Source organism: Bifidobacterium miconisargentati, assembly GCF_019331675.1.
Classification (GTDB): domain Bacteria; phylum Actinomycetota; class Actinomycetes; order Actinomycetales; family Bifidobacteriaceae; genus Bifidobacterium; species Bifidobacterium miconisargentati.
The window spans coordinates 230,686-288,356 of record NZ_JAHBBJ010000002.1; the positions used below are offsets into that span (position 1 = coordinate 230,686).

Annotated in this window: 37 protein-coding genes, 1 pseudogene and 1 riboswitch (2 of these 39 only partly in view); of the genes and pseudogenes, 26 read left to right on the forward strand and 12 right to left on the reverse strand. The window is 62.7% G+C overall.

The genetic code is table 11. The features are described 5' to 3' along the window. On the reverse strand, positions 1–1,271 hold the 5' portion of the coding sequence (locus tag KIH81_RS02165; RefSeq protein ID WP_214303860.1) for an acetolactate synthase large subunit. Its footprint begins 418 nt before the window's first position; the window shows 1,271 of its 1,689 coding nt (coding positions 1–1,271); it begins with the start codon at positions 1,269–1,271; its stop codon lies off the left edge, out of view. Between the two features lie 179 nt (positions 1,272–1,450). Between KIH81_RS02165 and KIH81_RS02170 the strand changes: the two genes are divergently transcribed. Continuing rightward, on the forward strand, positions 1,451–3,301 hold the full coding sequence (locus KIH81_RS02170) for a bifunctional metallophosphatase/5'-nucleotidase (RefSeq protein ID WP_214303861.1): 1,851 nt from the start codon (positions 1,451–1,453) through the stop codon (positions 3,299–3,301). Between the two features lie 194 nt (positions 3,302–3,495). Here KIH81_RS02170 and KIH81_RS02175 read toward each other — a convergent pair whose 3' ends face one another. Next, positions 3,496–4,947 carry a DUF349 domain-containing protein gene (locus KIH81_RS02175; protein WP_109056830.1) on the reverse strand — a complete coding sequence of 484 codons (1,452 nt, stop codon included), beginning with the start codon at positions 4,945–4,947 and terminating at the stop codon, positions 3,496–3,498. Between the two features lie 100 nt (positions 4,948–5,047). Between KIH81_RS02175 and hisS the strand changes: the two genes are divergently transcribed. Beyond that, on the forward strand, positions 5,048–6,448 hold the full coding sequence (gene hisS / locus KIH81_RS02180; protein WP_214303862.1) for a histidine--tRNA ligase: 1,401 nt from the start codon (positions 5,048–5,050) through the stop codon (positions 6,446–6,448). 33 nt (positions 6,449–6,481) lie between these two features. Then, positions 6,482–8,281, forward strand: coding sequence for an aspartate--tRNA ligase (aspS, locus tag KIH81_RS02185; protein WP_214303863.1), 1,800 nt, complete (start codon positions 6,482–6,484; stop codon positions 8,279–8,281). A 248-nt stretch (positions 8,282–8,529) separates the two neighbouring features. Here the strand turns inward: aspS and KIH81_RS02190 are convergent, their stop codons facing one another. After that, positions 8,530–10,116 carry an ATP-binding cassette domain-containing protein gene (locus tag KIH81_RS02190; protein WP_214303864.1) on the reverse strand — a complete coding sequence of 529 codons (1,587 nt, stop codon included), beginning with the start codon at positions 10,114–10,116 and terminating at the stop codon, positions 8,530–8,532. Between the two features lie 462 nt (positions 10,117–10,578). Between KIH81_RS02190 and KIH81_RS02195 the strand changes: the two genes are divergently transcribed. Then, positions 10,579–11,544 carry an endonuclease domain-containing protein gene (locus KIH81_RS02195; RefSeq protein WP_236029153.1) on the forward strand — a complete coding sequence of 322 codons (966 nt, stop codon included), beginning with the start codon at positions 10,579–10,581 and terminating at the stop codon, positions 11,542–11,544. A gap of 178 nt (positions 11,545–11,722) precedes the next feature. After that, positions 11,723–13,072: a sensor histidine kinase gene (locus KIH81_RS11990; RefSeq protein ID WP_236029155.1), complete on the forward strand. Its 1,350-nt coding sequence runs from the start codon at positions 11,723–11,725 to the stop codon at positions 13,070–13,072. Between the two features lie 109 nt (positions 13,073–13,181). Here the strand turns inward: KIH81_RS11990 and KIH81_RS12240 are convergent, their stop codons facing one another. Continuing rightward, the gene (locus tag KIH81_RS12240; protein WP_338024722.1) at positions 13,182–13,820 is read right to left on the reverse strand and encodes a response regulator transcription factor; all 639 of its coding nucleotides are present in this window, start codon (positions 13,818–13,820) and stop codon (positions 13,182–13,184) included. A 494-nt stretch (positions 13,821–14,314) separates the two neighbouring features. Here KIH81_RS12240 and KIH81_RS02210 point away from each other — a divergent pair, with 494 nt between their 5' ends. The 13 genes and pseudogenes from KIH81_RS02210 (at position 14,315) to KIH81_RS02270 (ending at position 31,240) form a co-directional block, all read left to right on the forward strand. Beyond that, positions 14,315–14,866, forward strand: coding sequence for a YbaK/EbsC family protein (locus tag KIH81_RS02210; protein ID WP_214303865.1), 552 nt, complete (start codon positions 14,315–14,317; stop codon positions 14,864–14,866). Between the two features lie 173 nt (positions 14,867–15,039). Then, a complete protein-coding gene (locus tag KIH81_RS02215) occupies positions 15,040–16,005 on the forward strand; it encodes a helix-turn-helix domain-containing protein (protein ID WP_214303866.1) in 966 nt (321 codons plus the stop codon). 145 nt (positions 16,006–16,150) lie between these two features. After that, positions 16,151–16,951 carry an amino acid ABC transporter ATP-binding protein gene (locus KIH81_RS02220; RefSeq protein WP_236029157.1) on the forward strand — a complete coding sequence of 267 codons (801 nt, stop codon included), beginning with the start codon at positions 16,151–16,153 and terminating at the stop codon, positions 16,949–16,951. 113 nt (positions 16,952–17,064) lie between these two features. Next, positions 17,065–17,904, forward strand: coding sequence for a glutamate ABC transporter substrate-binding protein (locus KIH81_RS02225; protein ID WP_109056838.1), 840 nt, complete (start codon positions 17,065–17,067; stop codon positions 17,902–17,904). After that, positions 17,904–18,581: an amino acid ABC transporter permease gene (locus KIH81_RS02230; RefSeq protein ID WP_109056839.1), complete on the forward strand. Its 678-nt coding sequence runs from the start codon at positions 17,904–17,906 to the stop codon at positions 18,579–18,581. Before KIH81_RS02225 ends, KIH81_RS02230 begins: the two co-directional genes overlap by 1 nt. A 4-nt stretch (positions 18,582–18,585) precedes the next feature. After that, positions 18,586–19,683, forward strand: a pseudogene (locus KIH81_RS02235) (amino acid ABC transporter permease); the annotation flags it as partial. Positions 19,684–19,939: 256 nt separating this feature from the next. Continuing rightward, positions 19,940–21,496 (forward strand): acid phosphatase, encoded by a 1,557-nt coding sequence (locus KIH81_RS02240; protein WP_214303868.1) that lies wholly within the window; start codon positions 19,940–19,942, stop codon positions 21,494–21,496. Between the two features lie 83 nt (positions 21,497–21,579). Next, complete coding sequence (locus KIH81_RS02245) at positions 21,580–22,608, forward strand: PPK2 family polyphosphate kinase (protein WP_214303869.1); 1,029 nt, start codon at positions 21,580–21,582, stop codon at positions 22,606–22,608. A gap of 34 nt (positions 22,609–22,642) precedes the next feature. Then, entirely contained in the window at positions 22,643–25,213 is a 2,571-nt protein-coding gene (locus tag KIH81_RS02250) for a DEAD/DEAH box helicase (protein WP_214303870.1), read from the forward strand. 270 nt (positions 25,214–25,483) lie between these two features. Next, positions 25,484–26,920, forward strand: a complete 1,437-nt coding sequence (locus tag KIH81_RS02255) for a replication-associated recombination protein A (RefSeq protein WP_214303871.1) — start codon at positions 25,484–25,486, stop codon at positions 26,918–26,920. A 120-nt stretch (positions 26,921–27,040) separates the two neighbouring features. Further along, positions 27,041–27,775: an MtrAB system response regulator MtrA gene (mtrA, locus tag KIH81_RS02260; protein WP_214303872.1), complete on the forward strand. Its 735-nt coding sequence runs from the start codon at positions 27,041–27,043 to the stop codon at positions 27,773–27,775. Further along, entirely contained in the window at positions 27,775–29,511 is a 1,737-nt protein-coding gene (mtrB, locus tag KIH81_RS02265; RefSeq protein WP_214303873.1) for an MtrAB system histidine kinase MtrB, read from the forward strand. The genes mtrA and mtrB overlap by 1 nt, the downstream gene beginning before the upstream one ends. After that, on the forward strand, positions 29,501–31,240 hold the full coding sequence (locus KIH81_RS02270) for an LpqB family beta-propeller domain-containing protein (protein ID WP_214303874.1): 1,740 nt from the start codon (positions 29,501–29,503) through the stop codon (positions 31,238–31,240). Before mtrB ends, KIH81_RS02270 begins: the two co-directional genes overlap by 11 nt. Positions 31,241–31,341: 101 nt before the next feature. Here the strand turns inward: KIH81_RS02270 and KIH81_RS02275 are convergent, their stop codons facing one another. Both KIH81_RS02275 and KIH81_RS02280 read right to left on the reverse strand, forming a co-directional pair. Continuing rightward, complete coding sequence (locus tag KIH81_RS02275) at positions 31,342–31,737, reverse strand: putative toxin-antitoxin system toxin component, PIN family (protein ID WP_214303875.1); 396 nt, start codon at positions 31,735–31,737, stop codon at positions 31,342–31,344. Then, on the reverse strand, positions 31,737–32,027 hold the full coding sequence (locus KIH81_RS02280) for an AbrB/MazE/SpoVT family DNA-binding domain-containing protein (RefSeq protein WP_214303876.1): 291 nt from the start codon (positions 32,025–32,027) through the stop codon (positions 31,737–31,739). Before KIH81_RS02280 ends, KIH81_RS02275 begins: the two co-directional genes overlap by 1 nt. A gap of 904 nt (positions 32,028–32,931) precedes the next feature. Here KIH81_RS02280 and KIH81_RS02285 point away from each other — a divergent pair. Next, a complete protein-coding gene (locus tag KIH81_RS02285; protein WP_214303877.1) occupies positions 32,932–38,121 on the forward strand; it encodes a SpaA isopeptide-forming pilin-related protein in 5,190 nt (1,729 codons plus the stop codon). 1,104 nt (positions 38,122–39,225) lie between these two features. Here KIH81_RS02285 and KIH81_RS02290 read toward each other — a convergent pair. After that, positions 39,226–39,495 (reverse strand): hypothetical protein, encoded by a 270-nt coding sequence (locus KIH81_RS02290; RefSeq protein ID WP_152208730.1) that lies wholly within the window; start codon positions 39,493–39,495, stop codon positions 39,226–39,228. 325 nt (positions 39,496–39,820) lie between these two features. Here KIH81_RS02290 and fruE point away from each other — a divergent pair, with 325 nt between their 5' ends. The 6 genes from fruE (at position 39,821) to KIH81_RS02320 (ending at position 47,699) form a co-directional block, all read left to right on the forward strand. After that, the gene (fruE, locus tag KIH81_RS02295) at positions 39,821–40,810 is read left to right on the forward strand and encodes a fructose ABC transporter ATP-binding protein FruE (protein WP_214303878.1); all 990 of its coding nucleotides are present in this window, start codon (positions 39,821–39,823) and stop codon (positions 40,808–40,810) included. 150 nt (positions 40,811–40,960) lie between these two features. Continuing rightward, entirely contained in the window at positions 40,961–42,502 is a 1,542-nt protein-coding gene (gene fruK / locus KIH81_RS02300; protein ID WP_214303879.1) for a fructose ABC transporter ATP-binding protein FruK, read from the forward strand. Between the two features lies 1 nt (position 42,503). Beyond that, positions 42,504–43,574 carry a fructose ABC transporter permease FruF gene (gene fruF / locus KIH81_RS02305; protein WP_214303880.1) on the forward strand — a complete coding sequence of 357 codons (1,071 nt, stop codon included), beginning with the start codon at positions 42,504–42,506 and terminating at the stop codon, positions 43,572–43,574. Next, complete coding sequence (fruG, locus tag KIH81_RS02310; RefSeq protein ID WP_214303881.1) at positions 43,571–44,590, forward strand: fructose ABC transporter permease FruG; 1,020 nt, start codon at positions 43,571–43,573, stop codon at positions 44,588–44,590. The genes fruF and fruG overlap by 4 nt, the downstream gene beginning before the upstream one ends. A 583-nt stretch (positions 44,591–45,173) precedes the next feature. Continuing rightward, the gene (locus tag KIH81_RS02315) at positions 45,174–46,634 is read left to right on the forward strand and encodes an MFS transporter (protein ID WP_214303882.1); all 1,461 of its coding nucleotides are present in this window, start codon (positions 45,174–45,176) and stop codon (positions 46,632–46,634) included. Positions 46,635–46,712: 78 nt separating this feature from the next. Next, entirely contained in the window at positions 46,713–47,699 is a 987-nt protein-coding gene (locus KIH81_RS02320) for a D-2-hydroxyacid dehydrogenase (protein WP_214303883.1), read from the forward strand. Positions 47,700–47,798: 99 nt separating this feature from the next. Here KIH81_RS02320 and KIH81_RS02325 read toward each other — a convergent pair whose 3' ends face one another. The 5 genes from KIH81_RS02325 to KIH81_RS02350 form a co-directional block, all read right to left on the reverse strand. Continuing rightward, positions 47,799–48,218 (reverse strand): glycerophosphodiester phosphodiesterase, encoded by a 420-nt coding sequence (locus tag KIH81_RS02325; protein WP_214303884.1) that lies wholly within the window; start codon positions 48,216–48,218, stop codon positions 47,799–47,801. A gap of 468 nt (positions 48,219–48,686) precedes the next feature. Continuing rightward, the gene (locus tag KIH81_RS02330) at positions 48,687–49,451 is read right to left on the reverse strand and encodes a TM2 domain-containing protein (RefSeq protein ID WP_214303885.1); all 765 of its coding nucleotides are present in this window, start codon (positions 49,449–49,451) and stop codon (positions 48,687–48,689) included. 107 nt (positions 49,452–49,558) lie between these two features. Continuing rightward, on the reverse strand, positions 49,559–49,864 hold the full coding sequence (locus KIH81_RS02335; protein ID WP_214303886.1) for a YhbY family RNA-binding protein: 306 nt from the start codon (positions 49,862–49,864) through the stop codon (positions 49,559–49,561). A gap of 197 nt (positions 49,865–50,061) precedes the next feature. Further along, on the reverse strand, positions 50,062–52,578 hold the full coding sequence (locus KIH81_RS11995; protein WP_236029163.1) for an energy-coupling factor transporter ATPase: 2,517 nt from the start codon (positions 52,576–52,578) through the stop codon (positions 50,062–50,064). 281 nt (positions 52,579–52,859) lie between these two features. Further along, positions 52,860–53,531: an ECF transporter S component gene (locus KIH81_RS02350; RefSeq protein WP_214303887.1), complete on the reverse strand. Its 672-nt coding sequence runs from the start codon at positions 53,529–53,531 to the stop codon at positions 52,860–52,862. Positions 53,532–53,537: 6 nt separating this feature from the next. Beyond that, positions 53,538–53,690: riboswitch (FMN riboswitch) on the reverse strand. Positions 53,691–54,809: 1,119 nt separating this feature from the next. Here KIH81_RS02350 and KIH81_RS02355 point away from each other — a divergent pair. After that, a protein-coding gene (locus KIH81_RS02355) for a cell surface protein (RefSeq protein ID WP_420829116.1) crosses the window boundary here: on the forward strand, positions 54,810–57,671 show its 5' end (the start). Its footprint extends 5,127 nt past the window's final position; the window shows 2,862 of its 7,989 coding nt (coding positions 1–2,862); the start codon lies at positions 54,810–54,812; its stop codon lies off the right edge, out of view.

Sequence of the window (57,671 nt, forward strand, 5' to 3'; positions counted from 1 at the left end):
GCCATGGTGGACAGGGAATTGTCGATCACGCAGGTGTTCGAATAGTAGGTGGGGTAGAGGCGCGCCATCCACATCTTCAAGGCGCCCGTATCCACTAGGGCGATGTCCGTGTCCGTCTCCATCGCGCGGCGCGTGTCCGCCACGATGCGCTGCGGCTTCATCGGGAACGAATCGTCGTTCGCGTACGACTCGTATTCGGTCTGCAGCAGCTCGTGGATCTTCGGGTGCGAGACGCCGAATGTCACGCGCTCGGTCTTGAGCTGGGCGATGAGCGCGCTGAGCGTGGCATCGATGTTGCCCATGATGTTCAGGGCCGTGGAGTAATGCGCGTCCGTGTCCTCGATGAACGTGTTGATGTGGATGATCGTCTTGTCGTCGTTCGGGTTGATCTTCTTCGGATCGAACTGCTGGATGGAGAAGCCCACCGCAATGATGAGGTCCGCCTCATCGAACGCGAAGTTCTCGTAGTCGTGACGCATGAAGCCCACCACGCCAAGGGCCAGCGGGATACGGTCCGAAATCACGCCCTTGCCTTCGAACGTGGTGGCCACCGGCACGTTGAGCTGTTCGGCCAGCGCCAGCAGGCGGTTCTCGGCATGGCCGCGCGCCACGCCGTTGCCGGCAAGGATGATCGGGTGCTTGGCGCCGCGGATGATGCTCACGGCGCGGGCGATGGTGTCCTCGGTGGGCGCGAAGCTCATCGGATTGGGCAGCGGCAGCGGATGCGCGTCCGCCGGGGCCGGCATTTCGGCCACGTCCTCCGGCAGGATCAGGCAGGTGGCGCCCGGACGGTTGCGTTGGGAGATGGAGAAGGCCTTGCGCACCATTTCCGGCACGCTTGCCGGCTCCACGATCATCGAGGTCCACTGGGTGAGTGGACGGAACACGCTGACCAGATCGATGATCTGGTGCGATTCCTTATACAGGCGGGACACATTGCCCTGCGCGCAGATCGCCACCAGCGGCGTGGTGCTGGCGTTCGCCTGAGCCACCGGCAGAGTGAGGTTCAACGCGCCCGGGCCGAGCGTGGCTAGGCACACGCCGGGCTTGCCGGTCAGATGGCCCTGGGTGGCGGCCATGAAGCCGGCGCCCTGCTCGTGACGGGTCAGGATGAAACGGATACGGCCGTCGCGCTCGATGGCCTCCATGAGCGGGATGTTTTCCTCGCCGGGGATGCCGTACATGGTCTCGACGCCCTCGTTGACCAGGCATTCCACGAACAGATCGGCCACGGTACGGATATGGTTGGTGTTCTCAATCGCTGCATTCACGGTAGGGAAGTGTAACAGGCGGGATGTGCGATGTTCCGACGGGTATGTTGCACGGCAAAGTGGCAGTAACTGCGCGGATTGCGTTGGAATAAGAAGTTGCTAAGAGTTTACTTTGATGTTTATTCGGCACGGGGATCCGTTCAATCGCCGCTCCTACATTGCCAAGTGTGAGCAAGGGCATGAATCGCCGGCGCATGTGGTCCGGCAGGCGGTCGGGGGTCGTCCTCACCATCATCGTATCGACCATTCTTGCGGCTCTCGTGGCACCCAACGCAATCGGTGCCTCGGGAGCCGTTCCCTTTGACGGCGACGATCCGGCCAGCGGCACGCGCACGGTGACCATCGCCGACATCACCGATTTCCATGGCCATATCGAGCGCGGGGCCGATGTGGCCGCCGCCTTCACCTTGGCGGACAGTCATAATCCGGGCAATATGGTGGCCGTCTCGGCCGGCGACCTGGTGGGTGGCTCCCCATACGAATCCGCGGTCCAGCAGGACAAACCCACCTTGGCGATGGCCAGGACCTGGGGATTGACGATCTCCGCGGTCGGCAACCACGAATTCGACCGCTCCGTGGCGGACTTCAATAACCGCATCGCCGCGCCTGCCAACGGCATCGACTGGCTGTGCGCCAACGTTTCGACGGCCAACAAACGTCCGGACGGCAAACTGAGCCGGGTCAAGGACTACGTGATCCGCACGGTCAACGGCAAGCGGGTGGGATTCGTGGGCGCGCTCACCGACGCGCTCGGCTCGGTGGCCACGCCGCAGATCACGCGCGATGCCGACCTGGCCGAGCATGACGTGGACGCCATCAACCGTGTGGCCGGCGAACTCAAGCGTTCGGGCAAGGCGGACGCCGTGGTGGCGCTGTTACATGCCGACGCCTCCGCGGTCCGCGATATCGGGCGTGACGTGGATGTGGTGTACGCGGGACATTCGCACGCCGTCAAGCGTGACGTGACCGCGGGCGGCGCGCCGATCATCGAAGCGGGCAGTTTCGGGCGTGACGTGGCCGTGCAGGACCTCATCATCAAGGGCCATGGACCTCATGCCTCGGTGCGTGTGGTCGATGTGGACCTGGGCAATGGCGTGCAGCATACGGCGGTGCCCGGCGTGCTCAACGTGGAGGGCATGAACGCGCAGCCGGTTCGCCAGGCGGCGTGGATGAGCGCCGGTGGACAGGATGCCACGGCGATCACCCGTTCGCAGCAGGTGTATGCGTCGGCCGGCGCGTATGCGGCCAAGGTGGGCGGCAAGGTGATCGGCACCCTGGCCCATGGTGCCAATTTCGACAAGCGCACCTCGCCGGGCCATGAAGGCTCGGTGGGTATGCTCGTGGCCGACGCCAACCGTGAGTCGGTGATGCGGCATGTCTACGCCGGCCTGCGATTGCCTGTCGCCGGTTTTGCGAACGATGGCAGCATCAGGACCGCCCGGCTCGACATGGACGGGGACGGCCGTGTGACCGTACGCGAGGTGGACAGCCTGTTGGCGTTGCAGTTCAAGGCGGCGCATGAGACGCTGCGCGGCCGGGATGTCAAGGCCGTGCTTGCCCAGCAGTTCCGCCGCGGGGCGGATGGCGGAGTCAAGAGGCGTTGGATAGGCATCTCCTCGAACGTGGCGTACCGGTATGTGACCTGCGGGGGAGTGGACGACCCGTGTGCGGCCGAGGATGCCAAGGCGAAGGCCGGCAAGGGCGATCCGGACGATGCCGATGACCGTGACGGCGATTCGTCGCGGGGACAGCAACGCGGCAAGGCGGCGGCCGAAGCGGAGGAGAACTACGAGAGTGCTCCGGTGCGTATCGTAGATCTCACCATCGATGGCAAGCCAGTCGCCGATGACGATTTGGTGATCATCGCATCCAATTCCTATCTGCTGCAGGGAGGCGACGATTACACGGCCTTCCGTGCCGGCACCAACTACGGCGAGCTCGACATGTCCTATAGCCAGCCGTTGGCCGAATACCTTGCGCGGCATCCCGTGCTCGCGCCGCATGTGCCGGAAACCGGCACGGAGGCGTGAGATTGGTTCTTGGCTCCTCCCCGCTGGGGGACAGTTGAATGGCTAAAGGCATCTCCATGTAACGACTCCCCTCAGTCGGCTTTGCCGACAGCTCCCCTCGGGGAGGGGAGCCAAATGATAATGCCCGTCAGGAATCAAATCCTGGCGGGCATTATCTCATAGAGGCCTCAGTGGGAGCTCCTGAAAGCAGGAACTTACTTGATGGCGTTCAGCCACTGCTCCTTGGTGGCCTTCTCGGCCTCGAGCTTGGCCTTCTTCTTCGGATCGGACTCGGCGGCGATCTTCTCGTTGAGCTCGGTCAGCTGGGCGTTGAGCTGCTCCTCGAAGCTGGAACGACGGGCGTCGGTCTCCGGGTCGGTCTGCTTCCAGGCGGCATCCTCGACGGCCTTGATCTGCTTGTCCACGGCGTCGAGACGGTTCTCGATGCGGCGCATGTCGTCACGCGGCACGTAGCCGATCTGATCCCATTCGTCCTGGATCTTGCCGAGCTCCTGACGGGCCTTCTTGGCCTCGGCCTCGGTCTTGACCGGCACCAGGGCCTCGGCCTTGACCAGCAGCTCCTCCTTCTTGGCCAGGTTCTCCTTTTCGTCGGCGTTGATCTGGTCACGATCGGCCTGACGGGCGTTGAAGAAGGTATCGGCGGCCTCACGGAACTTGGCCCACAGCTCGTCGTCCTCGTTGCGGCCGGCGCGACCGGCCTTCTTCCAGCGATCCATCAGATCGTTGAACTTGCGGGAGGTCTCGCCCCAGGCGGTGGAGTCCTTGAGCTCGTTGGCCTCGGCGATGATCGCCTCCTTGACCTCCTTGGCGTGGTTGCGCTCGTTGTCGCGGGCCTGGGCCCACTTGCGACGGGCCTGGTTGAAGGTGGTGCGGGCGGCGGAGAAGCGCTTCCACAGGGCCTCGGCCTCCGGCTTGTCGATGCGCACGGTGGTGCGCTGGTGGTTCTGCCACTCCTCGAAGAGGTTGCGGAACTTGTCCGCGGTGGAACGCCAGTTGGTGTTGTCGCCCAGGGAAGCGGCCAGTGCCTCGGCCTTCTCGACGATCGCGGTGCGCTCGGCCACGGCCTTGGCCACGGCGGCCTTGCGGGCCTCGGCGATCTCGGCCTTCTTGGCCTCGCCGGCGGCCTTCAGCGCCTCGTACTGGGCCTTGAGTGCGGCAATGTCGCCCACGACGGCCGGCTCGGCGGTCTCCTCGCCCAGCAGCTTCAGGGAATCATCGATCTCGCGGGCCTTGACGTTCGGGGAGGTCAGGCGGCCGGCCAGCAGGTCGAGCTTGGCCTTGAGATCCAGGAAACGACGGGCGTACAGCGCCAGGGCCTCCTCCTTGGAGACGTCCGGGAACTGGCCGACCTCACGCTCGGCCTCGCCTTCCTTGACGAAGACGGTGCCGTTGTCGTCCACGCGGCCGAAGGACTCGGCGGCCTTGACATCCTCTTCGGAGTAGGCGACGGTGGCGGCGGCCGGGCCGGCGTTGTGACGCTTGGCGGCCGGGGTCTTCTTGGCGAATGCGGCGGGGGAGGGTGCATGCGGCTTCGGCACGGAAACCGGGGTCGGCTTTGCCGGGGTCGCCGCGGGTGCTGCGGGCGTCGCTGCCTGCTCCTCGGGTGCGATGGTGTGTTCGGTTTCGGTGACAGTTTCGTCGGCCATGGCCAGCTCCTTAACAAGCGGTAGATCAAGTGGGTGGGTCGCCTCGCATCCCGGATGAACGGGAGGCTTTGACGCAGCCCTCACTTATTATATTGATTTCGTGGCTAAAGGTGCATCAATATCAGGATTTCCGGAGTGGCTCCCCTCCGAACGTGTTGTGGAGCAGCGTGTCATCGACACGCTTCGTAAGGTTTTCGAGCTTAACGGCTTCATCGGCATCGAGACGCGAGCGGTGGAAACCGGCGCTTCCCTGCTGAAAAAGGGCGAGACCAGCAAGGAGATCTACCTGCTGAGCCGTCTGCAGGAGGTCGGTCACGAATCGGACACGCCGATCGAGGACCGACTGGGTCTCCACTTCGATCTGACCGTGCCGCTGAGCCGGTATGTGGTGGAGCATTCGGGAGACCTCGCGTTCCCGTTCAAGCGTTGGCAGATCCAGAAGGTCTGGCGCGGCGAGCGTCCGCAGGAGGGTCGCTTCCGTGAGTTCGTCCAGGCGGACATCGACGTGATCGGCGCCGGCGACCTGCCCGACCACTACGAGGTGGAGCTGCCGCTGGTCATGGTCTCCGCGCTGGAGGAGCTGCGCGCGTTCGGTCTGCCCAAGGCCACCGTGCACGCCAACAACCGCAAGCTGTCCGAGGGCTTCTACCGCGGACTGGGCCTGACGGACATCGAGGGCGTGCTGCGCGAGATCGACAAGCTGGACAAGATCGGCGCCGACGAGGTGGCCAAGCTGCTGGTCGAATCCTGCGGCGCCACCGAGGACCAGGCCCGCGCCTGCCTCGAACTGGCCGGTCTGACCGCCGCCGACGGCGCCGAGCTGGCCTCCAAGTTCGACGAGCTGTGCGCCGCGCACGGCATCGCCCAGGATTCCGAGGCCTACACGCTGGCCCGTCAGGGTCTTGACACCCTCGCCATGATCGTGGACGAGGCCGCCGCCATCCGCCCCGGCTCCGTGATCGCCGACCTCAAGATCGCCCGTGGACTCGACTACTACACCGGTTCCGTCTACGAGACCTTCCTCGACGGTGCGGCATCGCTCGGCTCCATCTGCTCCGGCGGCCGCTACGACAACCTCGCCTCCCAGGGCAACCGCAAGTACCCGGGCGTGGGTCTGTCCATCGGTCTGAGCCGACTGGTCTCGTACATGCTGCACACCGCCGGCGCGCACGCCAGCCGCGTCTCGCCGGCCGCCGTGCTCGTGGCCGTGTGGAATGAGGATGACCGTCCGGCCGCCAACCGCATCGCCGCCCAGCTGCGCGCCCGCGGCATCGCCACCGACGTGGCCCCCACCGCCGCCAAGCTCGGCAAGCAGATCAAGTACGCGGACAAGCTCGGCATTCCTTATGTATGGTTCCCGGCCTCCGCCGCGGACAGTGCCGAAGGTGAGCAGGCCACCGGCGACGAGGTCAAGAACATCGTCACCGGCGAGCAGGTGCCCGCCGATTGCACGTCGTGGGAGCCGGATACTGTGGTTGCCCAGCAAACCGTCGAAATCTGACGTATTCGAGTCAAATCGAGGAGAAACAAGACAATGAGCCAGACGGCTTACAGAACACATCATGCCACTGACGTGACCGAGGCCCTGGTCGGCCAGAAGGTCACCCTCGCCGGTTGGGTCGACCGCCGCCGCGACCACGGTGGCGTGGCCTTCATCGATCTGCGCGACAACACCGGTCTGGTGCAGGTCGTCATCTACGACGAGGACATGGCCCGCCCGCTGCGCTCCGAGTTCGTCATCCAGGTCACCGGCGAGGTGCGCCTGCGCCCGGACGGCAACGAGAACACCCACCTTGCCACCGGCAAGATCGAGGTCGTGGCCGAGACCATCGAGATCCTGGCCAAGTCCGACGCCCTGCCGTTCCAGGTGTCCACCGCCCTCGAGAACGAGTCCGAGAACAAGCTGCCCGGCGAGGACGTGCGCCTCAAGTACCGTTACCTCGACTTGCGCCGTCCGTCCATGCAGCACAACCTCAAGCTGCGCTCCGACATGGCCAAGGCCGCCCGCCACGCGCTGGAGGAGATGGACTTCACCGAGGTGGAGACCCCGACGTTCATCAAGTCCACGCCGGAAGGCGCCCGTGACTTCCTGGTGCCGGCCCGTCTGGTGCCGGGCTCCTGGTACGCCCTGCCGCAGTCCCCGCAGCTCCTCAAGCAGCTGCTCATGGTCTCCGGCGTCGAGCGCTACTACCAGCTTGCCCGCTGCTACCGTGACGAGGACTTCCGCGCCGACCGTCAGCCCGAGTTCACCCAGCTCGACATGGAGATGAGCTTCGTGGACCAGGAGGACGTGATGGCCATGGCCGAGAAGGTCATCGCCGCCATCTGGAAGACCGCCGGCTACGAGGTCCAGCTGCCGCTGCCGCGCATCACCTGGCAGGAGGCCATGGACAAGTACGGCTCCGACAAGCCGGATCTGCGCTTCGGCAACCCGCTCGTCGAGCTCACCGAATACTTCAAGAACACGCCGTTCCGCGTGTTCCAGGCCCCGTACGTGGGTGCCGTGGTGTTCAAGGGCGGCGCCGCCACGCCTCGCCGTCAGTTCGACGCCTGGCAGGAGTGGGCCAAGCAGCGCGGCGCCAAGGGCCTCGCTTACGTGGTCTTCGCCGAGGACGGCGAGCTTAAGGGCCCCGTGGCCAAGAACCTGTCCGACGAGGAGCGCAACGGCCTGCGCGAGGCCGTGGGTGCCGAGCCGGGCGACGCCGTGTTCTTCGCCGCCGGTTCCCGCGAGTCCTCCCAGCTCCTGCTGGGTGCCGTGCGCGTGGAGCTCGCCCGCCGCGAGGGCCTGCTCGACCCGAAGAAGTTCGCCTTCACCTGGGTTGTGGACTTCCCGCTGTTCAAGCCCACTGACGATCCGGACGACGACGATGTGGCCGTGGGCCACTCCAAGTGGACCTCCATGCACCACCCCTTCACCATGCCGTCCAAGGACTGGATCGACAAGTTCGACCAGGATCCGGAGCACGCCATGTCCGACTCCTACGACATCGTCTGCAACGGTGAGGAGATGGGCGGCGGTTCCGTCCGTATCCACCGCGACGACATCCAGGATCGCGTGCTCAACGTCCTCGGCATCTCCCCGGAGGAAGCCCAGGAGAAGTTCGGCTTCCTGCTCGAGGCCTTCAAGTACGGCGCCCCGCCGCACGCGGGCATCGCCCTCGGTTGGGACCGCACTGTGTCCATCCTCGCCGGTGCCGACACCATCCGCGACGTCATCGCCTTCCCGAAGGCCGGTGGCGGCCGTGACCCGCTGACCGGCGCCCCGGCTCCGATCACGGACGAGCAGCGCGCCGAGACCGGTGTCGACTACGACCCGGATTCCGACGAAGACTGATTCTCGCGCCGACTGAATGCGTGAATGATGGGCCCCGCACGGCTACGGCTGTGCGGGGCCCATCGTCGTATGCGCATCCGTATGTTGTGTGCCGGTGTCCATTACGTACATGATGTAGGGAAAGACGCATGATGTAGGGAATTTCACATGCTGTAGTGATGCAAAACGGCTTGTTTCCGCGGTTTTGCGAAAACGCATCCCTACACCATGCGAATTTCCCTACACCATGGGTCGGTCGTCGAGCCCGGCTACCGTCCGAAACCTGCGAGTCCCAGGAACCATTCGTCATGGGATACGACGATCAGCGCGCCCGGATACTCGGCCAGCAACCGCGCCAACGTCCTCTTGGAGGTCAGGTCAAGATGATTGGTCGGCTCGTCCAACACCATGAGCTGCGGCTTGGCCGGCAACGCCAGGCATAACAGCAGCTTGCGCAGCTCCCCGGGCGACGGCCGCCCCGTGGCCAGCAATCGGTCCGGATCCGCATCAAGCCGTGCGTACGCACTCAGCACCTGTGTCCTGGTCTCAGCCGGCAACGCGAGCAGCCGCTCCATGGTATTCACCCGGTCCTCGTTCGTGGTGTTCTGCGCGATTGCCAAGCATGGCACGTCGGCGGCGTGCGCGAGCATCGCACCCATGAGCGACGACTTGCCCGCACCATTCGGCCCGGTCACGGCAATATGGTCGCGTGGCCCAATCGAAATCGCCGGGATCATGAGTCCCGCCGCCGCACCGCCGCCCTCAGACGGCGATAAGCGGATGCGATCACCCGAACGAGCCGTCCGGCATAGCGAGTCCGCCGATTCGCCATCGCCGCTCGACACGGATACGGACGCTTCACCGAACCGAATCACGCCCGGCCCGAGGCGGATGAGCTCGCGGCACCGAGCCGGTTCGATATCCATCCAGAGCGCGCCCTCATATCGTTTGGCCGGCACCGAAGCCGAATCCGCAGCCCGTTTCGCGGCGGCAAGACGTCCGTCAAGCTGGCTGTAGGCGCGCGTCACGCCACGGTCAAGTCCGGTCATTTTGGCCAATTGCCGGCGATTGCGGGCGTCATGATCCTTACGTTCGACACGTTCGCCGTGCTGTTTGTCCGATTCCACCTGTTGCACCTTCGCGAACCGTTGCGCCTTCACGGCCGCCAACCGGGCGACTTCCCGCCGTGCTTCATCCGCACGCGCCACGTCCGCACCGTTCCGCAGCTCCATCTGCCGGGAGGCTTCGGAATATCCGCCGCGAAGCGTGGTCACCACCGTCATGTTGCGCGCCCCCACATGTCGCCGCTCGAACATGACGCAACGAGCACATGTCGCATCAATCAGCTCCACATCGTGCGACACCACGATGCCTATGTCGCGATATCCGCGCATAGCGGAGACGATGCGTTCGCGGGTCTCGGCATCGACATGATTGGTCGGTTCGTCGAGTATCAGCACGTCAGGGTGCAACGCGAGCGCACAGGCGATTTGCAATCGTTTCCGTTCCCCACCGGAAAGATTCGCATATCGGTACGGCCAATCGTCCGCGACTGCCAGGTCGTCGCGTATGGCGATCGACTCGGGCGACCAGTCGGCGGCGAACTCCTCAAGGTTTTCCGGCGCGTCGGCCGTATCCTGCGGGCAGTATCCGACGATCATCCCCCGAGAATCCGGCGTGACGGTTCCTGCATCGGGCCTCAGCCTGCCGTGCGCGATCGCCATCAACGTGGATTTGCCGATGCCGTTATCGCCCAGCACGGCGGTCCAGCCGATGGGAAACGCCGCGTCGACCCGTTCGAACAACGGTTCCGGAGCATCGGGATAGGTGAAGGTGATGCCATTCATCGTGAGCATTGTCGGTTGCATAGGTCATGCCTTTCCTCGGGCCCCGTTGCGTCGACATCCGCATGGAATGCGCATCCTGCCGGGAATCAGGCAGAAAGCACACGCGGATCACTGACAAAACAACGAGACGTTTTCGGCGTGCCGGCCACAAACGATGATGATGCGATGACGGTATGGAACCAATGATGACTGCGACGAAGTCCGGTGGGACGAACGCCTATGACATGGATGACACGCGGCGGCACGCTTCAGCGCGCGGGCTCCGCTGCAATACCGTCATCCTTCACAGACGCAACGCTAATCGATTCCTTTCGCCGGTCTTCTTGGCATATGGGAAGACCTCCAACAATGCCCGGCCACTATATCTCCGCATACTGACCGGCTGGCAGCACTGTACGTGCAACATGCCGGAGACTTTGAGTTATCCACATTGCTCGTTTTCATGCTGACGGCAACCGCAAATCGGATATCATGCCCGGCATGAATATGTACAACCAGCAAAACATGCCAGTCAACGGCGAAATTCAGAACTACGTACAGCGCGAACTTACCGCCCAAGCCACGGCGAAAGCTGCGGAATGTCAGTCATTGCTCGCCCGAAAGCGCACGGAAGGATCCACCTGCTTCTCGCTTCATACCGCTCTGGAGCTTTATGCCATCGAACGCCCCCGTCAATGCACGTTGCCGGTCAACGATTTCTACATCACCATTCGGGATGGTACGCAACGTTCCACGGTGAAAAGAGTCTCATACCGGACGTGGAACCAGCCATTCCTCACGTACGTCTTTCCCAACGGACTCGTGTGTATGCACCCCCTTGATACGTGGATTCAATATGCGCAGTACCTGAATCTTGACGAAATGGTGATACTCGGTGAGGCAATCATACGGCGCTTCAGATATTCCGTCGATCATTTCCGTAACCGGCTCAAGAACTTCACCCATGTCGTTGGGCGTGTACGCTGCGAGCAAGCGCTGCCGCTTATTCAGGTATCTGATTCGGTGCAGGAAACGCGCGCCCGACTTACATTGCTGCGTTTCGGACTTTCCGTTCCGCAGATGCATTACGGTATTACGGACACGAACGGAATTGTTCGATACGTCGTTGACATGGCATATCCCGACAACCATGTAGCCATCGAGTATGACGGCGATCATCATCGCCGGTTTCGTAATCAATATGTACGGGATCAGCGTAAACGGCGCGATCTAAGGGCTATGGGCTGGACGGTCATCGAAGTGTTCGCCGACGACTTGTGGAATGAGCCGAATCAGCGCGATTTCGCACAACATGTGGCGAACGCATTGAACGTACCCCTAACGGGTCGGCCACAGCATCAATTCCGGGCACTGACCGATTCGCGGATCGCCATTAATGCACGCAAGGGCGAGTATCAACGCCGGCAGCAGACAGCACGGATCCACAAAAGCCAATAACGGCCCATGCTGTAGGGAATAGCCCATAGTGTAGGGAATTTCACATGCTGTAGTGATGAAAAACGGCTTGTTTCCGCGGTTTTGCGAAAATGCATCCCTACATCATGGGATAATCACCACAGCATGGGCCGTTCCCTACGTCGGATGCTCCATCCGGTCACGGTGCGACAATGAAGGCATGAAGACGCACGGAAGGGAAGAGCACGATTCAGGGCGTGCAGCCGCATATGTCGTCCTGAATCGCAAGCGCCTCGCCTTGTGCTGCGTGCTGATCGCGTGCTGCGTGGTGGCGGAAACGCTGTTGCGCTGGCAAAGCGGGCATGTGCTGTCCTACTTGCTGATTCCCTGCTCGGCGCTGGTATCGCTGGCATTGCTGCCGCTCATGCCGGAATCAGGCGCGTGGCTCGCGGTCACGCTGTACTGCGTGGGGCTGGTTTCGCCGTTTCCGATGTCGTATTCGTATTCGCTGGCGATGGTGCTGGCGGTGGCCATTATCTGGCGCGACGGCCGTGCGATGGCGGCGCTTGCGGCCGTGCTCGGCGTCTCCGCCCTGCTCATCGACCAAAAGGTGCTGTTCGGTCTTGGTCCGTCCGATTCGGTGGTCGTCTCGTTCGCCTACTGCATGTTCGCCGTGGTGATCGGCGTGGTCTCCCGTTGGCAGGCGGACCGGGCCCGGCAGGCCGAGCAGAAACGCCGCCAGACCGAACGCGACGCCATCGCCCGCGCCCTGCATGATCGTATTTCCAACGATCTGGCGTACGCCATCATGCGCGTTGACCGTGATATCGAACGGTCGGAGATGGCGCATGATGATTCGATTCCCCATGCGTCCGACACCGGGCGGGAAAGCTGCCGTGCAGGCATGTCAGGTCCGTCCGCCCGAGGGCATCGAACTGATGCGGCAGCGTCCGAAGAACGATATGCGCCCATGGATCCAAACGAGCTTCGGGACCTGCGCCGCATCATCGAAACGGCGCTTGCCGATACGCATCAGGTCATCGATGCGCTGGACCGGGCTGCCGAAATCCCGGCCACAGCGGCCACCGTCGGTCGGTCCGGCATGCCGGTCAGCATGCATCATGCCGTGGATCGTGGTGTGCCTGCCCGTGCGGTTGTCATGCCGCGCCCCGACGCCACCGGCACCATCATCGACCGCATCGATTCACAGGAGGAACGTTTACGGGCGTTGGGATTCGACGGCCAGACAACGGTGCCGGACGCCTTCCCGCAGTTATCGGCCTCCCGTGCCGAACTCCTGACCGGTCTGCTCGGCGAGATATACGCGAACATCGCCAAACACGGCGACCCGGCGCACGGATACGTGGTGTCCATCGCGGCCGACGGCGACGATATCGTGGTCACGGCCGTCGATACGCCGCTGCCGAACCACGGAACAGGCAGTGACGATTCAGGATTGGGACTCGGCACCGGATTGGACCGGTACCGCAATATGGGTGTTGACATTTGCGTCAACGGCGATTCGACCAATCAATGGTCCATGACCGCGCGCTTCCCCGTGAAAGCGTGATATGTCGCCGCATGTATGGCGGTCTCTTTGCGAACGGGGCTGATGAGGCTCCGACTGCCATCTTTCGGCCGGGTTTCACCGGTACCAACGCGGACGGTTCCGTTGAGAGTCACACCTGATGCGCAAGAAACTCGCGGATCGCCTCCGACCGGGTGCTTGCGCCGAGCTTAGTCTTCGCGTGCTTCATGACCACGAAGACCGTGGAGGCCTTGATGCCGAGACTGGCCGCGATCTCCTCGGTGCTGAAATTTTCGGAGTACAGCCGCAGCACCTCCCGTTCGCGGTCCGAAAGGCCGGCGTCCGGCTGACGCATCGAGGCCAATGCCGCCCGCGCATCCGCGACGGTCATGAATCCGTCTCCGATCACGCCGCCCTGTGCGACCGTGACGATGGCCTCGGCCAGTTCGCGTGGCGTCACGCTTTTGGCGATGAGTCCCTGCGCGCCGGCGTCGATGGCCGGCCGAAGGTAGTGGTCCAGCGAGTATGAGGTGATGCACAGTATCGCGGGCCGCTCCTGCGCTTCGCGGATGCGGCGGCATACGTCCGGTCCGGGGATGTCGGTCAGGGACATGTCCAGCAGCAGCGCATCCGGCACGGTCTGCCCGCCCTCATAGAGGCAGTGGTGCAACGCCTGCGCGCCGGATTCCACGGCCCAGATCACCTTCATTCCGGCCATCGCGCGGCCCACCGTCTGCGTCAGCATGACCAGCGCGAACCGGTCGTTGTCCACAATCCCAATCGTCGTCACGACTCCATCATGCTTCGGAGGTCCGCCGGCCGCAAATCAAGCTCTGACGGCGAGATCAGCTTCCATGGTGTAGGGAAATGCGCATGGTGTAGGGAAATCCACATGATGCAGTGATGAGGAATGGCTTGTTTCCGCGGTTTTGTGAAAACGCATCCCTACATTATGAGGGATTCCCTACACCATGGGTGTTGGAATGGTGGTGGGCGGTGGGATGGCCGTGGGCACATACGGGCATGCCGTGCATGCCACACGCCTGTACGTAATAAACCGCCATAAGCAATACGTATAAGAGGGACGGTGTTGCCCGAGCGTGCCGCCGTTATATTGCTGTCAGAGGCAAGGTTCCCGTGCATCGGGAATGGCTGGGAACCGGCGGCATCATCCTGCAGTCGTCCTCGACGGCGATGCGCGCGGGGAAATCCGAGAAGGGACGCCGCCGTACGCCGCACAACGCACCACGCGAGAGCGCAGCACAAAACAAACAGGGGGATGCGATGACGTTGGAGATTCTGGACTGGCATGACGGGGATCTGCTGGCCAAGCCGGTGTTCGACAAGCTCAACGCGCTGGTGGCTGCCGGCGTGCCGGAGTCGAAGATCCTGGGCGTGACCATCAACACGGACGAGGAATCGGACACGGACCTATGGTGCCCGAAATACGGCATCCCGTTCGAGATTACCGGCAACGTGGTGGTGGTCCACACGCACAAGACCCGCAAGGCGCCGCCCGAATTCGCCGCCGCGTTCGTCACGGCGGACACCCGCGCCGACCTGAACGGCGTGGTCAAGCACACGCTGGAGGTATCCAAGGTGAGCTTCGCGCCGATCGACGCGGCGGTGGAAGCCACCGGCATGGAGTCCGGCGGCATGTCCCCGATCGGCCTGCCCGACGGCTGGCCGCTGCTCGTGGACCAGCACATCCTCTCGATTCCGAAGCTGTACCTGGGTTCCGGCATCCGCCCGTCCAAGCTCGTGGTGGACGGCTCGATCTTCGCGGACATCCCCGGCGTGCGGTTCGTCTCCGCCCTCGGCAAGCCGCGCGCCTGAGGGACGCGGCCGAAGGCGACCGACTCGTCCGGTGGTGCATGTCGCCTTCGACCGTCACCGGACCGTCTCGGGGCGATTCGTCCGTTGCGACCCTCTCATAGAGATATACGCGGAACGTATGATGGTCGGGAATGGATGACGGCGTTCCGGCGTGGGCCGGAGGAAGGGCGGCCATGCCACACGATGATCGACGACTGTCCGGTGTGCCGAACCGGTATTACGGCGTGATGCCCGACGCCGACGCCTTCCGGGGGAGACGCGACATCGGCGAGGTCGAACTCGTGGTGCCGCCTGCCGACTCCGTGATCCACTGGAACCAGCACGGATACCCCGATCCCAGCATACGTTGGCATCACCATGAAGACATCGAATTCCACCTCATCCGTGAAGGACCGGGCACCATGCTCATCGGTGATGCCATGGTGCCGTTCTCCGCAGGCCAGGTGACGATGATCGGCAGCAACGTGCCGCATATGTGGCTTTCCACGCTCGCCACCGCCCGCGAGTTCCCGCATCGTGATGTGTTCTGCCAGGTGCGCCCGCAGGTGTTCGGGCGGCTGATCGACGCCATTCCGGACGCCTCGGTGATCGCGCCCCTGATGGAGCGTTCCATGCGCGTGATCAGTCTGACCGGCGAATCGGCCGTCGAGGCCGGGCGGTGGCTGGAGGCCATGGGCCGGCATTCCGGGCTGCGTCGGTTCACCGATCTCATGGAATTGGTGCAAACGTTCGCCGCGGCGCCCGAATCGGAATGGCACACGATTCTCTTGCACGACTACGAGCCGGGAGACGAGGCCGCCGACGACACGGATGAACGCATCAATCCCGCCCTTGACTTCATCGCCCTGCACCTGACCGATGGCACGCTCACGCTGGAGGCCGCGGCCGCACATGCGGGCATGAGTCCCACGTCCTTCTCCCGGTTCTTCCGCAAGGCCAGCGGCCGCACGTTCTCCGATTTCGTGCGGCGCATGCGCGTCTCGCTGGCCTGTCGGCTGCTGGTGACGGACAACGTGCCGCTGGCGGAGATCCCCGCGCAATGCGGGTATGACAACCGCTCGAACTTCAACCGGCGCTTCCGCCAGGAAACCGGCATGGCCCCGTCCGAATACCGACGGGCCCACCGCGGGGAGGCATAAGGGCGAGGCGGGAACCCGAGCCGGCCGAGGAGCCGGCGAGACCGTCCGCAAGCGGCGGCCGGTCACGATATCCGTCTCGCATGGTGAACATTCCATGTCCGGGTAGTGTGATTCCGGTAACACAATGCCGTTATACTGACCGCTTATGTCAGAGAAACAAGAAGAAAAGCGTCCTGTGACACCGCTGGTGCCGGGCAATGAATCCGAGGGCCGACCGCTCGTCGAGCTCACCCACGTCGAGAAGCACTTCGGCGATCTGCACGTCCTCAAGGACATCAACCTCAAGGTCACCAAGGGCGAGGTGCTCGTGGTGGTGGGCCCCTCCGGCTCCGGCAAGTCCACGATGTGCCGCACCATCAACCGTCTGGAGACCATCGATTCCGGCGACATCCGCATCGACGGCAAGCCCCTGCCCCAGGAGGGCAAGGAGTTGGCCAGCCTGCGCGCCGAGGTGGGCATGGTGTTCCAGTCCTTCAACCTCTTCGCCAACAAGACCATCCTCGAGAACGTGACGCTCGCCCCCATCAAGGTGCGCCACATGGACAAGAAGGAGGCCGAGCGGCTCGCCATGGACCTGCTCGACCGCGTCGGCGTGGCCACGCAGGCGAACAAGATGCCCTCCCAGCTGTCCGGCGGTCAGCAGCAGCGTGTGGCCATCGCCCGCGCGCTCGCGATGAAGCCGAAGGTCATGCTCTTCGACGAGCCCACCTCCGCACTCGACCCGGAAATGGTCAACGAGGTGCTGGACGTCATGGTCGAGCTCGCGCATGAGGGCATGACCATGATCTGCATCACCCATGAGATGGGCTTCGCCCGCAAGGCCGCCGACCGCATCGTGTTCATGGCCGACGGCCAGATCCTTGAGGAGAACACGCCGGACGAGTTCTTCGAGCACCCGCAGACCGAGCGTGCCAAGGACTTCCTCTCGAAGATCCTCACCCACTGAACCCACTGAAACCCGTTGTCCGCCGATTCCGCCGCGCCGAAAGACGCGAGGAGACGGATCGCACGGCGGTAACGGGCGGATACAGAGGAAGCAAGGGAAGCAGAAGTACGAATATGACTTTCACCAACACCATGAAACGGACGGCAGTGCGGGTGGTCGCCGCGCTGGCCGCCGTGGCCTGCACCATGTCGCTCGCGGCATGCGGCCAGGACGAGGCGGGCAAGATCCGCATCGGCATCAAATTCGACCAGCCGGGCCTCGGTTTCAAGAAGTCCGGCACCTACGTGGGCTTCGACGTGGACGTGGCCAAGTACATCGCCAAGAAACTCGGCTACTCCGAGGACGAGATCATCTGGAAGGAGGCCCCGTCCAAGCAGCGTGAGGCCATGCTCCAGAACGGCGACGTGGACATGATCCTCGCCACCTACTCCATCACCGACGAGCGCAAGAAGGCCGTCTCCTTCGCCGGCCCGTACTTCGTGGCCGGTCAGGACCTGCTCGTGCGCAAGGACGACCAGTCCATCAACGGCCCCGAGGACCTCAACGGCAAGCGCCTGTGCTCCGTGACAGGCTCGACCTCCGCCGCCACCGTCAAGGAGAAGTTCGCCTCCGAGGTGCAGCTCATGGAACAGCCCGGCTACGCCGAATGCGCGACCGCCCTGTTCTCCGGCATCGTGGACGCCGTGACCACCGACGACATCATCCTGGCCGGCCTGGCCTCCGCCTCCCGCGGCAAGCTGCGCGTGGTGGGCAAGCCGTTCACGCAGGAATACTACGGTGTGGGCATCAAGAAGGGCGACACCAAGCTTGCCGTCAAGATCAACAACGCCATCACGGACATGATCCAGGACGGTTCCTGGAAGAAGGCCGTGGCCGACAACACCGAAGGCACCGACTACACGCCCGACGTGCGCTACAACCCGCCCACGCCGGACGAGGGGGAGGACGCCTGATGAACGGATTCATGGAACTCTTCAGCCAGTACGACGTGCTGGGCGCCTTCCTGGTCAACATCGAGCTGACCCTGTGGAGCGCGCTGTTCTCGCTGATCCTCGGCGTGATCCTCGTGGTCATGCGCATCTCGCCGATCTCCTCGCTGCGTGCGGTGGCCGGCGCCTACGTGGAGCTGTTCAAGAACCTGCCGCTGACCATCATCATGGTGTTCATGGTGCTGGGCGCCTACGCGCAGCTCAAGCTCACCTTCTCCGACACCTTCGCCACGAACTTCTTCTGGCTCGCCGTGACAGGCCTGAGCCTGTACACCGCGGCATTCGTGTGCGAGTCGCTGCGAAGCGGCATTAACACCGTGCCGCTCGGCCAGGCCGAGGCCGCACGTGCGCTGGGCCTGGGCTTCATGCAGTCCGCGACCGAGATCATCCTGCCGCAGGCCTTCCGCGGTTCGGTGGCCCCGCTCGGCAACACGCTGATCGCGTTGCTCAAGAACTCCACCGTGGCCGCCGCGGCGTCCGTCTCCACCGAGACGTCCTCGCTGATGAGCGAGATGATCGAATTCCGTCCTGACGTGATCATCCAGATCTTCCTGATCTTCGCGTTCGGCTACGTGATCCTGATCATCCCGATCGGCATGCTCACCACGTACCTGTCCAACAAGCTCGCCGTGAGGAGGTGACGTCATGGCCGATACTTCGAATTCCGTGCTCTTCGACGCGCCCGGTCCCAAGGGCCGGCGCACCATCCGCATCCTCAACTGGATCGCGGGCCTGATCTTCGCCGTGGTCCTCGTCCTCATCCTCATGCGGCTGCATAACCCGCCGGACGGCGAGAACCAGCTCAGCTGGGAGCTGTGGAAGCCCGCCGTGGAACGCGAGGCCTGGACCGACTTCTACCTGCCCGGCCTGTGGATGACCGTCAAGGCCACCGTGCTGGCCGTGGTCGGCGCCGTGGCGTTCGGCCTGGTCTTCGGCGTCGGACGACTGCTGCCGAACCCGCTGGTGCGCGGCGTGTCCGCCATCATCGTGGAGTTCTGCCGAGCCGTGCCCGTGCTGCTGCTCATGATCTTCTTCTGGCGCTGGTTCGCCTTCGCGGGTCTGCCCAGCCCCTCCTACTGGGCCGTGGTGCTCGCCCTTGTGCTGTACAACGGTTCCGTGGTGGCCGAGCTCGTGCGCTCCGGCGTGGGCAATCTGCCCAACGGCCAGCGCGAGGCCTCGCTCGCCCTGGGCCTGACCGAATCGCAGTCCCTGATGGAGATCGAGGTGCCGCAGGCCGTCTACGCCATGCTGCCGGCCGCCGTGACCCAGCTGGTCGTGGTCCTCAAGGACACCGCCCTCGGCTCGATCATCATGTACACCGACCTGCTGCAGGAATCCCGCCGACTCGGTTCGATGTACTTCAACATCCTGCAGACGCTGGTCATGGCCGCGGTGATCTACTTCATCGCCTGCTGGCTGCTCTCGCGCCTGGCCGAATGGCTGCCGGAGCGCATGCAGCAGCGCACGGCCGCGCCCGCCGAACCCGAGCCGGTCGCGCCGATCGCCGCCGGCGACGCCTCGAACGTGAACCAGATCGCCGTGGCCAAGGAGGTCGAGGAGCTGCCGCTCGGCGGCACGCCGCGCAAGTACCACGTGCATCACCGTGGCACCAACGCCTCGATCCGCAACTGGCGCAAGACCAAGTACGAGCAGGGCTATGATCCCACGCAGCCCGACTCGCAGATCGACCCGGAGACCGGCGAATTCCCCGCGTTCCGCAAGGCCGAGCAGAAGCGCAAGGCCAAGGGCGGCAAACTGAACGGCACCGAGGAGAATCACTCCGATCACACCGCCCACGTCGATCCGATGCCCAAGGTCGAACGCACGTTCAAGCACGGCAACGACATCGGCAAGGGCCACACGAACCTCGGAGGCCACTCCAAGATCTGACAGGTCTGACGACGATGCGCTAGCCGCATGCTAGGCCGGCACGAAGAGTTCACCGAGTGTTCGGTTCGTGCCGGCGCTACGCACCTTTGCGGAGGATAGGTTGGAACACATGAAGCTGTTCCGCAACCTATCCTCCGTTTGCGTATATGCGCTCGCCATGGCCCTGATGCTGCCGATGGGACTCATGGCGGCCTCGATTCCCGCCAAGGCCCAGGCCGCGGAGCCGGGCTCCGCCACCAACCTGCCGAACCCCGACTGGGTGTCGCTCCTCTCCGACTACGAGAAGGACTACTGGCAGGCCCCCAAGGACGCCACGCACGGCGGCAAGGTGCTCGATGCCAAGACGATGAAGCTGGATGAGGATCTGGCGCTCGCCATCAACCACAAGGGTGCCGAGGGGCTCGACAAGGATGGGCTTAACAGCCAGCGCAAACGCGCCCTGATCGACTCCGACCTGCTGGGGGAGGAGACCATGCCGGACGCGCTCGGCCCGGTGCTCGGCCGGTACATGAAGGAAGGTTTCAAACAGGGGCGACTCACCCTCATCTCCGACCTGTTCAAATTCAACGTGGCCTCCACGTTCCAGTCCAAACGCGCCGCCATGCACCCGAGGCCTTACCTGGACCGCTCGCAGAGCACGCTCGGCGGCACCAACGATCTTGCCGGACTGCCCGCCACGCTCGACATCAAGCAGTCACCCTCCTGGCTGGAGCACATCCCCGGCTACTCCACGCTGCAGAAGAACAGTTCCTACCCCTCCGGTCATACCACGGGCGCCTACTCGTGGGGCATCGCGCTGGCCGGCCTCCTGCCCGAACTCGCGCCGCAGATCATGGCCCGCACCTCCGAGGCGGGCAACAACCGCATCGTGCTCGGCGTGCACTATCCGCTCGACATCATGGGCGGACGCATCGGTGCCTCCGCGCAGAACGGCCAGTATTGGCACAATGAATACAGCACGTCCATCATCCCCGCCGCCCGGCAGCTGCGCGACTACCTGACCGAACGCTGCGCGGCCGACGGCCACGGCTCCACGCTCGCCGAATGCATCGCGAACCTCAAGGCCAACGGCACGGGCGGCTACACCAACGACTTCCTCGACCCGGTGGCCACCGAACCGGTCAAGGACCAGGCCTCGGCTGTGCGCGTGTATACGGCCCGCATGACATACGACTTTCCACAGGTCGTTTCGCAGGCCGGCGCGGAGTTCACGGCTCCCAAAGGCGCGGCGGACGTGCTGCGCATCGCCTACCCGCAGCTGCACGCCGATCAGCGCGATGCCATCCTCAAGGCCACCGCGCTCGACTCCGGTTACCCGCTGTGGCGTTCGAGCGACGGCTGGCAGCGCATCAACTGGGCCAAGGCCCTGTGCGCCCGCGTGACCCTGAACGAACAGGGCGACGTGGCCAAGGTCGAGACCGCGGACCAGACGGCGCTCGCCGGGCCGGAGGTGGTCAACGTGCAGTACGCCGACAGGGGAGGGCACCCGGCCTCCGACGCGCTCGCTGGCGAACACTCGGCCGCCCCGGCCGGGCCCGACCTCGCCACCCTGCATACGGCCCAACGCTCGGGGCTGATCGCGGCGGGTGCGGTCACGCTAGGGGCCGCGGTCGCCGGATTCGTCGGACTTGCCGTCACCGCCGTACGACGTCGCGGAACTCGGTGAAGCGCGTCGTGCGGTTGCGGTGAGACGGGCGGACGTGCCTGCGTTGCGGGACATCTCCCGCAACGGGACGTACAATCGATGGCATGGTCAAGGATGACAGGAAAACGCAACGTGACGGCAAATCCGGCAAGGCGGGCGGCAAGCAGGGCAAACGCATCGACCGCGCGCTGAAACTCGCCGAGGATCGCATCGGCATGATCGAGGAAAGCGAGAACGTGGCCGAACGACTCGCCAACGCGGCGAAATCGAGCGAATTGCTGAGCGACGTATGGTCGCTGCCGCCGGCGCAACGGCTCATGTTCCACCACGGCGTGAACGTGAACGATGTGGACGGCGACTCCACCCCCGGATTCGACGGCGACAAGTTCGACGGCGAACGGTTCATCGACCTGAGCTCCTCCGGAATCGCCCGGTACCAGCGGCTCATGTACGCCAACGGCGTCAAGGGGTCGCCGCGCCGGTTGCTCATCGTGCTGCAGGGCATGGACGCCTCAGGCAAGGGCGGCATCGTGCGGCATGTGTTCCGTCAGGGCGACCCGATGGGCATCCACTACCACGGCTTTGGCAAACCCACCGCCGAGGAGCTGGAACACGGGTTCCTCTGGCGCGTGGAGCGCGAGCTGCCCGATCCGGGCTGGATCGCTGTGTTCGACCGCTCCCATTACGAGGACATCGTCATGCCGCACGTGTACGGCACGTACCCCGAGGACGTGTGGCGCGGCCGCTACGAACTCGTCAACGCCTTCGAGCGTGATCTGGCGGCGTCCGGATGCGCCATCATCAAGATCTTCCTCGTGGTGAGCCGCGAGGAGCAGAAACGGCACTTCCTCGGGCGTCTCGAAGACCCCACCAAATACTGGAAGTTCGACGTTTCCGACCTGGATGCGCGCGAACGCTGGGACGACTACATGGCCGCCTGGCAGGAGGTGTTCGAGAAGACCAGCACGGCCGCCGCCCCGTGGTATCTGGTCCCGGCCGACAACCGCTGGTACTCCAGGGCCGTGGTCTCCGAACTGCTGCGCACCACCCTGAAGAACATGAACATGACATGGCCGCCCCTCGAGGCGAACGTGGACCCCGCCGAGGCCCGCCGCCGTCTCGCCGGCGCGTAGGGATGCGCGGGGCCCGCTAGTAAGCTAGGGGATTATGACTGACGAGAAGGATTATGGCTCCCTGGGGCGCTTGGCCCCCGAATGGGACGGCGACGAACGCGAACGCAACCTCACGGCCGACGACATCTACGAACGCTTCTTCGGCTGGGTGGCGGACGTCAAGGGCATCGAGCCTTGGCCGCACCAGGAGGAGGCCATCATGGACATCCTTGCCGGCGACCACGTGATCCTCAACACGCCCACCGGCTCCGGCAAGTCGCTGGTGGCGCTCGGCATGCACTTCGCCGCCCTGTGCACCGGCCGTCGCTCCTACTACACGGCCCCCATCAAGGCGCTCGTCTCCGAGAAGTTCTTCGACCTCGTGGAGGTGTTCGGCCGTGACAACGTGGGCATGATCACCGGCGACAGCCACATCAACGCGGACGCGCCCATCATCTGCTGCACCGCCGAGATCCTCGCCAACCAGGCCCTGCGCGAGGGCGTTCACGCGGACGTGGGCCTCGTGGCCATGGACGAATTCCACTACTACGGCGACCCGGAACGCGGATGGGCATGGCAGGTGCCGCTGCTGACCCTCCCGCAGACCCAGTTCCTCCTCATGAGTGCCACGCTCGGCAACGTGGACGCCATCGCGGACAAGCTCGCCGACCTCAACGACACCCCGGACGTGGACGTGATCGCCGACGCGCCCCGACCGGTGCCGCTGAGCTACGAATACACGCTCGACCCGTTGGAGAAGACCGTGGAACTCGCCTTCCGCAACGGCGAGACCCCCATCTACGTGGTCCACTTCTCGCAGGACGCCGCGCTGGAGACCGCGCAGGCGCTCGCCTCCACCGGCGTGTCGAGCAAGGAGCAGCGCACGGCCATCGCCGAGGCCATCAAGGGCGTGAAATTCACCACCGCGTTCGGCAAGATCCTGCAGCGACTGCTGCGTACGGGAGTCGGCATCCACCACGCCGGCATGCTGCCGCGCTACCGTCGACTGGTCGAACAGCTCGCCCAGCAGGGCCTCTTGCCGGTGATCTGCGGCACGGACACGCTCGGCGTGGGCATCAACGTGCCGATCCATTCGGTGGTTCTGACCGCCCTGACCAAGTTCGACGGCACCAAGATGCGGCGCCTGAGGGCCCGCGAGTTCCATCAGATCGCCGGCCGCGCCGGCCGCATGGGCTTCGACACCGAGGGCCTGGTGATCGCCGAGGCCCCCGAATACGAGATCGAGAATCAGAAGGCCATCGCCAAGGCCGGGGGAGACCCGAAGAAACTCAAGAAGGTCAAGCGCAAGAAGGCGCCCGAAGGCTTCGTGACGTGGAACGAGAACACGTTCGACAAGCTCATCGACGCCGACCCGGAAACCCTGGTGCCGCACCTCAAGATCACGCATTCGATGGTGCTCAACGAGGTGGAGCAGGGCGGCGACGCCCGACGCCGCATCGACGACCTCATCGACGACTCCGCCCAGACCCCGGACCAGAAGGAACACCTGCACCAGCGCGCCGACGAGATCTTCCAGACCCTGTTTGACACGGAGGTCATCGAGACCGAGGACCGCGCCGACGGCGGCAAGAACTACTACATGACGCTCGACATGCCGGACGACTTCGCACTCGACCAGCCGCTCAGCCCGTTCCTGCTGGCCGCGCTCGAACTGCTCGACCCCGAGTCTCCCACGTACGCGCTCGACGTGATCTCCATGGCCGAGGCCACGCTGGAGGACCCCAAGCAGGTGCTGCGCGCCCAGGAACGCGCCGCCCGCGATAAGGCGCTCGCCGACATGAAGGCGGATGGCCTCGACTACGACGAGCGCATGGACAAGCTCCAGGAGATCACCTACCCGAAGCCCCTGGAGGACATGCTCGAAGCGGCGTTCGACCAGTACCGCCACGACGTGCCGTGGGCCAACGACTACTTCCTGAGCCCCAAATCCGTGGTGCGCGACATGGTGGAGACCGCCTCCGACTTCACCGGGTACATCGCCCGGTACAACATCGCCCGCTCCGAAGGCACGCTGCTGCGCTACCTCTCGGACGCCTACCGCACGCTGGCCCGCACCGTGCCGCCCGAGAAGCGCGACGAGCAGCTGAAGGACATCATCGCCTGGCTGCGCGTGCTCGTGCGCTCCATCGACTCCTCGCTGGTGGACGAATGGGAGAACGCCGGCGCCGATTCGTCCGACGCCTCCGAGGCCGCGGCCTCGCTCGCCGCGCCCGGCCGCCGCGACGAGGTGGTCGAGGACCGTCGAGGCCTCACCGTGCTGGTCCGCAACGCCCTGTTCCGCCGCGTGCAGCTCATGGACCTGGACGACCCCGATGCGCTCGGCGCTCTCGACAAGGACTGGGGCTACGGCGTGCACGAATGGGAGGACGCGCTCGACGACTACTACGACGAGCATGAATACGTGGGCATCGACGCGGCCGCGCGCTCGCCCAAGCTGTTCATGCTGGACGACTCCCACGAGCGCGACGAGCACACGTGGAAGGTCCGCCAGATCATCGACGACTCCGACGGCGACCACGACTGGGCCATCGAGGGCGTGGTGGATTTGGACGCCACGCAGGAGAGCGGCGAGGTGGTGTTCTTCGACTACAAGGTGGGAAACTGAAGTAGTGGAATCGGCCTGCGGCCGATGCTGGTTTTCCGCAGGCTGCGCCTGCTTCTCTTCTCTCCCTCAGTCCGCCTGCGGCGTCCAGCTCCCTCGTCAGAGGGAGCCGAGGAACTACATGTGAAAAGCCTCGGCCCCCTCTGACGAGGGAGCTCCCGCGAAGCGGGTGGGGGAGAGAAGAAGAGCAGGCGAAGCCTGCGAGGAAAACAATCGGCCGCAGGCCGATGCAATGCTCGAACGGATGTTCGACTCATGCGGTATAGTAAAACCATGACTGAGAACGATCTGTTTGGGGCCACGGACGCGCCGGAGAGCATGACCCGGCCGCTCGCCGTGCGCATGCGGCCGCGCATGCTGGACGAGGTGATCGGCCAGAAACACGTCCTCGGCGAAGGCTCGCCGCTGCGCCGGCTCGCCAACCCGGCCAGCCGGGGGAGCCTGACAGCCCCGAGCTCGGTGATCCTCTTCGGTCCTCCCGGCGTGGGCAAGACCACGCTTGCCACCATCGTGGCCGGCCAGTCGGGCCGCGTGTTCGAGGAACTGTCCGCCGTGACCTCCGGTGTCAAGGACGTGCGCGACGTGCTCTCCCGCGCCCATGAGCGGCTCGTGGCCTCCGGGCAGGAGACCGTGCTGTTCATCGACGAGGTGCACCGCTTCTCCAAATCCCAACAGGACGCGCTCCTGCCTGCCGTGGAGAACCGGGACGTGACCTTCATCGGCGCGACCACCGAGAACCCGAGCTTCTCGGTCATCAAGCCGCTGCTCTCCCGTTCGGTGGTGGTCAAGCTCGAATCGCTGGAACCGGACGAGCTCACCGAGCTCGTCAATCGCGCCCTGACCAGCGAACGCGGGCTCAAGGGCGAGGTCAAGGCCACGGACGAGGCCGTGGCGGACATCGTGCGCATGGCCGGTGGGGACGCGCGCAAATCCCTGACCATCCTGGAGGCCGCTGCGGGTGCCGTCACCGGCGACGAAGCCCGCAAGAAGGGCGCACGCCGGCCCATCATCACCCCCGAAGTCGTCTCCAAGGTCATGGACACCGCCACCGTGCGCTACGACAAGGACGGCGACGACCATTACGACGTGATCTCCGCATTCATCAAATCGATGCGCGGCTCCGACCCGGACGCCGCCATCCACTACCTGGCCCGCATGCTCAAGGCCGGCGAGGATCCGCGCTTCATCGCCCGACGCATCATGATCGCCGCCGCAGAGGAAGTAGGACTGGCCGCCCCGCAGATCCTGCAGGTCACGGTGGCCGCCGCACAGGCCGTGGCCATGATCGGCATGCCCGAGGCGCGCATCATCCTGGCTGAGGCCACCATCGCCGTGGCGACGGCCCCCAAATCGAACGCCAGCTACAACGCCATCAACGCCGCGCTCGCGGACGTGGACGCCGGCAAGATCGGCGCGGTGCCGCTATATCTGCGGAACGCGCCCACCAAACTCATGAAGCAGTGGGGCAATCACGAGGGGTACCGGTACGCGCACGACTGGCCCGGCGCCGTGGCCCCGCAGGAATACATGCCGGAGATGCTGCGCGGCACCGAATACTACCATCCCAACGATCGCGGCTACGAACACGAGGTAAGCCAGCGACTGGCCCGCATCCGGCCCATCCTGCACAGCGAAAGCCAGCAGGGAACACAGGCGAGAGTTCAGTCGGGAGCTCAGTCGGGAACCGGGCCAAAGCGGGAAGGGGAGTAATATAACGAAGTGGTAAAGAACGTAAGTGAGAACGCTCACAACGTTCTGTGATTCAGGAAAAGCGGTTTTCGCGCGCAGGTGGTGCAAGCGGGCGGGCGGACATTCGATGAAAGGCGGGCAATGGCGACCATTTTCATTGTGGACGACGATCAGGCCATCGGCGAGATGCTGTCCCTGGTGCTGGAGAACGAGGGCTTCCAGACCGTGACCTGCATGGACGGGTTGCGGGCCGTGGAGATGTTCCCCACCGTCCAGCCCGACCTGATCCTGCTGGACGTGATGCTTCCCGGTCTCGACGGCACCGAGGTGGCCCGTCGCATCCGTCAGACCTCCAACGTGCCGATCATCATGCTCACCGCGAAATCGGACACGCTGGACGTGGTGGCCGGCCTTGAAGCCGGAGCGGACGACTACGTGCCCAAGCCCTTCAAGGTGGCCGAACTGCTGGCCCGCATCCGCGCCCGGTTCCGCATCGCGCGTCCGGCCGCGGAGAACGCCGGAGCCGCAGGCGGAGCGGGGGCGAACGGCACGCCCGCCGAACCCGTGAACCACGTGGAACGCGGCAGCATCGTCATCGACCGTTTGGAGCACACCGCCACCAAGGACGGCAAGGATCTCAACCTCACCCCGATGGAGTTCGAGCTGCTGTTCGTGCTCGCGGCCGCCGCGAGCGAGGCCATCAGCCGCTCCGCTCTGCTCAAGAACGTGTGGGGCTACGAGAACTCCGGGGACACGCGCCTGGTCAACGTGCATGTGCAGCGCCTGCGCGCCAAGGTGGAGGACGACCCGGAGAACCCGCAGATCATCCAGACCGTGCGTGGCATCGGATACAAGTTCGTGACCCCCGAGGGCTGATGAACGTGCCGAAACTGCGCCGCAGCTTCAGTTTCAAACGGCTGCTGCGCCACGGCCGCGCCGAGGTCCGCCGTTCCCTGCAGGCCCGTACGGTGGCGCTCACCGTGATTCTCACGCTGGCGGTGGCCATCGTGTTCTCGATGGTCTCGATGGTCTCGGTGCGCGCTTCGCTGCTCACGCAGATCACGTCGCAATCGCGCGCGGACTATTCGAACATGGTCCAGCAGGCGCAGACCAGCCTGGACGCGGCGGACGTCTCCGCCACCGTGCAGATCCAGCAGCTCGTCAACGACCTGGCCTCCACACTCCAGTCGGACGGTTCCTCGAATCTGGTGGGCGTCTACCTGTGGAGCCGGGACACGTCCTCGCCGCGCTCCATCATCCCCGTCTCCACCGAGCCCAGCTACGAATCGCTGATTTCGGACGACCTGCGCTCCGCCGTGGCCTCCGACGTGGACGACAACATCTTCTACCAGCCGGTGAACCTGCCCATGGAATCGGGCGGCGGCCTGCCCGGCTCAGGCACGCCTGGCGCGGCCCTGGGCACCACGCTGGAATTCGGCGTGGCCGGCAACCTGGAGTTCTTCGCCATCTATTCGTACACGCTGCAGGAACAATCGCTCATGCAGATCCAGCTCAACCTGCTCGCCATCTGCGCGCTGCTGGCCATCGCGGTGGGCGTGGTGATGTGGATGGTGATCCGTGGCATCGTGCGACCCATCGAATACGTGGCCTCCGCCGCCGAGACACTGGCGTCCGGCGATCTGGACACGCGCGTGGACGTGAACCGCAAGGACGAGATCGGCGTGCTGCAGCGGTCGTTCAACGCCATGGCCGACTCGCTCAACCAGAAGATCGACGAGCTGGAGGAGGCCAGCGTCTCGCAGAAACGCTTCGTCTCGGACGTGAGCCACGAGCTGCGCACCCCGGTGACCACCATGCGCATGGCCTCCGACCTGCTGGAGATGAAGAAGGACGAGTTCGATCCGTCCGCGCGCCGCACGGTGGAACTGCTGTCGGGACAGATCAACCGGTTCCAGGACCTGCTCGCCGACTTGCTCGAAATCTCCCGATACGACGCCGGCTACGCCGCGCTCGATCTTGTGGAGACCGACGTGCGCGAGCCGATCGAGACCGCCGTGGACCAGGTGACCGGCATCGCCCAGGCCAAGCAGGTGCCGCTGCACGTCTACCTGCCGAACGTGCAGGTGCTGGCCCGCATCGACTCGCGGCGCGTGATCCGCATCGTGCGCAACCTCCTGGCCAACGCCGTGGACTTCGCCGAGGACCGTCCGGTGGAGGTGCGCGTCGCCGCCAACCGCAAGGCCGTGGTCATCAGCGTGCGAGACTACGGCGTGGGCATCGAGAAGGACAAGGTCGCGCACGTGTTCGACCGGTTCTGGCGCGGCGATCCCTCGCGCTCGCGCGTCACCGGTGGCACGGGCCTGGGCCTGTCCATCGCGATGACCGATGCGCTGCTGCATCAGGGCGACATCCGCGTGCGCTCCGAACTGGGGGAGGGTACCTGGTTTCTGGTGGTGCTGCCTCGCGACCCCGATGCCGGGCATGTCGCGGACGCCGATCTGCCGGTCGATTTCGCGTCCGCGAGGCCGGACGTGCTGCGCGTGGTCGGCGGGTTCGGCGTGGCGCAGAGCCATGCCGCCGGCGCCACCGAACCGCTGGAAATACGCAGGGACGTCGAGGAACTGACCGCAAGGAGCGACGATGGGGAATAATCGCGATGCCGTACGCAGGCTTGCCGCCGCCGTCATGGCCGCGGTTTGCGGGCTTGCGCTGACCGCCTGCTCCACAGGACCGCTCGGATTGCCAACCAAAGGCGCGGTGCAGACGTTGGCGCCCGCCGAGCAGCAGACCCGCCGCGTGTACACCAACCCGGAGGGGCCGTCAGAGGACGCCCAGCCGGAAACCATCGTCAAGGGCTTCTACGACGCCATGCCGGCCGGCGTGCAGTCCGACGGCTACCGTGTGGCCCGCGAATTTCTGACCTCCGCCGCCTCGTCCGGCTGGAACGGTGACTCCTCGGCCGTGGTGTACGGCGGAACCCCGGAATTCCGCCGCCGCGCCAACACGATGAGCGCGCCGCAAGGGGCGGAAAGCTCGCTGATCGTGGAGGTCCGGCTGCAGGCGATCGGCCTGCTTGACTCGCACGGCGTCTACCGGCCCGCGGACAGCACCAAGACCCGCACGATCTCGTACACGCTCATCAAAACGAAGGGGCAGTGGCGCATCTCCTCGCTGGAGGACGGCGTGGTGATCTCCAGCGCGGACTTCGAGCAGGTGTTCCGTCAGGTATCCGTGTATCAGGTGGCTAAATCCGGCAAGCAGCTCGTGCCGGACGTCAGGTGGCTCGGCTGGCGCAACTGGCGTACGCAGGCGGTCAATGAGGTGCTGGGCGACGTGCCCGGCTGGCTGTCCGGCACGGTGCATGAGGCCGAACTCGGCGCCATCTCGCTGGCCGTGGACTCGGTGCCCCTGAAGGACAGTGCGGTCACGGTGGAGCTCACCAGCGGCGTCACCATGCTCACCAGTGAGGAACGAGCGCTGCTTGTGCACCGCATTCGTTTGACACTGGGGGATGGCAACACCGGATACACGCTGAAGGTCACCGGTGACGGCGTGGACTATTCCGATGCCGACTCCGATGTGAAGCTTGGCACCGACCAGCCCAATGTTGGCGTCTACACGTTGACCGGCGGGCATGTGGTCTCGCTGGCGAGCTCCAGCCCGCTGCGCATGGGCGATGTGCCGGGCTACGACGACGCCAAGGGATTCGTGTTCTCATCCTCCGGCGGCGCGGTACTGCGTGCGGACGGCGTGGTGGAATGCCTCGAATCGGACGGAACGACTTGCGGCGCCATGTTCGACGGCATCCCGATGAAGGCCATCACGGCCGGCCTGGGCGGCGAGATCTGGGCGGTCGACGAGGACGGGCGCGCGCTGTACGTCTCCCATGAACGCAAGGAGACCAAGCTGCAGCCCGAATGGCTCGGCAACACGGATCGCATCATGGCGGTCGCCGTCTCGCCGGAAGGCGCGCGACTGGCATTGGCCGTGGTGGGCGAGGGATTCAACGGCGTGGAGATGACCGGCGTGTCCCGCGACGGGAGCAATACGGTGGATGGCCTGGGCAAGGGCGTCACCACGGTGAGCCTCACCCGCAACGTCGGCATGCTCACGTTCTACAACGATCTCAACCTGGTGTATGCCACGCTGCCTCAGGACGATGACAACCGTCAGGAGGCGTACCGTCAGGTGGCGCCCGGCCCGGCGCAGGTGCAGCGCCTGCCCGACGTGACCGTGGCCGCCATGGCCTCCGGCCAGATCAGCCTCTACCGCCGCCTCGCCGTGCTCGACACGCAGGGCACGGTCCGCTCGGTCTCCGGCTCCCTCGACGGCTCCTGGTCCATCGCCGACAGCCAGGTCACCGCCCTCGGCGCGCAGTAGGTGGAGTAGGTGGAGTAGGTGGGAGCAGTGCGTTTGTCTGGGATTTGGCGGGAATGCGCCTTGCATTGAGTGAGGTGCATTCCCGCCAAACCGGGTGTTGCCTAATGCAGAACGAATCTTACGAATTCGGCCGGGGTCATGATAAGAGGCGTCTCGATATCAACGTCGGTGAAGTCCTTATCTCCGGTCACGAATACGTCCGCGGCCCCGATGATTGCCGAGTACAGTACCGGGTAATCATTCGGATCACGTATTTCGAATAATCCTGGATGGGGAATCAACGGAGTCACAACGGTTTCGAAACTCAGCTGCAACATATACTGTTCCAGTGCGTCGACACGGCTCGGCCATTTTCGGGATACGACCGCTCTCGCTTCTTCAATGGTGAATGTGGAAAGCAGTAATTCGTGAGGTCCCTGGATTGTGCCGGTGAGTACGTCGACGGCGTTGGATGATTGAAAGATGACTGCCGAGAGTAGGACATTGGTGTCAATCATTACTCGCATGGGCCACTGCCTTGTTTGGCGCGTTCGCTGCGAACCTGCTTGATGAGAGCGGTCAAATCGTCCTCATCTTGTAGTCCGGCTTCGGTTGCCGCTCCGGAGAATGACCGCTGCGCACGTTGCAGAGCTTCAAGGCTGGAGTTGCGAAGTGAGATGGAGCCGTCATCCATTCGCACGAACAGGACTTTGTCGCCTTCTCGGATGCCGATGGCTTCCCGTACGTCGGCCGGAATGGTGATTTGTCCTTTGGCAGTGACTTTCGCCATGTTCATTACCATGCTCATAATGGACTCCTTGAGTAATGAATTCCTTACTTGCATGATAGTTGATGCTGCTGGAAAAGGTATATCTGGCATATTGATCGTCCTAACGCTGGGGGCTTATTCCCGGTCGATGGAAACAAGCTTCGGTGACTGGGCATGATCTGGTTTCGGCATACTCTGCCGACTGGTCTACTTTCGTCAGCCTTTTCGACCAGTAACAACCTAGGAGCACGGTTCCGGCGCCGCTACCGCCGGTAATAGGAATATGAATATGACGACGCCCCCATGCGTAGCAACTGCGTTGTTCCAGATTACCATGCTCTGTTTTGGAGCCATTGAAGGTTGAGCTGTTGAGCAGACGTTCTGATGGACCTCTCGTAGGCAAAGCGGTCGGCGAAGTCTCTGCGTAACATAGCCGGTTTTTCTGGCTCCCCTCTCTGAGGACGTTGCCGTGAAGCCAACAGCAGAGCTGTTTGTAGGCAACGTGCGAGACGGCAGTCGAGCCAACAGAACGCGAACGGAGTTCGTCCTTAGTTGCAGGATGAGCTGTCGCCGGAGGCGACTGAAGTGTCTTCTGGCTCCCCTCTCTGAGGGGAGCTGTCGCCGGAGGCGACTGAGGGGAGCGCCACGGTTGGATTGCCGTCTCTTCTCCATCCCATCTCCCGTCCTCCATTCCCATTCCGCGACACGATGCCCACTATCCGACCCCTTCAAAGTCTTTGGGGGGGGTATTCGTTGCCTTAGATCACATGGGGTCATGCCCGCTATCGGGCCGTTTTTCTCGTGCGGGGTCGCACGGGGAGTGGCGAGTGGTTCTTTCGGTGGCGTGGGTGTGGCTTGGTGATGGTCCCCCGATGGGGTGGGAACTGGAGTATGCCCGCTTCTCAATCGGGGCCGTACTGGTAGTTGAGAAGGAGTGGACCCCATGAACAGGGTGGAAACACGAAGAAGGGGATTGCCTCACGCATGCCGTGCCGTATTGGGCTTGCTGCTTGCCATGGCGACCCTGCTGGCGATGGCGTTGCCGTCGAACACCGCATACGCGGCGGATGGTGATGCGGATTGTTCGGCCACGACCCTGCCGGTCAAGGAGGACGGCACGTCGGTGACTTGGCCCGAGGTTCGCCAGTACATCGACGAGAACTTCACGGGTTCCAAGGTGTTCGCCGATGCCGTCTACGACGCAATCTGCACATCCGGGCAAGATTACACAGATGCCAGTAAATATGACAATGGGGAAGCCACTCATGATGCAGCTGGCGTAGTTAGATATTTTGGTCTTAACAGTGCTGGGACTGATCCAACAATTATTACTATTACAGCTCCGTTAGAAGATAACGCTGTATTGACTGGGATTGGTTTATTGCGTAATACTGGGCGACTGGTAATTAAAAATACCGGAAACCATAAAGGTCTTGATTTCATAGAAGATGCCTATAAGCCAGTGGATATAGACCATGTCACTGATAATGATCCCATGGGCCCGAGTGTGTCGATTGATGGTGCATCAGATGGTGTATTTCCTGAAGGTCTTACCGTGCTTCCTGCAAGACCTTACGCTTTGAACTTGCCAAGAGCAATGGGTAATGGTCTTATCACATTTCCTAGTGCCGATTATCAGCGACTGATTGCAAATATCGTTCGTAAGCCAAACGCAAATGGTACGACAATTGTGGTTGATACGCAGTTGGTGGGACGCAAAGCGGCTGTGAATCTTGCAAAACTTGCTGAGGCGGATTCAGTAGATGGTCCATATCCTCTGCCGGGAGACGGAATGGTGGGTGATATTCTACCGAACAGCGAGATTAAGCGGGTCACTAATTCCGCTGTAAACGCAGCTTCTGATACGAGTGATGCAATATCGGCCAGCGGTAATGAAATCACATTTCAGATTCCTGCAGAGGGGTCTAATGCGGAGTATTTGGTAACTTACTCTTTTGGTTCGCTTTATAATTACTACGCGGATGTCGCTCTACAGAGAAACTCTCCTAATTACACATACCAAGTAGATGCCAATTATTTCAATCAGGTGCAGGTCTTAGGAAAGAATCTAATTCTTTCTGATTTGCGATTCAAAAAAGTAGACGAACAAGGTAATCCTCTTCCCGGTGCGAAATTCAGCCTCACAAAGGATGGTCAACCTGCGCAGAAAGCAAAGGTTGAGAATGGTCAAGTCCAGTTGGATGCGAATGGTGATCCTGAGTGGGAACTTGTTGGCGTGCTGACTTCGGACAAGGACGGTCTCGTAGATGTCCCATATCTTGAGCCGGGCGAGTACGTCATCACCGAGACTTCGGCTCCGGAGGGTTATGAGCCGGATGCCACGCCGCAGAAGGTCACGGTAACTGCCGATGCTGAGTCAAAAGCTCAGTGTGGGAATCAGGACGTATCCAGTTCATCTGCTGTAATCGTTTGCGGTGGTGAAGGTAGCAGTATTAAGGCCTTCGGTGATCATGTGAATGCCACCGCCGGTTTTAAGCGAGCCACCAATCTGGACATGGCATGGGGCTCCGGCGAAGGCAATATGCGCCTGGATTCAGGTTCCAGTATGGAAAGCCTGGATAACGGTGTCTACATCAAAAACAACGGTGACTATGTCAACTTTGTAGAAGCTAAGGTTTCGAAAGCAGACGGCACGGAGCTGACCCCGCTTAACTCCACAGACGACAATGTGTCAGTGAAGATTACGTCGGTTAAGGGCAATACGCAGACGGTGCTGACGAATGCTTCATTGAACGACGCCAAATCGTATGTGAACAACCTGATCTATTCCGAAGATCAGAATGGTGAACCTCTGTACGGTTTGACCGCCGACAACGCGCTGATCGAAGTGACTGGCAGCACGAAGGTCTATTACGCGCCCCAGGCCGCCGACCATATTGACGCAACCATCACGAACAAGAAGAAGCTTCAGCCGGTGGATGTGAGTCTGCAGGCCACGAAGCACTATCAGAAGGCTAGTGGCACTGAGACGGATATTCCGGCTGGCAAGTCGTTCAACTTCGATCTGACACCGACGGATGACAATGCGAGAATCCTGTCCAAGGATGCATTGACCGCCATGGTCAACTCGACGACGAAGACTGCCACGTGGAATCTGCCGCAGATTACGTCGGACATCTACGAGAATGCCGCGAAGACGAATGATGTCGCGTCGTTTAACTTCACCGCCAGCGAGCAACAGGGCACGGATTCGACTATCGATTACGACACGAAGACGGTTCCGGTGCGTTTGGATGTTTCCAAGGTTGTTGCCGATGCCGATAAGGGCACTCCCGCCGGTCTGAAGGTCGAGGTGTTCGTCGATGGCCAGTCGAAGGGTTCCGCGACCAGTGGCGAGAAGTCGGGTTCCGTCACAGTTTCGGCCAAAGACTCCGGTATTTCCTTTACGAACGAGGAGAAGAAGCCGGAGACCACGAAGGTGACGGTGACGAAGGTCTGGAAGGGCTCCGACAACAGCGACATCACGAATACGGATGGTTTGCCGTCCGTTGATGTCAAGCTGCAGAGCGCCACCGCCGAGAATCCGTCCGATTCGGATTGGTCGGATGTCAAGGACAAGACCGCCACGCTGAGCAACGACAACCAGTGGTCCGCTTCTTGGGATGGTCTTCCCAAGACGGACAACGGCAAATCCATCAAGTACCGTGTGGTCGAAACCAAGGTTCCGGATGGCTATACGTCCGCTGTCGGCACGTCCGAGGACTCCGACGGCAACTGGTCGGTGACGATTACCAACACCAAGAAGAAGCCTGAGCTTACCGAGGTGTCGGTGAAGAAGACCTGGTCGGATGGTGCTACCGATACGCATGATAACGATTCGGTGACGGTGACGCTCCAGCAGGTCGTGGACGGCCAGACCACGAACGTGCAGGACCGGGATTCAATCACGTTGAACAAGGACAACAATTGGTCCGGTTCGTGGAAGGATTTGCCGAAGACCACTACGGATGACAAGACCATCGTGTACACGGTGACGGAGTCTGGTGGCCCGTCGGGCTATACGCCGACGATCACGCAGGGCACGAAGGACAATAACTGGACGATTACGGTGGAGAACAAGAAGCCCGATACGCCCACGCCGACGGAGACTTCGGTGACGGTGACCAAGAAATGGGCCGACGGCAACGCCAACCATGACGGTGATTCGGCTGAGGCCACGTTGGAGCGATCTACGAATGGCAAGGATTGGGCCAAGGTCCAGCGTGATGATAATCCGGTCACGTTGAACGCAGACAACAATTGGACCCATACGTGGGACAAGCTGCCGACGACCGTGGATGGCAAGACCGTCCGGTATCGCGTCGTCGAGACCAAGGTGAATGTGTCGAACGGTAAGACGTACACGTCCGCGGTGTCGCCCGCGAGCATCGAGGGCGGAGATGTGACGATTACGAACACGCCGTCCGAGACGCCGAAGACCGGTTCGTTCTCGTTCACGAAGGTGGATGGTGACGGTCATGCCCTGCAGGGTGCCGGGTTCACCTTGTACCGGGATGGGACCGTGGTCGCGGGCCCGGTGAAGTCGAACGCGGACGGTGTAGTGTCGTTCTCCGGTTTGAGGCCGGGCTCATACACGTTGGTCGAGACCGGGGTCCCGGGCGGCTATCAGGCCGCTGGCCCGTACACGGTCACGGTCGATGAGAACGGCAACGTCGCAACCAGCCTGCCGACGGGCAACAGGGTCGTGGATGAGAAGACTCCTCCGGACACGTATGGGTTCTCGTTCGCGAAGGTGGATGCGGATACCGGTGACGGTCTGTCTGGTGGCGAGTTCACGCTGAAGAGCAAGGACGGCACTACGGTCGGCACGGCCGCTGCCGTGGATGGCGAAGTCTCGTTCACTGGGTTGAAGCCGGGCTCGTATACGGTCACGGAGACGAAGGCCCCGAGCGGGTATGAGTTGCCGTCCCCAGCCCCGTCGTTCACGGTCACGATCGGTGACAAGGGTAAGGTCACGTTCTCGAATCTGGGCGGGCTGGTGTCGTGCAAGATCGGTACTCCTGACGGTCAGTGTGATTTGATGGTTGGTAACAAGCCCACGACGCCTCCGCCGCCGGAGAATCCTAAGTATCCGTTCGGGTTCACGAAGGTGGATGAGAGCGGCAAGGCGTTGGCCGGTGCTACGTTCCAGCTGTTGGACGCGAATGGCAACGTGGTCGCCACTGCCACGTCCACGGCGGACGGCAAGGTTTCGTTCGGTCAGGTCGCTCCGGGAACCTATACGGTCGTGGAGTCGAAGGCTCCTGACGGATATGACAAGGTCGCGGACTTCACAGTCACCATCGGGCAGGATGGCGTTGTGACTGGTCTGCCTGAGGGCGGCAAGGTCGTGGATAAGCCGACGACTCCTCCGCCGCCGGAGAATCCGGAGTATCCGTTCGGGTTCACCAAGGTGAACACGGATGGCCAGCCGCTTGCGGGCGCCACGTTCCAGCTGGTGGATGCAATCGGGAACGTGGTCGCCACGGTGACCTCGGGTGCGGACGGCAAGGTGTCGTTCTCTGCTGTGGCTCCGGGTTCGTATACGGTCGTGGAGACCGTTGCCCCGGAGGGGTATGACAAGGTCGCCTCGTTCACCGTCACCATCGATGACCAGGGCAATGTGACCGGCCTGCCTGCGGGTGGCCAGGTCGTGGACAAGCCTACGACACCGCCGAAGAAGCCGAAGTATCCGTTCGGGTTCACCAAGGTGAATACGAAGGGTAAGCCTCTTGCCGGTGCGACGTTCCAGCTGATTGACGCGAGCGGGAACGTGGTGGCGACCGTGATCTCCGGTGCGGATGGCAAGGTCGTGTTCTCTGCGGTGGAGCCTGGCAGGTACACGGTCGTGGAGTCGAAGGCTCCCGACGGGTACCAGAAGGTGGATTCGTTCACCGTCACCATCGATGAGGACGGCAGCGTGTCCGGTCTGCCTGCGAATGGGCAGGTGGTGGATAAGCCGGTGACTCCGCCGGATGTGCCTCCGACTACTCCTCCGACCACGCCGCCTACGCCTGGGTTGCCTCCGACTGGTGTGTCGGTGGTGGCCATGGGTGTGGTTGCCGCTGGTGCGGCGTTGATGGGCGTGATCGTGGATTGGCGTCGGCGTCGCATGCGTGGACGGCATTCCTGACGGGTTGCGTCTAGGTAGTTGAGGGTCTTTGCTGGCTGGGGTTGATTCCCGGCTGGCGGAGGCCCTTTTCTTGTTGGAATGGTTCCTTGAACTACCCCTCAGTCAGCCTGTGGCTGACAGCTCCCCTGACAAGGGGAGCCGAGGAGAGGTGGCGGGCAATGCCCTGGCAGGGGGAACTGAAGAGGAGCGGAAGGGAGCCGAGGAGACAGACTGGCGTTGCCCTTCAAGGGGAGTCGAGGAGTGAGGTGCCCTTTTATAAGGAGTCGGAGTAGGTTCTTGTGTGGGATGATGCGGCGGTTGTTTGGGTTTTGACCGTGTCGTCCCACACCGGCGTTCGGGCTGTGCCGGCGGGTGTGCTCGGGAATGGCTTGTTTCCGGGGATTGCGTGTGCGTCTGGTGTGGGACGATGTGGCGTTTTGGTTGTATATGGCCGTGTCGTCCCGCACGGGTGTGGGATAACTCGGCTTTTTGGTGAATATGGCGGTCTTGTCCCGCATGCCGTCCGTATGGTGGTTGATTGATGGCCGGATGGCGTCATGATGCGTTTCGCGGGATCTTCGCTTGAGATGTTTCGCGGTCGTTCGGATCCGGGAAACGGGTGCTTTTGCACTGAAAGGGATGCCGAGAGACGGATCTGCGGTCGTTTGGGTATGGGGAGGGGATTTTCCATACTCGAAGGGCCGATGATGAGGGGGTGTGGCCCTTTGAGTACAGGAGTCATGTGTTTCTGGACTCAAAGGACCTCTGGGAAGGCATTTCGCGGTCATTTGAATCCAGGAACGGGCTTTTCTGTACTGAAAAGGACGCTGGGGGAGGGATTCGCGGTCGTTCCAGTACAGAAGGGACTCATTACTGTACTCAAACGACCGCAAATCGCCTGTTTGACGGTCTTTTCAATACAGAAGGGACTCGCTTCTAGACTCAAACGACCGCTAGGGGGCGATTCATGCTATGGGGTTGGATGAATGCGATATCGGCCGATGCGGATTTCCGAACTGAGTTCCTCGTGCGTCGGCCTACAAATACGCGAAAGGGCCGGTGCACGGGCGGTCCAAAAGGGAACCGCCGGGCACCGGCCCCGAAAACGGCGAACGGAAGGCCGGATCAGATGCCGCCGTATTCCTTCTTGAAGAGCTCGGCCGGCACTTCGGAGTTCATCGGGACCTCGTAGATGAGGTATTCCATGTTGAACGGGATGTTGAACAGGTGGCGGGTCACGCCATATTCCTCCTTGGTGCCCAGGAAGTTGAAGTTGTCCGGGCACTCGGGCTCCCACTTGGCCAGCAGCTTGGCCGCATCGCCGATCGTGGCGGCCACGCCGGCCAGGTGCTTGACGCCCTCCACCTGCTTGATGATGAGAAACACGGTATCCATAGCTCACCTTTCTTACATAAACCGATGTTCGGTGGTTTGTTATCTATTCGCGGCAACTTCGTCGCCCGGTGCCCGGACGGCAGATGCCACCGCGCAACCACACACTATTATGGCCCGCCCGAACCCCGTAAAACGGCGGATTGGCGCGGTTTCGGACTACTGTTATCAAACCGTTATAGAGCTGTTACCAAACTGTTATCGCTCACGATTGAACATTGGGAGCGTTCACACCATACTAGAGATTGTCGATGGAAAACATCAAAGAAGCTTCCATCAATGTGAGTGAACGATCACTCAGAGGAAAACTGCTCGAGGAGGAGTATTCATGAAGAATTGGAAGAAGGCCATTGCCCTCGTTGCTTCCGCCGCCGCTCTGGTGAGCGTCGCCGCCTGCGGTTCCAGCAATTCCGGTGACGGTGGTTCCAGTGATTCCGGCAAGAAGGTCGTCGGCTTCGTGGCCGTCGGTCCTGAGGGCGGCTTCCGTACCGCCAACGAGGACGACATCAAGGCCGCGTTCAAGGACGCCGGCTTCGACCTGCAGTACTCGCCGACCCAGAACAACGATCAGCAGAAGCAGATTCAGGCATTCAACAAGTTCGTCAACGACGAAGTGGACGCCATCATCCTGTCCTCCACCGAGGATTCCGGTTGGGATGACTCCCTGAAGAAGGCCGCCGAGGCCGAGATCCCGGTCTTCACCGTGGATCGTAACGTCGAGGTCAAGGACTCCGAGGCCAAGAAGGCCATCGTCTCCCACATCGGCCCGTCCAACGAGTGGGCCGGCCAGCAGGCCGCCGAGTTCGTGAACAAGAGCTTCCCGGATGGCGCCAACGGCTTCATCCTGGAAGGCCCCGCAGGCCTGTCCGTGGTGAAGGATCGTGGCACCGGCTGGTTCGACAAGGTCGCCTCCAACATCAAGGTTCTCGAGTCCCAGTCCGCCAACTGGTCCACTGATGAGGCCAAGACCGTGACCGCCGGCCTGCTGGACAAGTACAAGTCCGAGAACCCGCAGTTCATCTTCGCCCAGAACGACGAGATGGGCCTCGGTGCCGCTCAGGCCGTTGACGCCGCCGGCCTCAAGGGCAAGGTCAAGATCATCACCATCGATGGTACGAAGAACGCCCTGCAGGCCCTGGTTGACGGCGACCTCTCCTTCGTGATCGAGTACAACCCGATCTTCGGCAAGGAGACCGCTCAGGCCGTCAAGGACTACCTCGATGGCAAGACCGTCGAGAAGGACATCCAGATCGAGTCCAAGACCTTCGACGCCGCCAGCGCCAAGGAAGCCCTGGACAACGGCTCCCGCGCCTACTGATCCGCCACTGAAGGCCATCAGCAGCACAACCGATAACTGAACCGAACAAGCAGTGATGGTGTGAGAGGAATCGCTTCCTCCACACCATCATTCATGTCTGGCTCAAATATCACAAAACGATAACAAACCCCTTCTCGATAAGGCAAAGACATGACAGACAAAACCCCTATCGTCGTGATGAAGGGCATCACGATTGAATTCCCGGGCGTCAAGGCTTTGGACGGTGTCGATCTGACCCTCTACCCGGGCGAAGTCCACGCCCTCATGGGTGAGAATGGCGCCGGTAAGTCCACCATGATCAAGGCTCTGACCGGTGTGTACAAGATCAACGCCGGCACCATTCTGGTGGATGGCAAGCCGCAGCAGTTCAACGGCACGCTGGATGCGCAGAACGCCGGCATCGCCACCGTGTACCAGGAAGTGAACCTGTGCACCAACCTCTCCGTCGGCGAGAACGTGATGCTGGGCCACGAAAAGCGCGGCCCGTTCGGCATCGACTGGAAGAAGACCCACGAGGCCGCCAAGACCTACCTGGCCCAGATGGGCCTCGAGGCCATCGACCCGCACACCCCGCTGAGCTCCATCTCCATCGCCATGCAGCAGCTCGTGGCCATCGCCCGCGCCATGGTCATCAACGCGAAGGTGCTCATCCTCGATGAGCCTACCTCCTCCCTGGACGCGAACGAGGTGCAGGATCTGTTCAAGATCATGCGCAAGGTCCGTGACTCGGGCGTGGCCATCCTCTTCGTCTCCCACTTCCTCGATCAGATCTACGAGATCACCGACCGTCTGACCATCCTGCGCAACGGCAAGTTCATCAAGGAGGTCATGACCAAGGACACCCCGCGTGACGAGCTCATCGGCATGATGATCGGCAAGTCCGCCGCCGAACTTTCCCAGATCGGCGCCAAGAAGGCCCGCCGCGAGATCAAGTCCGGCGAGAAGCCGATCGTGGACGTCAAGGGCCTGGGCAAGAAGGGCACCATCAACCCGGTCGACCTCGACATCTACTCCGGCGAGGTCGTCGGCTTCGCAGGCCTGCTGGGCTCCGGCCGTACCGAGCTCGGCCGACTCCTGTTCGGCGCCGACAAGCCGGATTCGGGCACCTACGAGCTCAACGGCAAGCAGGTCAACATCTCCGATCCGTACACCGCCCTGAAGAACAAGATCGCGTACTCCACCGAGAACCGCCGCGACGAGGGCATCATCGGCGACCTGACCGTCCGCCAGAACATCCTCATCGCCCTGCAGGCGACCCGCGGCATGTTCAAGCCGATCCCGAAGAAGGAAGCGGACGCGATCGTCGACAAGTACATGAAGGAACTCAACGTTCGCCCCGCCGACCCGGACCGCCCGATCAAGAACCTCTCCGGTGGTAACCAGCAGAAGGTGCTGATTGGCCGCTGGCTGGCCACGCACCCCGAGCTCCTGATCCTCGACGAGCCGACCCGTGGTATCGATATCGGCGCCAAGGCCGAGATCCAGCAGGTCGTGCTCGACTTGGCCGCCAAGGGCATGGGCGTGGTCTTCATCTCCTCCGAGCTGGAAGAGGTGGTCCGCCTGTCCGACGACATCGAGGTCCTCAAGGATCGCCACAAGATCGCAGAAATCGAAAACGACGACACCGTCTCCCAGGCGACCATCGTCGAAACCATCGCCAACACCAACGTGAACACCGGAAAGGAGGCATGAGATGGCTGAAAAGGCAAAAGAAGAGGGCAACGCTCTCGTCAAGAAGCTCCTGAGCAACAACCTGACCTGGTCGGTGCTCGCGTTCATCCTCCTGGTCATCGTCTGCACCATCTTCCAGCATGACTTCCTCGCTCTGAGCTGGAACGACAACACCGGCGGCCTGGCCGGTCCGCTGATCACCATGCTGCAGGAATCCGCCCGCTACCTGATGATCGCCACCGGCATGACCTTGGTCATCTCCACCGCAGGCATCGACCTTTCGGTCGGTTCCGTGATGGCCGTGGCCGGCGCCGCAGCCATGCAGACCCTGTCCAACGGCACCAACGTGTGGGTCTCCATCCTCATCGCCCTCGCCGTCGGCCTGGCCATCGGCTGCATCAACGGTGCGCTGGTCTCCCTGCTCGGCCTCCAGCCGTTCATCACCACCCTGATCATGATGCTCGCCGGCCGTGGTATGGCCAAGGTGATCACCTCCGGCCAGAACACGGACGCCTCCGCCGTGGCCGGCAACGAACCGCTCAAGTGGCTCGCCAACGGCTTCATCCTCGGCATCCCCGCCAACTTCGTGATCGCCGTGGTCATCGTGATCCTCGTCGGCCTGCTGTGCCGCAAGACCGCCATGGGCATGATGATCGAGGCCGTGGGCATCAACCAGGAAGCCTCCCGCATGACCGGCATCAAGCCGAGGAAGATCCTCTTCCTCGTGTACGCCATCTCCGGCTTCCTCGCGGCCATCGCCGGCCTGTTCGCCACCGCATCCGTGATGCGCGTGGACGTGGTCAAGACCGGTCAGGACCTCGAGATGTACGCCATCCTGGCAGTCGTTATCGGTGGAACCTCGCTGCTCGGCGGCAAGTTCTCTCTCGCCGGCTCCGCTGTCGGCGCCGTGATTATCGCCATGATCCGCAAGACCATCATCACCCTGGGCATCAACGCCGAGGCCACCCCGGCCTTCTTCGCCATCGTGGTGATCGTGATCTGCGTGATGCAGGCTCCGAAGATTCATAACCTGGGCGCTGAAATGAAGCGTAAGCGTGCGCTCAAGGCTCAAGCTAAGGCGGTGGCAGCATGACAACAGCTACGGCAAACAAAGTGAAGGCTCCCAAGAAGGGCTTCAAGATCGATCGCCAGATGATTCCGACCCTCGCGGCCGTGGTGATCTTCATCCTCATGATCATCATGGGTCAGGCGATGTTCGGCACCTACCTGCGTCTGGGCTTCGTCTCCTCCCTGTTCATCGACCACGCCTACCTGATTATCCTGGCAGTGGCCATGACCCTGCCGATCCTGACCGGCGGCATCGATCTGTCCGTGGGCGCCATCGTGGCCATCACCGCAGTGATCGGCCTCAAGCTCGCCAACGCGGGCGTCCCCTCCATCTTGGTCATGATCATCATGCTGCTCATCGGCGCCGTGTTCGGCCTGCTCGCCGGCACGCTGATCGAGGAGTTCAACATGCAGCCGTTCATCGCCACGCTGTCGACGATGTTCCTGGCTCGTGGTCTTGCCTCCATCATCTCCACCGATTCGCTGACCTTCCCCGACGGAAACAACTTCAACATCATCTCCGCCGAGATCAAGATCATCGATCGCCCGAAGATCTCCCACGATCTGACCATCAACGTCGGCGTGATCATCGCCCTGCTCGTGGTGGTGTTCGGCTACATCCTGCTGCACCACACCCGCACCGGCCGCACCATCTACGCCATCGGCGGCTCCCGCTCCTCCGCTGAGCTCATGGGTCTGCCGGTCAAGCGCACGCAGTACATCATCTACCTGACCTCCGCCACGCTGGCCGCCCTGGCCTCCATCGTGTACACCGCGAACATCGGTTCCGCCAAGAACACCGTGGGTGTGGGCTGGGAGCTCGACGCTGTGGCCTCCGTGGTCATCGGCGGCACGATCATCACCGGTGGCTTCGGCTACGTGCTCGGCTCTGTGCTCGGCGCACTGGTCCGCTCCATCCTCGACCCGCTCACCACCGACCTTGGCGTGCCGGCCGAATGGACCACCATCGTGATCGGCCTCATGATCCTCGTCTTCGTGGTGCTGCAGCGCGCCGTGATGGCGGTCGGGGAAAAGAAATAGCCGACCGTGATTGACAACCGGCATAACTGAAGAACAACTGAAGAATAATTGAATATCGATAACTGAATATGCATAACTGAATAGGCGGGCAGCCTTCCGGTTCCGTACGCGGCCGGTCTTCATTGCCGAGACCGGCCGCGGAACGAAACGGTACGCCACGGGTTGCACGCCATGATTTCCTTTCTCTCTCTCCTTTTCTTCCTTTCATCGCACTTTGGGGCGCGGCCTGGGTTTCCGGGTCGCGCCCCGAAGTGCTTTCGGCGTTTATTGCGGGTATGCGGACCGATTGCGTGGCAAGGTGTACTGCGGTGTACCGCGGCGCGCTGTGATGCGCTGTGATGCGCTGCGCGATTGACGGCGCGGGACACGCCGGCCCCCGTATGCGGGCATCCCACCGATGACCTAGACTGCGAAGTGGCTATTTTGAACAGCGCGCCAGTGAGCCGGAAGCATATGTCGAAAGTTGCTGAAAACGATCGGCCGTTCGAGCGCGTAGTACCATCATGCCGGTTGGTAAACCTGACATTCCGCTTGTTGACACCGAACGTATGGGAGCATCATGCCTGAAGCAGAGACGAAACACATGAACGCGGGGATCGGATCCGCGGATTCCGAGAGGATTCCGGCCCGACTGATCGGTGCCATCGTGGCCGTGGGATCGCTGGCCTTCATCGGCATCCTCACGGAAACCGTGATGACCGTGCTCTTCCCGGCCCTCATGCGCGAATTCCACGTGGACACCGCCACCGTGCAGTGGATCACCACCATCTACCTGCTGTCCGTGGCGGCCACCATGCCCATCAGCTCGTTCCTCAAGCGGCGCTTCCGTCTGAAGGCCATCTTCCTTGCGGCCGTGGCGTTGGGGGTCGTCGGCTCGCTCATCATGATCTTCGCCACGGCTTTCCCGCTCATGATCGTGGCCCGCATCATCCAGGGCGTCGGCTCCGGCATCGCCACGCCGCTGATGATCAATATCATCCTTGAACAGTCGCCGCGCTCCAAGATCGGCCGACTCATGGGCGTCGGCTCGCTGGTGATCACCGTGGCCCCGGCCATCGGCCCCACCGTGGGAGGCGCGGTGACCAGCGTGCTGCCGTGGCGCGCCATCTTCGTCATCGCGGTGCCGCTCATGCTCGTCGCCGCGGTCATCGGATGCGCCTGCATCGAACAGCGCACGCCCACTGAGGCCGCATATCTTGACCCGATCCAGCTGGGCTCCATCATCATCGCGCTGGTTGGCCTGGTGCTCGCCCTTAACCAGGGCGGCGTGGCCGTCAGCGCTGCCGTGAGCGGGGGAGCGGCCATGAAGTCCGGCATCGTGGCCATGGTGAGCCTGATGGTTGGCCTGGGGGCGCTGCTGCTGTTCGCCGTGAGCTCCAAACGCGCGTTCTCGCCGTTGCTGCGCCTCGGCATCCTGCGCGACCCGGCCGTGTTGCTGCATGCCCTGGCCTACACGCTGCTGCCGCTCGTGGCCATCGGATACGGCTACGTGATCACGAACGTGGCCCAGCTGTCGCTCGGTGCCAGCGCGTTCGTGGCCGGCTCGCTGGTGCTGCCTGGTGCCTTGGTCGGTGCCGTGTGCGCGCCCGTGGGCGGCTGGTTCTACGACAAGTTCGGTGCGGTCAAGCCCATTCTCATCCCGCTCGGCATCGCCATTCTGGGCCCGGTGCTGATGCTGGTCTTCTCGATGCACCTGACGCCCGTGATGCTGGCCGGCTTCTACTTCATCTTCGGCTTCCTCTACGCCATCGGCAACGCCAACGTGATGACCAGCGGTCTTTCGGAAGTGCCTCACCAGTTCCGCCCGGACGGCAACGCCATCTTCAACACCGGCCTGCAGTTCGGCGGCGCGGCCGGTACCGCGCTGTTCTCCACGATTCTCGCCGTGGCGCAGGCCGGCGCGGGCGAGGAGGGCACGCCGCGGTTTGCGCACGCCACCGCCGTGGGCGGCGCATGGACGTTCGCCACGATGATCGTGATCTGCGTGATCGGCTGGGGTTGCCTGGCCACCGCGTTCCGCATCCGCGCGCGCCGGTCTCGCTGATCGTCCGCGGGGCGATTGATTCCGATGGGGTCTTCCGTGCTCCATCAATATCCGCCCTGCCGCCTAGGTTGGTGAACCATGGGAATCGAGAACACGCATAAGCTGATCGTCAACTGCCTGCCGCTCAACGAGGCCGAACGCCAGGCCTTCACCAAGGCCGCGCGCGGGGTGCCGCAGGAATTCGTGGGCGATGAGTCCCAGCGCGGCGACATGGTATGGCATGCGAACGTTCCCGAGGAACTTAAGGCGCAGGCCACCGCCGTCATCGGCAACTTCCCGGCCGCCGAGGCCGCGAAATACACGCGCATCGAATGGCTGCAGACCTTCAGCGCCGGCGTGGACGCCTACGTGCGCCCCGGCGTGCTGCCGCGCGGCACCATGGTGACCAACGCCAGCGGTGCATACGGTCGCAGCGTGTCCGAGCACCTGTTCTCCATGATGTGGGCCCTGATGAAGAACCTCAACCGGTACGCCTCGAACCAGCGGGACCATCGCTGGCGGGACGAGGGCTCGGTGCTGAGCCCGGAAGGCGGCATCGCGCTGATCATCGGTGCCGGGGACATCGGCTCGCACTTCGGCGTGCTGGCGCAGGCCGTGGGCATGCGCACGTTCGGTGTGCGTCGTCATGCGGATGTGCCCGCGAAGGGCATTGAGAAGATGTATGGTTTCGACCGTCTGGACGCGCTGCTGCCGCTGGCCGACGTCATCGTGCTGGCCGTGCCGCGTTCCCCGCAGACGCATCATCTGCTGGATGCAGCACGACTGGCCAAGCTCAAGCCCACGGCCATCGTGCTCAACGCCGGCAGGGGAGACGCCATTGACGCCGAAGCCCTGAGCGCGGCGCTGGCGGCCGGACAGCTGCGCGGTGCGGGACTGGACGTGACCGAGCCGGAGCCATTGCCGGCCGAAAGCCTGTTGTGGGACGAGCCTCGCTGCCTGATTACGCCGCATGTGGCCGGTGGCAACCATCTGAAGGAGACCTCCGAGCAGATCATCCACATCGCGCTCGCCAACGTCTCCCGTTATGCCAAGCATCAGGAGCTCATCAACTTGGTCGGCCGGTAAGGCGGGATAAAAAAGGTGTGCGACGCCGTTGTCGCACACCTTTTTGCGTTCGCAATGGAGCCGGATGCAATGGCCGGTTCTTATTGCCGACTTATCGACTCACCACTTGTTGGCGCCGTTGCCCTCGAAGTCCACCTTGAAGCCGCGCTGGTAGTGCAGGAACATGGCGGCACCATAGCGGTCGACCGGGCGATGCGTGAACAGCATACGGATGGCGAACGCGGTCTGCACGTCCTCCGGCAGGGCCAAGAAAGCCTTATGCGCGTCCCAGTAGGGGGTCGTGGTGATGGCGGCGTCCGGCACGTAGGCGTAGCCATAGCCATCGTCGTTCACGTAGCCCATGAAGGGCAGGTCCCATGCGTTGTGGTTGGTCAGCTGCTGTTTGAAGTACTCCACCTCATCCAACGCCTGCTGGCTGATGCCGAAGCTCTTGGCCACTTCGTTGGCCTTGGCCGTCTTGGCCTCCGGGGTCTTGCCGAACATATCGGGGTCGACGACGATGACTTTTTCTTCCGCCATGATGATGTCCTTTCGCTTCGATGGCGACTCCAGGCGGGCCGTCACGACTACTGTCCTATGATGTTCGTTTAGCTATGTAAACGCACATCATATATCTTCCGGCTGAAGGGAAGATATCTTGCACATTGGCTTGTGCTGGTTCCTAAGCGTAACACTGAAAATATTGAAATAAAGCCGTTTTGTAAAGTATTAACCTAGCAGTAACGGTGTTGGAAGATTCTGTTCCGGTGTGTCTGTGTCTGTTCATTTGGAATATAAAACGCACATTCATGATGTGCGTTTTTGCGGTGAAGAGGACAACAAAAACGGCCATGGACATTGCAGTGAGTCCATGGCCGGCGTGTCGGATTGTGCGCGAGAGGCTTCATCGATGACTGGGCGGAAGCCGGTGGGGAGCCATCCGCATGGGAATGCCCGTCGATGGTCGTGTACCGACCTCAGCGGGCGATCGTAGCTACGGATTGACGGCTAGTCCGTCAGCTCCTGACCGTTGGCGTCCTTGTGCCACGGCGAGCCGTACTGGCTGGAGATGATGAGGATGCCCTCGACCAGACCCCAGATGGCGGCCGCGATCGGGCCCAGGCCGAGCAGAATCCAGCCGACCAGCGTGAGCAGCAGCTGTGCCACGGCCTTGCCCGTGTATCCCAGATAGAAGTTGTGCACGCCCAGGGAGCCAAGGAAGATGCCCAGGAGGCCGGCGGCCATCTTGGACTTGGTGGAGTAGCCCGCGGCGGGGTACTGCGGCGCGCCGTACGGGGGCTGGGGCTGCGTGTACGGATTGGCGGGCTGGGAGTACTGCGGTTGCGCATACTGCTGCTGGCCATAAGCCTGCTGTCCGTAAGGGGCGTTGGGCGCCTGCTGGCCATACTGCGGCTGGGCGTAGGCGTTCGCCCCCTGAGCGTAATCCTGCGTGCCGGGCGCGGGCTGCTGGTAACCGTTCGGTGTGGCCTGACCGTAAGCGTTCTGGCTGTAGGCCGGCTGTCCGTAGGCTCCCGGCTGGGCATAGGCGTTGGTCTGCGAAGCGTATTCGGTGCCGGCCTGTCCGTAGACGGACTGTTGCGGCGTGGCGTATCCGGACTGCGGCTGGCTGGTTGGGGCGTTGTATGCCGGGTTCTGCGAGGCGTCGGCCTGCGGCTGGCCGTCCGGATTGGCCGGAATGTATGGTTGTTGGTTATCGCTCATCGTTGGGTCCCTTCTCTGAACGAACGGCATTGGACCGTTGCTGTCCACCATCTTCTCACGTTTTGTCGAAGAGCGGAACCGTGCGGGCGGCGCGGGGCGCTTTCCGCATACGAAAAAGGCTTCCCACTCGGGAAGCCTTGGACGACGATTCGTCGTGATTACTCGCGCACGAGCTTGATGTGCTCCACATCCTTGCGCTGGGAGCGGCGGTAGATCACGAAGCGGTTGCCGATGGACTGCACCACTTCGGCGTTCAGCTGCTCGGCCAGCTCCTCGGCCGCCTCCTTGGCGGTCAGACCGGAGCCGTCCTGCACGGCGCACTTGATGAGCTCGTGCTTCTCGATGGTCTCGTCGGCCTGCTTGATGGCGGCCTCGGTCAGGTCGTTCTTGCCCACGTAGAACAGGGGCTTCAGGGAGTTGGCCAGCGCACGCAGCTGCTTGATTTGCTTTTTGGTCAATGCCATGGGAATTCCTTACGTTTCGATAACCCCAACAGCATACCCGCCGGGCGCGTCATGCGGTACGGATGAGCCGTTTCGCGGCATCGGGCCTGCGGGCTATGCCATATGCCGCGGATTGTCTGCTGGCATCGCTCGCCATCGTATCGCCGCAACACAGGCCCGGCTATGAAAGCAGGGGTTGCTTTCTACTGATGATGGTTTTACAGCACCACAATCGCGGCGATATACGCGATCACCGCTGTGGCGAACACCGCATCGCGCAGGGCCGGGGCGAAGACTCGCCAATGCGTGCGGGAGATGCCCTCCTCATAGCAGCGCGCGTCCAGTGCGAGCGAGAGGTTATCCGCATGACGCAGCGTTCCCGCGAACACCGGCACGATGATGGCGCTCATCGCCTTGACGCGCTGGGCGAGCGAACCGGTCTCGATGGATCCTCCGCGGGCCGCCTGCGCATCGACGATGGCGCGCGTCTCGCCGGTCAGCGTGGGAATGAATCGCAGGGCAAGACTCATCACCAGCGCAATCTCCTGCGTATGCAGGCCGAACCGGGAGAACGGGCGCAGCAGGGCCTCGAAGGCATCCGTCATGGCAGTGGGCGTGGTGGTCATCAGGAACATCGCACCCATGATGATGACCAGCGCGAAACGGCAGGTGTACAGCACCGCGATGGTCACGCCGTCATCGGTGATGCTCAGCGGTCCCCATGCGAGCAATGGCGTGCCGGTGCGTACCACCACCAGATTGCACAGGCTCATCAACGCGAGCAGGGCCAACAGGGGGTGAATCGCGGCGAACACGCGAATCGGGTTGAGCCGGGCGGCGGCCATCACCGCCAACGTGAGCGCTACGCCCAGCGCCAGCTGTACGGGTGTGTTCACGGCGAACATCGTGAACATCGCGGCCAGGAAGCCCACCATCTTCGCGCGCGGGTCCAGCCGGTGGATCGGGGAGCGACGGTCGCGTCCGGAATCGCCGGATGCCGCGGACGTGGGCTGTTTCCTGGTGTCCTCCGACGCCGTGACGTCTGAAAGGTCCGACTTACGTCCGCCGGTACTGCGGGCTGCCGGAGAATCGCCCATGGCGGTCCGCGGGATATTTGCTGGGGCTGCTGGGGTTGCTGGAGTTGCTGGAGTTACTGGAGTTACTGGAGTTACTGGAGTGGCATCCATCGGCGTGGAAGCGCTCCGGGCCCTATCCGATTGGCTGGTTTCGGCGGCGGCCGGCATGCGCACCACATGGTCGGCAAGGGCCTCGGCCTCCGCACGGTCGTGGGTGATGATGAGCATCGTGACGCCACGCTTGCGTAACGTTTGCAACAACTCGTGAATGCGAGCCTTGGCATGCACGTCGAGACTGGCCGTCGGCTCGTCCATGATCAGCACATCCGGACGGCATGCCACCACGCCGGCGATGGCCGCAAGCCGCTGCTGGCCTCCGGACAGATCGAACGGGGAACGGTCCGCCAGATGCTCGATGTGGAGCATCGACAGGGCCTCGCGCACGCGCTCGTTGACTTCCGCTTCGCCCAGTCCCTGATTGCGCGGGCCGTACGCCACGTCCTCGGCCACCGTCTCCGCGAACAGCTGATGCTCGGGATGCTGCATCACATATCCCACATGACGGCGCAGTTCCGCAAGCTGCCTGCGATTGGCGGGTTTTGGACGCGCCACGGGAATGCCGGCCACCTCGATACTGCCGGAATCCGGCTTGGCCAAGGCGCACAGCAAGCGGACCAGCGTGGACTTGCCGGAGCCGTTGGAACCCATCAGCGCGACGGTCTCGCCCTGCCGAATGGAGAAGGACAGGTCGTCGATCACCGGTTGCTCGCCGCCCGCATACCGATAGGTCAGATGCGAGACACGGATGACGGCCGGCGGGGGAGTGGTGTTTGTCGTCGATGTGGACAGGTCGGAGAGATCGCTGAGCAGTGGCAGCGGGGCGGCCGGATGACTGCCGTAATGCGGGTTGTCTACGGCCGATGATTCCCCGGTTTCCAGGCATTGTGCGGCGGCGTTGCCGGGCGCATCCTCGATGATGTGGCCGGACCGCATATGGATTACGCGGTCGGCGTGGCACGTCTCGTCCGTGTGATGGGTCACGTGCACGATGGTGGTGCCGCGCTCCTGCAAGGCGTCCAGCACGCGCATCACCTCGGCCCGGGCGGTCTCGTCCAGCATGGCGGTGGGTTCGTCCAGCACCAGCATGGACGGGTTCATGGCCAGCATGCCGGCGATGGCTGAACGTTGCTGCTGGCCACCGCTCATACGTGTGGGGTCGGCGCGGCGAACGTTTGCCAAGTCCACGGCTTCAAGGCTTTGCTGAATACGTTTGCCGATAATCGCGCGGTCAAGTCCGAGATTCTCCGGTCCGAAGGCCACGTCATCTTCAAGCACGGTGGTGACGAGCTGGTCCTCGGGATTCTGGAACACCACGCCGATGCCGCGGCGGGCCGCACGGTATTCGGCCGCGTTCGGGCCGTCATCCGCGAAGACGCGATGACCGAGCAGCGTCACCTTACCCGCGTCCGGGGCGGTCAGGCCTGCGATGAGACGGGCCAGCGTGGACTTGCCGGAGCCGTTCGGGCCCACCAGGCACACTCGCTCGCCGGCTTGGATAGTCAGCGAGACATCATCCAATGCCCAGGTGGAGCCGTGGTCGTAACTGAAACGGATGTTTCTTAGCTCAGCGGCGGTGGGGGAGAGGGGAGAAGCGGTCATGTATCGGCAATCCAGGGAATGTGTGTTGGGTAACGGGTTGTAAAAGTGAAAAGCGGAATGAGGAAGATGTTTTTGGCTCCCTCTCTGAGGGGAGCTGTCGAACGCAGTGAGACTGAGGGGAGCGGCTTTCCGTGGTGCTCCCCTCAGTCAGCTTCGCTGACAGCTCCCCTCAGAGAGGGGAGCCAGGTAACGTCGCCGTGTCTAGTGCTCTTCTACTGACGGTTTCCCGCAGCGAGATGAGCCAGAAACGGTGCGCGGCCGGTTGCGCCGTACGAGCGCACTCACTGCTGCTTGGCGAGCAGATTGGAGATCGGCTTATAGATAAGGAACGTCACCACAGCGTGAATCGCCATTTTGGCGATGTTGAACGGCAGCAGGATCGGCACGATCATCGCGGCCACGGCGGAGACCGTCATGTGCGCGTAGATCGGCGTGACGATGAGGTTGCCCACGATCGCGGCGGCGATGGCCAGAACCGCGCCCGCCAGAATACCGATCGCGGCACCCTTGCGGGTGCGGGCCTTGCGGTAGATGAGCGAAGCCGGCACGGACAGGCACAGCGCCACAAGTACCGCCATCAACGTGCCCCACGGATCGGCGAACACATGCGGCACGAAACCGAGCACGGAGACGATCACCGCGGCGGACGGTCCGTAGGCGAAGCCGGCGATCAGGCACACGATGCCGGACGGGTCGTACTTGAGCCAGGTCACGGGCGTGATCGGGAACTCGATGAAGCTCGTCACCATCGCCAGCGCCACGAACAGCGCGTACATGGCGATGCGGCGGGTGGACCAGCGGCCGGAATCGGCCACGCCGGTGTTGTGCGAGCCGAGCTTGCCGGCGGTAGTGCTGCCGGCTACCGCACCGGTCGAGCCGGAACCTGCGGCACCTTCCGCGGCGGGCGCGACGGAACGGACGAATTGCATGCGGATACGCGAAGATACACTCATATTGAGTCCTCGTTTCTTCCATCCGGACTGTAACCGTTGGCTCCGGAATCCCACCGGATCAGCCGCTTTCGCGGGTCGCGGGCTTCCCGCCTGCCCCGTTATGAATCCCGGGGTGCGGGTTACCGCCAGTAAGGAATTGCACCTTCCCTGAAACTGACAGGCCTATTCATACGCCATACGCCGGACCAGCGCAAGCGGTGTTTCATGGATGGGCCGCGATTTCGCGGTCGGCGCATGACAGGGGTGGAGAAAAGTTACCGTATGGTCATTAATGTAAATAACTTGCAATACCGGGCATGTGGATTTATTGCGGCGGCGGTCGGGTATGTGGATGTGTTGGAAGAGGAGGTTGCGCCCCCGTTGATGCCGCTGCGGGCGCCTGAAAAATCGGGGGTATGGTGGGGCAAGTCGACCATATTTGTCCAATATGGTTTCGATGGGTACTGGAAGTGCTCGCGTGATGACTTAATGCTTTGAAAACATTGTGATTATTGGTTTTTGGGATTCATGGCGATGTCTGGGTAACGTATGGTGTTGACAAAAAATAAGACAGATTCCAACACTCCGTCTAACTTAACAAAGTTGATTTCTGTCGGGGGGGGTAATAATCGGGGCTGTTTTTCTCCGAGGTGACTCAGTGATAACGAGAGGTGAAGGATGCGTGTGATCCAGAGAGCCTGGCAGGCTATGGACCGTTTTCTCCCCGCAGTACCGCAACGGAATGCAATCGTTTGCAAGATTGTTGCGGGAGTCGTCTCGACTTCGCTGGGATTGACCTGCGCGGTGCCTGGCACCTATGCGCGGGACAATGGCGGTGTCACGATCGCATCCGATTCCGGCGTGACCGTGATCTCCAACGGTAATGTGGTCACCGACGGCACTATCGTCTCCGCGGCGGAGTCGCTGCGCACCCGAACCGCCGATGCCGCAAAGAACAACGTCACTCCGATTGATTCGTTCTCTGACGAGTCCGAACCGGCGTTTTCGACCAATACGATTCTGAATCAGCAGAACAGCGATGCGTTTGCTACGGACGGCAACCAGTCCAGTGACAATGGGGATTCGACCGGCGAGACCGGTACCAATGGCACCGGCACGGACGATGCGACTTCCGGCGACGGCGCTGATGCCGGTGCAGGCAAGGACGATTCCTCGGGTGCTGCCGATGGTTCGGCCACGGATTCCGATGATTCCGCCGGTAGCGGTGCTGGTTCCGGCTCCGACGAGTCCAATAAGTCCGATGATTCCGGCGACGCCTCTGATACCCAGACCCACGCCGTGAGCACCGCCCTCGGTGGTCGCGACTTCACCGGCCAGGTCACCAAGACCATCAACGGCAAGACCTACATCCTCATCGGCAACGAGCAACAGCTGCGCGCGATTGGTACTGACAAGAAGGTCATCAAGCCTATCTGGAAGATCGAGACCGAGGAATATCAGAAGGACGCCTGTACGGAGACCATCCTCGGTATCACCTATAAACGTGACTGCTGGGTGGACATCCCCGACGTGAAGACGCAGACGTATGTCGGAGATGCCGATCTCGATGCCAATACGACGCTGCGCAACAAGAAGGCTGACAGCGACAATGACGGTAGCCTGTTCTCAAGCGTTGGCGACCGTAAATACCACTACGTGACGCTCGACGACCAGGGCAACGAAGTCGAGGCGTCCAAGACCAGCGCGGATACCGGTCAGACCTACTCCGCCACCGCGAACTACATCATCTTCCGCGACATCGATTTGTCCAAGAACGCCGCGAAGCCAGCTGATACCAAGTGGTCGCCGCTCATGTTCTCCGGCACGATGGTCGGTGCCGTCGCCGTTGACGGTGACAGCCAAGGCAATCTTTTCGAGCAGATCGCCGCTGATGGTCTTGATGTGGCCAACGATACCGTCGCCAAGCCCGTTATCAGCAACGTCGTCGTCCATCAGACCGGCGAATTGGATACGCAGAGCCAGCAGGGCGTCGGATTCTTCGCGTCGATTTCGCCAAGCACCACGCTCACCGCGGGCCGATTGGCCGGCTCCGGGCGCGTGACGGTCTCCAACCTCAAGCTCAGCGATGTCACGGTTTCGAACGAATCCACCAAAGCCAAGGACAATTCCTCTTTGCTGGGTATCATCACTGAAGGCCTTGGTTTCCTCCTTGACACACTGCTTGGTCCTTTAAATCTCAATTTGCAGAAACTGCTGACGCTGCATGCGGAGAATCCCTCCAATTTCGCGACCGGCGCATTTGCCGGACGTGTCTACGGAGACTCGCATGTCAGCAGATGCGAGGTTGAGAACGTCTCCGTCTCCAACGTCAAGAGCATGACGGGTGGCTTCGTCGGCTACACGGAAGGCTCTACCCAATATGATGTGGTGCTTTCCGGTACCCTTGGCGGTTTGACCGGTCTGCTGACCAAGATTCTCAACCTCATTCCATACCTTGGCGCAGGCGATCTGATCAACTGGCTGTTGTCTGGCACGCTTGGACTGGACAGCCTCATCCCCGTCGCCTACGACAATCCCGTCATCTCGAACTCCACGGTCACGAACTTCAAGGAAGGCGTGACCCTCGGCAACGCTGACTCCGACTTCGCCGGCGGCTTCGTCGGGCAGCAGGCTGGTGCCATCATCGAACGGTCCAAGGTGACCAGCGCCAACGCATTCACCGTGCAGGCAGCCCTGTACGCGGGCGGCTTCGCCGGCGTCAGCCGTGACGGTGCCGTCGGCGGCCTGCTCAACAGCTTGGACATCTCGCTGCTCTCGCTGCTCAAGCCGCAGAGCATCATCGAGGAATCCGCCGTGGAAGCGACCGGCGGCCTCACCGTGAAATCCGGCGCCTACGCCGGCGGTTTCGCCGGTGCGCTCGCCAACTCGTATGCGGTGAACGACGACCTGCACGGTGGAAATATCGCAGTGCAGACCACCACTACCGTGGAGAAAACCACGGAATCGTATGCCGGCGGCTTCGTCGGCAAGGCATCCGTCGGCTGGGCCATGGACCTCGGCAGTTCCGACGATTCCAGCAAGACCGTGGTCAAGAGCCTGGTCAACCTCGTCAACAACCTGCTTCAGAACAACGGGCTGGATACCGACACCTCCGGCGACCTGCTCAGCCTGGCCGGAGTGAACCCGTCCATCGTCCTCGGTACGGACATCAATGCGACGGCATTGGATGTCAGCTCGGCCGGCGACTACGCCGGAGGCATCGTGGGCGAGGGCGATGGCACCATCATCGGCGATTCCTCCTCCGACCATCTCGGCAAGTTCGCCCCGTGGAAGCAGAAGTACAGCGGAGCGCGTCCGTTCCCCGAGCAGCGTTCCACCGCAATCAGCGGCCTGTCCTCGGTGAAGGCCAACGGTTCCTACGCGGGCGGCGTGGCCGGCAGCCTGCAGCCCGCAACGGTCGCCGCCCTGCTCAACGACACGCTCGGCATCACGTCGATCGGCAAGCACCTGGGCGAAACGAACCAGTTCATGACGTTCGAGGCGTCGAACATCACGCTCGAAGGACTCGAAGGAACGACGAACGGACTGACGGTGACCGCGGAAGACCATTACGCGGGCGGCGTCATCGGCTGTGGAACCGGCGGCGATCTCACGAACGTGCAGCTGAGCCAGCTTGCGTCCGTCAAAGCAAAGGGCGCGGCCGGCGGTTACGCCGGATTCACCGGACCGGGAAGCGTCGCCGACGCCTCGGGCGTCAACCTGCTCGGACTCGTGAAGATCTCCGGTCTGCTGTCCGTGGCTGAATACTCGGCGGTCACGGTGAACAAATCCAACGTCGAAGGCGTCGAGAACGGATTCACGGTCGAGGCCTCCGGCAACAACAAGGATGGCGGAACCGGCGATTACACGGCCGGCGGTTTCTATGGTCAGGCGAACAGCACCAATACCCGTGAAAGCCATGTGACGAACCTCAAGTCCGTCACGGCGGACGCCACGATGGATGATGGCCTCGCCGGCGGTTTCGTCGGCTACTCCACCACCGGCGGCCTGGCCGAGGCGGTCAGCGACGCCGACGACACGGAACTGCTCAAGAACCCGTTCACCGGCAGCCTCCTGTCCATCGACGACCTGCTCGGCGCGGTGCCGTACCTGATTCCGAACTATCTCGACACCACGGTGACGTACGTCGACGGCGGCTAT

What these genes read in the sequence shown, in the direction of transcription:
- KIH81_RS02170 (WP_214303861.1), top strand. Translation starts at nt 1,451, where the DNA reads ATGAATCGCCGGCGCATGTGGTCCGGCAGGCGGTCGGGGGTCGTCCTC.
- KIH81_RS02175 (WP_109056830.1), bottom strand. Translation starts at nt 4,947, where the DNA reads ATGGCCGACGAAACTGTCACCGAAACCGAACACACCATCGCACCCGAG.
- aspS (WP_214303863.1), top strand. Translation starts at nt 6,482, where the DNA reads ATGAGCCAGACGGCTTACAGAACACATCATGCCACTGACGTGACCGAG.
- KIH81_RS02190 (WP_214303864.1), bottom strand. Translation starts at nt 10,116, where the DNA reads ATGCTCACGATGAATGGCATCACCTTCACCTATCCCGATGCTCCGGAA.
- KIH81_RS02195 (WP_236029153.1), top strand. Translation starts at nt 10,579, where the DNA reads ATGCCCGGCATGAATATGTACAACCAGCAAAACATGCCAGTCAACGGC.
- KIH81_RS11990 (WP_236029155.1), top strand. Translation starts at nt 11,723, where the DNA reads ATGAAGACGCACGGAAGGGAAGAGCACGATTCAGGGCGTGCAGCCGCA.
- KIH81_RS02210 (WP_214303865.1), top strand. Translation starts at nt 14,315, where the DNA reads ATGACGTTGGAGATTCTGGACTGGCATGACGGGGATCTGCTGGCCAAG.
- KIH81_RS02215 (WP_214303866.1), top strand. Translation starts at nt 15,040, where the DNA reads ATGCCACACGATGATCGACGACTGTCCGGTGTGCCGAACCGGTATTAC.
- KIH81_RS02220 (WP_236029157.1), top strand. Translation starts at nt 16,151, where the DNA reads ATGTCAGAGAAACAAGAAGAAAAGCGTCCTGTGACACCGCTGGTGCCG.
- KIH81_RS02225 (WP_109056838.1), top strand. Translation starts at nt 17,065, where the DNA reads ATGACTTTCACCAACACCATGAAACGGACGGCAGTGCGGGTGGTCGCC.
- KIH81_RS02230 (WP_109056839.1), top strand. Translation starts at nt 17,904, where the DNA reads ATGAACGGATTCATGGAACTCTTCAGCCAGTACGACGTGCTGGGCGCC.
- KIH81_RS02240 (WP_214303868.1), top strand. Translation starts at nt 19,940, where the DNA reads ATGAAGCTGTTCCGCAACCTATCCTCCGTTTGCGTATATGCGCTCGCC.
- KIH81_RS02245 (WP_214303869.1), top strand. Translation starts at nt 21,580, where the DNA reads ATGGTCAAGGATGACAGGAAAACGCAACGTGACGGCAAATCCGGCAAG.
- KIH81_RS02250 (WP_214303870.1), top strand. Translation starts at nt 22,643, where the DNA reads ATGACTGACGAGAAGGATTATGGCTCCCTGGGGCGCTTGGCCCCCGAA.
- KIH81_RS02255 (WP_214303871.1), top strand. Translation starts at nt 25,484, where the DNA reads ATGACTGAGAACGATCTGTTTGGGGCCACGGACGCGCCGGAGAGCATG.
- mtrA (WP_214303872.1), top strand. Translation starts at nt 27,041, where the DNA reads ATGGCGACCATTTTCATTGTGGACGACGATCAGGCCATCGGCGAGATG.
- mtrB (WP_214303873.1), top strand. Translation starts at nt 27,775, where the DNA reads ATGAACGTGCCGAAACTGCGCCGCAGCTTCAGTTTCAAACGGCTGCTG.
- KIH81_RS02270 (WP_214303874.1), top strand. Translation starts at nt 29,501, where the DNA reads ATGGGGAATAATCGCGATGCCGTACGCAGGCTTGCCGCCGCCGTCATG.
- KIH81_RS02275 (WP_214303875.1), bottom strand. Translation starts at nt 31,737, where the DNA reads ATGATTGACACCAATGTCCTACTCTCGGCAGTCATCTTTCAATCATCC.
- KIH81_RS02280 (WP_214303876.1), bottom strand. Translation starts at nt 32,027, where the DNA reads ATGAGCATGGTAATGAACATGGCGAAAGTCACTGCCAAAGGACAAATC.
- KIH81_RS02285 (WP_214303877.1), top strand. Translation starts at nt 32,932, where the DNA reads ATGAACAGGGTGGAAACACGAAGAAGGGGATTGCCTCACGCATGCCGT.
- KIH81_RS02290 (WP_152208730.1), bottom strand. Translation starts at nt 39,495, where the DNA reads ATGGATACCGTGTTTCTCATCATCAAGCAGGTGGAGGGCGTCAAGCAC.
- fruE (WP_214303878.1), top strand. Translation starts at nt 39,821, where the DNA reads ATGAAGAATTGGAAGAAGGCCATTGCCCTCGTTGCTTCCGCCGCCGCT.
- fruK (WP_214303879.1), top strand. Translation starts at nt 40,961, where the DNA reads ATGACAGACAAAACCCCTATCGTCGTGATGAAGGGCATCACGATTGAA.
- fruF (WP_214303880.1), top strand. Translation starts at nt 42,504, where the DNA reads ATGGCTGAAAAGGCAAAAGAAGAGGGCAACGCTCTCGTCAAGAAGCTC.
- fruG (WP_214303881.1), top strand. Translation starts at nt 43,571, where the DNA reads ATGACAACAGCTACGGCAAACAAAGTGAAGGCTCCCAAGAAGGGCTTC.
- KIH81_RS02315 (WP_214303882.1), top strand. Translation starts at nt 45,174, where the DNA reads ATGAACGCGGGGATCGGATCCGCGGATTCCGAGAGGATTCCGGCCCGA.
- KIH81_RS02320 (WP_214303883.1), top strand. Translation starts at nt 46,713, where the DNA reads ATGGGAATCGAGAACACGCATAAGCTGATCGTCAACTGCCTGCCGCTC.
- KIH81_RS02325 (WP_214303884.1), bottom strand. Translation starts at nt 48,218, where the DNA reads ATGGCGGAAGAAAAAGTCATCGTCGTCGACCCCGATATGTTCGGCAAG.
- KIH81_RS02330 (WP_214303885.1), bottom strand. Translation starts at nt 49,451, where the DNA reads ATGGTGGACAGCAACGGTCCAATGCCGTTCGTTCAGAGAAGGGACCCA.
- KIH81_RS02335 (WP_214303886.1), bottom strand. Translation starts at nt 49,864, where the DNA reads ATGGCATTGACCAAAAAGCAAATCAAGCAGCTGCGTGCGCTGGCCAAC.
- KIH81_RS11995 (WP_236029163.1), bottom strand. Translation starts at nt 52,578, where the DNA reads ATGACCGCTTCTCCCCTCTCCCCCACCGCCGCTGAGCTAAGAAACATC.
- KIH81_RS02350 (WP_214303887.1), bottom strand. Translation starts at nt 53,531, where the DNA reads ATGAGTGTATCTTCGCGTATCCGCATGCAATTCGTCCGTTCCGTCGCG.